Source organism: Bacillus sp. FSL R5-0434 (assembly GCF_038004745.1).
GTDB classification, from domain to species: domain Bacteria; phylum Bacillota; class Bacilli; order Bacillales; family Bacillaceae; genus Bacillus; species Bacillus halotolerans.
On sequence record NZ_JBBORV010000001.1, the window covers coordinates 1,794,874 to 1,852,544 of the forward strand.

Genomic DNA, 57,671 nt, shown 5'->3' on the forward strand with positions numbered 1-57,671 from the left:
GGGGAAAGGCGAGAAGCAATTGTTTGCGGGAATGTCCGGATTACTCAAAACAGCAGAATTGGAATACAGCAAACTTACAGCTCAGGTCATTGAGGTCGAGAATCCGGAAGAGATCATTGGCCTTCATCAAAAGCTGATAGACGACAGTCAGAGGCCTGATGACAAACAGATCAAATATGAAGCTGGTGACCGCTTTGTCAAAGGCTGGAGTGAAATAGCGCGTCCGGCAGCTGCTGAGCTTCATATGCCATGGAAGGATAATGGCGTTTACCTTATCACAGGTGGAGCGGGGAGCTTAGGTCTTTTGTTTGCAAAAGAAATTGCCAATCGAGCCGTTCATCCGGCCATCATTCTTACGGGACGCTCAGTCTTAAATGAGCATAAGGAGCAGGAGCTTGAGGCTCTCCGAAAGTTGGGTGCAGAGGTTATCTATAAACAGGCTGATGTTGGAGATCAAAAGGCGGTCTCATGGCTCATGGATGAAATCAAAGAGACGTACGGCCATCTCAATGGAATTCTTCACGGTGCAGGCATCATAAAAGATCACTTCATTGTGCACAAAACAAATAAAGAGTTTCAAGAAGTGTTACAGCCAAAAGTGAACGGTTTGTTTTATCTAGATGAATGCAGCAAAGATTGGCAGTTGGACTTTTTCATCTTGTTTTCTTCTGTGTCCGGATGTTTAGGAAACACTGGACAAGCAGACTATGCAGCAGCCAATACATTTATGGATGCATTTGCCGTGTACAGAAACGCGCTTGCCGTGTCTAAGAAGCGGAACGGCACAACCATTTCCTTCAACTGGCCGTTATGGAAAGAGGGCGGTATGCAAGTTGATGCTGAAATTGAAAAGAGTATGTTGAAAAACGCAGGAATGGTCCCGATGCAAAGTGATCACGGCATTAAAGCCCTTTATCAAGGAATCGCTTCAGAAAAGCCGCAAGTATTCGTGATGGAAGGTCAGGTTGCGAAAATGAAGCAAAAATTGCTCTCTTCCGGGTCTAAAATCAAACGGACGGATCATAAAAGCGCAGATAAACATAACAGCCAAACCCGTAAATTGGAACAGTCTTTCATCCAGATGGTCGGAGAGATTTTAAAAGTAAACACTGAAGATATTGATATCAATACAGAACTCAGCGAGTACGGATTCGATTCGGTTACGTTTACTGTATTTACAAACCGGATTAATGAAGTGTACCGATTGGAGTTAGCGCCGACCATTTTCTTCGAATATGGAAGCATACGAAGCCTGGCTGAATATGTAATGTCTGAGTATCAGGATGACTGGCTGCATCAAGATGCATCTGTCAGCGGAACTGATGAACCATCCAACTCTTTACCTGCTGCAGACAGCCTGCAAGCTTCATTGAGTCACATGGTCAGCGTCATTTTAAAAGTGAACGTTGATGATATCGATATCAATACAGAGCTGAGTGAGTATGGCTTTGATTCAGTTTCATTCACTGTATTTACGAATCAGATTAACGAAGCATATCAATTGGAATTGACGCCGACCATTTTCTTTGAATATGGAAGGATTCAAAGTTTGGCTGACTATCTGATAGATGAATACAAGGAGGCTTTTGCTGAGGAGAACGTAATATCATCGGTTCCTGAAAAAGATGAAGAAACAGCTCCTGCGGCTCCAAGCATGACAAAGAGGAGAAAACAGCGCTATAAACAGACTGTTATGCCAAAAGAGGAAAGAAACACAAATCAGACTGCCGATTATGAGCCGATCGCCATTGTCGGCATCAGCGGCCGATTCCCTGGAGCCAATGACATAGATGAATTCTGGAGAAATCTTGAGGAAGGCAAAGACAGTATCACGGAAGTCCCGAAAGACCGTTGGGATTGGCGGGAGCATTTTGGAAATCCTGACTCAGAAGCCAATAAGACTGACATCAAATGGGGCGGATTTATTGATGGTGTAGCAGAATTTGATCCGTTGTTTTTTGGGATATCACCCCGTGAAGCCCATTATGTAGATCCTCAACAGAGGCTGTTAATGGAATATGCATGGAAGGTGATAGAAGATGCCGGATGCTCGCCGCAGAGCCTTTCAGGTACAGGGACAGGCATCTTTATCGGCACAGGAAATACAGGATATAAAGATTTATTTAATAAAGAAAATCTCCCGATTGAAGGACATGCCGCAACAGGCCATATGATTCCTTCGGTCGGTCCGAATAGAATGAGTTATTTCTTAAATACCCATGGTCCAAGTGAACCGGTAGAAACGGCTTGTTCAAGCTCGCTAGTTGCGATTCACCGTGCTGTAACTGCAATGCAAAGCGGCGACTGTGAGATGGCAATCGCAGGAGGCGTGAACACGATATTAACCGAGGAGGCGCACATTAGCTACAGCAAAGCTGGCATGCTGAGCAAAGACGGTAGATGTAAAACATTCTCTGCTGATGCGAATGGTTATGTCAGAGGAGAAGGTGTCGGAATGATCATGCTGAAAAAGCTGGCAGATGCTGAGCGCGATGGGAATCATATTTACGGCGTCATTCGGGGTACGGCAGAAAATCACGGAGGAAGAGCCAATACTCTGACATCTCCTAATCCGAAAGCGCAAGCTGATTTGCTGGTGCGTGCATATCGCCGGGCGGGCATAGATCCGAGTACAGTCACATATATCGAAGCACACGGAACGGGGACTGAATTGGGAGATCCGATAGAAATAAACGGGCTGAAAGCCGCGTTTAAAGAACTGTCTAATAGGGATGAGCACACTCAGCCGGAAGTTCCGGATCATCGATGCGGGATCGGCTCAGTTAAAAGCAATATCGGCCATTTGGAGCTGGCAGCGGGTATTTCAGGCCTGATTAAGGTACTGCTGCAGATGAAGCATAAAACCTTGGCCAAAAGCCTGCATTGCGATACGCTCAATCCTTACTTGCAGCTTACTGACAGTCCATTTTACATTGTCCAAGAAAAAGAGGAATGGAAAGCTGTCAAAGACCGGAACGGAAACGAAATCCCGCGCCGGGCAGGAATAAGTTCTTTTGGGATTGGCGGAGTAAACGCCCATATTGTGATTGAAGAATACATTCCAAAAGCAGGTTCCCGACATGCGCTTACTGAACATCCGAACATTATTGTGCTGTCGGCTAAAAATAAACAAAGGCTAATGGATCGGGCTGCACAATTGCTGGGTGCCATTCGTGACAAAAAGTATACAGATCAAGATCTGCACCGTATCGCCTACACGCTTCAAGTCGGGCGGGAAGAAATGGATGAACGTATGGCTTGTATTGCGGGCACAATGCAGGAGCTTGAAGAAAAACTGCAAGCGTATGTTGACAGCAAGGAAGGGACTGAAGGGCTCTTCCGCGGACAGGCGAATCGAAACAAAGAAGCGTTAGCCATTTTTTCTGCTGATGAGGACTTGGCAATGGCTATTGAGGCTTGGATCAGAAAAAGGAAATACGCCAAGCTTGCGGATTTATGGGTCAAAGGTGTCGCGGTCAATTGGGCTAAACTATATGGTGAGGCAGCCAAACCGCGTCTGATGAGCCTTCCTTCATACCCGTTTGCGAAGGATTACTATTGGCTTCCGGCAGAGGAACGTCTTTCAGAACCGGACAACATAGAGTTCGTTGATCATAGTGAAAAGCGGACCTCATGTGTTTTGACAAAACAATGGAGCGTAAGTCCGATTGCCACAAAAACGCCGGGGACAAGGGCTGTTGCGATTCTCAGCAATGAAGAGACGGCTGACTTGGCAGCTGAAGTATCAAAGCATTTCCCGAAACATCTTATATTAAATGTGAGCCGGATTGACAATGAACAGTTAAGTAATGATTGGAAACAGTTTGACGGCCTTGTGGATTTAATCGGTTGCGGCGGACACGAGGAAGAACAGCTACATTGGATTAGCTGGATTCAAAGGCTGGTTGAAGACGGGCATAAAGAGGGAATCATGCTGCTTTGTGTGACGAAAGGGCTGGAATCATTCCAAAACCCTTCCGTGCAGATGACAGGAGCCTCCCGTGCTGGCTTGTATCGTATGCTTCAAAGCGAATACAGCCATTTGAGATCAAGGCATATGGATGCGGAAGACTCTGTTCATCCTCATATTCTCGCGAAGCAGATCGCTGAGGAGTTTTATTCCGATACTGAGGAGACGGAGGTTTGCTACAGAGAGGGCTTGCGGTACCAGGCTTACTTAAAAGCGCATCCGGTAACCTGGAAAGGAATCGAAGAGCGACAGACCTTCCCGGAAGAACATGTGCTTCTCATTACAGGCGGGACAAGAGGAATCGGACTATTAAGCGCCCGGCATTTTGCGGAACACTATGGAGTGAAAAAGCTGGTTTTGACAGGACGTGAGCAGCTTCCTCCGCGAGAGGACTGGGCTCATGCTGAGACATTAAATACCTCTGCGGCGGAGAAAATTCAAGCGGTACGGGAGCTGGAGGCACAAGGCATACAAGTTCAAATGCTGTCACTCTCTTTGTCTGATGAGACACAAGTACAGCAAGCCTTACATGAAATCAATCAAACAATGGGGTCAATTGGCGGAGTCATTCATTGTGCAGGAATAACGGACATGGATACCTTGGCGTTTATCCGTAAAACAGCTGATGATATACAGCAGGTACTGGAGCCGAAGGTGTCTGGGCTTACAACCCTTTATCGCTATGTAAGTCGTGAGCCACTACAGTTTTTTGTATTATTTTCTTCTGTTTCTGCCATTATTCCGGCACTTTCGGCTGGACAAGCTGATTATGCCATGGCTAACAGCTATATGGATTATTTTGCAGAAGCACATAAGGAAAATGCGCCAATCTTCAGCATTCAGTGGCCGAATTGGAAAGAAACCGGTATGGGGGAAGTGACAAATCAAGCATATCGAGAAAGCGGCTTGCTGAGCATTACGAATTCAGAGGGCTTGCGTTTTCTGGATCAAATCTTATCTGGGACCTTGCAGCCGGTTGTCCTCCCTGCTATCACGAATCAGGAAAATTGGAAGCCAGACCGGCTGATGGAGCGGCGGATCCGGCAAGAATCTGGATTGAAAGAAGAAGCTTTGCTTGTATCACAACCTGAAAAAATCGGGAAAAACGCAGAGCCGGCTAAACATGAGCTGCTTTTAGATGAAACACGGACATGGCTTGTTGTTTTGTTTTCTGAAGAGCTGAGAATCGAACGTGAACACCTGGAAATTGATGATTTATTTCAGGATTATGGTGTAGATTCTATCATCTTGGCACAGCTGCTCCAGCGTATTAATCGAAAGTTAGACGCAGCGCTCGATCCATCTATTCTTTATGAATATCCAACAATTCAGCGCTTTGCTGATTGGCTTGTAGGATCTTATGCCGAATCCTTGACTGCTTTGTTTGGAGACAAGATAGCGGAAAATGCGGAAGCGTCTTCGGCAAATAGAACTGAGACAGTCACACCTCATCCTGCGGAGGATACTGCTTCTGTCAGCCGAAGACAGGTGCCGGTGTCCTCGTCACCGAGTTCTCATGCAGAGGATATCGCCGTTGTCGGATTATCTTGCCGCTTTCCGGGGGCGGATACACTGGAATCATATTGGGCGTTATTATCTGAGGGACGCTCGTCAATCGGACTGGTTCCGGCAGAGCGCTGGGGTTATCAGTCACCGTATTATGCCGGAGTCATTGATCACATCAGCCATTTCGATCCTGATTTCTTCCTGCTCCATGAAGAGGATGTAAAGGCGATGGACCCGCAAGCGTTATTGGTATTGGAAGAATGTTTGAAACTTTGGTATCACGCCGGATATACACCAGATGAAATAAAGGGTGAATCCATCGGTGTCTATCTTGGAGGCAGAAGCCAGCACAAGCCTGATGAAGAGAGTCTTCTTCATGCGAAGAATCCTATCGTGACAGTCGGCCAGAATTATGTAGCGGCAAATATTTCACAATTTTTTGATGTCCGCGGCCCGAGTGTTGTGTTAGATACAGCATGTTCATCAGCTTTAGTCGGTATGAACATGGCTATTCAGGCCTTACACAGCGGGGATATGAAAGCTGCTGTAGTGGGCGGTGTCAGCTTGCTTGGTTCAGACGCCTCTCACCGGCTGTTTGAACAGCGCGGCATTTTAAGTAAGCGTTCATCCTTCCATGTGTTTGATGAGCGTGCTGATGGCGTTGTTTTAGGTGAGGGTGTCGGAATGGTCCTGTTAAAAACGGTAAAACAGGCCATACAAGACGGAGATACCATTTATGCTGTGGTCAAAGCGGCCTCGGTCAATAATGACGGAAGAACCGCAGGGCCTGCAACACCTAATTTGGAGGCGCAAAAGGAAGTCATGAAGGCTGCGCTTGCCAAAAGCGGAAAACAGCCAGAGGATATCAGCTATCTTGAAGCAAACGGATCAGGTTCAATGGTAACCGATTTGCTTGAGCTTAAAGCGATTCAATCCGTGTACCGTTCAGGGAACGCAAATCCCCTTTCGCTCGGATCAATCAAGCCGAATATCGGACATCCGCTTTGTGCTGAAGGAATCGCAAGTTTTATCAAGGTTGTTCTGATGATGAAAGAGCGCAGTGTTGTTCCATTTTTATCAGGTGATAAAGAGATGTCACATTTCGATAAGCAGAAAGCGAATCTCACGTTCAGCCGATCGCTGGAAAAATGGACAGAACCGCTGCCTGCTGCGGCCATTAACTGCTTTGCCGATGGGGGGACAAACGCCCATGTCATTTTAGAGGCGTGGGATGAAGATAAAAAACGTGTGATTAAGCGTAGTCCAATATCGCCTCCTGAATTAAAGAAACGGGTGTTTTCGGCTGGCGCGTCAAAGCCGGAAGAGGAGACCTTAAAAATGGACACAGCAAACATATGGGATTCTTATGAAGTGGAGGTCTAACGTGAAAAATATAACGAAGCAACTCACTCTATCGTTAAAAAATCCGTTTATTTATCACCATGTGGTTTACGGACAACATGTTCTTCCGGGTTTGGCTTATATTGATATGATTTACCAGATATTCAGAGAACACGGCTATTCCTTCTCAGAGCTTCAGCTGCGGAACTTATCCATTTACCAGCCGTTGACTGCTAGACAGGATTCGGTAATTATGCTCAATATCGATTGCACGGAGAAAAATGAAGGGCATTGGCAAATATCAGTTAAAGGCTTCGAAAAACGCCGTGATAAAGAAGCGTCAGATGAAAAGCTCTTTATGAAGGCTGATATGCACACCGACGTGCCGGCAGTGTTTGAAGAAACACTGGAGATCAATCACCTCAAAGCAACTCCGGACACGATTGTACAGCTCGATGATGTGTATGAACAGTGCAGACGCCAGGAACTTGTGCATAGCGGATATATGAAAGCGAATGGACATATTTATGAAGAGGAAGACGGTGTGCTCCTTGATCTTTCTCTTGGCTCCGAAGCTATGCTTCATGCAGAAGGCTTTATGTTTCATCCGGCTCTCATCGATGGGAGCGGAGTGGGAGCCAACAATTTGCTTACATCTTTGCTTAAAGGGGAACAGAGGCTGTTTTTGCCTCTGTTCTATGAATCTTTTTCTGCTTCAGCCCTTTTGCAGACGCATTGCATGACAAGAATTAAGCGTTCATCTGTCCGTCAGGAAAAAGAGCTTATTTATGTAACGCTTGAATTTTTTAATGCTTCGGGAGAAAAGGTGGCTGAACTGAAAAACTTCACAAGTAAATTAGTGCGTGAAGCAGAGCTTATTCATGGAGGCCGCAAGGATTTGCCTCAAAGCCAGGAGGCGAGAAAAGATCCAGCCGAACTTTCAAAGGCTGCAGAAGGAATCAAAGAGGTGTCATCGTCAGCCGAGAGTACGGGGACATACGAGGCTGCTGAACAATTCGTCAGCCAATTAATCGCAGACAAAATCAATAAGCCGGTCGAACAGATTGAAAAGCAGGTCGGCTATTATCAAATGGGCCTGAATTCTTCCGGTTTGCTTGAAGTGGTAGAAACCATCAGTGACAAAATTGGTGAGAACCTTTCACCGACCCTCCTGTTTGAGCATACCACGATTGCGGAGCTGTCAGCGTTTCTTGCCCAGGAGTACGGTGAGCATTTTTCCTCCTCTCATTGTATTGATCAAAATGAACAAAAGCGTGCCGCTTTTCGCGCAATCGATCGCGGTACTGCTGAGAGCCGGAAGAGACGTGTACATGAGGATTCTGCCCGGACTGCATCTCTGAAGGCAGCGGAGGGAGACATTGCGATTATCGGCATGGCGGGCCGGTACCCGAAGGCAAACAATATTCATGACTTTTGGAACAATCTGAAAGAGGGGATGGATTGCATTAGCGAGATTCCCGAGTCGCGCTGGGATTGGCGGCGCTTTGAAGGAATCACCTCCCCTTCAGGAAAAAGCATTTCTAAGTGGGGCGGATTTATTGATGATCCTGATTGCTTTGATCCCCAATTTTTCAGAATCACGCCTAGAGAAGCGGAGACAATGGATCCTCAGGAGAGGCTGTTTTTAGAAACATGCTGGGAAACGATTGAGGATGCTGGCTACACGCCGAAGACGTTGGCCACACCTAGAGGACGAAACAAAAGACAGCATGTAGGCGTTTTTGCCGGCGTCATGCACAAGGATTATACATTAGTCGGTGCTGAAGCAGCATCGAAGGAAAATGTGTTCCCTCTCTCTCTCAACTATGCGCAAATTGCCAACAGAGTGTCCTATTTTTGCAATTTCCACGGTCCGAGTATGGCGGTTGATACGGTATGTTCCTCATCTTTAACTGCCGTACATCTGGCGTTGGAAAGCCTTCGCCACGGAGAGTGCGAGGTCGCATTAGCCGGCGGTGTTAACCTTTCTCTGCATCCGAATAAGTATATGACGTACGGTGTTTGGGATATGTTTTCCACTGACGGGCACTGCCGCACGTTTGGCAAGGATGGGGACGGCTATGTGCCGGCAGAAGGAATTGGTGCAGTCTTATTAAAGCCTTTACGCCAAGCCGAGAAAGATGGAGATCGTATTTATGCAGTAATTAAAGGAAGTGCAGTCAACCATGTAGGAACTGTAAGCGGGATTTCTGTGCCAAGTCCTGTTTCACAAGCTGATCTGATTGAGACATGCTTGGAGAAAACAGGGATTGACCCGCGGACTGTCAGTTATGTGGAAGCGCACGGAACCGGTACATCTTTAGGAGATCCGATCGAATTACAGGGTCTGGTAAAAGCGTTCCGCCAATATACAGAGGATCGTCAGTTCTGTTCAATCGGTTCTGTCAAGTCAAATATCGGGCATGCGGAATCCGCCGCAGGTATCAGCGGTTTAAGCAAAGTCGCCCTTCAGCTTCACCATCAAACCCTCGTGCCTTCTTTGCATTCAGAAGAGCTGAACCCGTACGTAGACTTTGAAAAGTCGCCATTTTATGTGCAGCATAAAACCGAAACTTGGAAGCAGCCTGTTATCAATGAGAATGGTGAGGGAATCATCTATCCGCGCCGGGCAAGCATCAGTTCGTTCGGTGCAACGGGGTCTAATGCCCATATGATTTTAGAAGAATACATTCCTGAAGCAGCGGAGCAGACCGTGTCTGTACCTGACACCACACCGGTGATTATTCCGCTTTCTGCCCGGAATCAAGAACGTCTTCATGTGTATGCGGAACGTCTTCTCGATTTTCTTCATGAGGGTATTGAAATCAGAGATGTGGCTTATACATTGCAGATTGGCCGTGAACCGATGGAAGAGCGGGTTGCTTTTTTAGCAGGCGGGATTCAAGAATTGAGAGGTCAATTAGAAGCATATCTAAAAGGACAGGAAACCATTGAGCATTGCTGGAAGGGCCGAATGACAAAAGAAATCGGTGATATATCACTTTCCGGAGAAACAGTACATAAATGGCTGGAACAAGAAAATCTAAACCTGATCGCTGAAAAATGGGCCGGCGGATCTGCGGTTGATTGGAAGCTCTTATACGGGGGAAACAAACCTAAGCGGATCAGCTTGCCGACATACCCTTTCGCAAAAGTGCGGTATTGGGTGCCGGAGAAAGAGACAGAGATTGACTTGCCAAAACAGAATTTGACCCTAGGCCATGCCATTCATCCTCTCCTGCACGAAAATGTGTCTGACATGTCGGGCGTGCGTTTTCGTTCAGAGTTCACAGGGCGTGAATTTTTCTTAAAGGATCATGTCATTAAAGGTCAGCACATTTTACCCGGTGCAGCCTTGTTAGAAATGGTTCGGGCAGCTGCAGAAAAGGCGGCTGCGAACCAGATGCATGCAGATATTCGTCTTCAGGATATCGTTTGGATTCGCCCTGTTGCTGTCACAGATCTGCAATCAGACATATACGTTCACCTTTATCCGGAAGACAATGGTGATATTTTGTTCGAAATCTGCAGGGAGAGTGACAGCGCGGGGGAGGAACCGGTGATATACGGCCAAGGAAGCGTTGTGCTTTGCCAGACTGAAGAAGCTCCTAAACTGAATATTGAAAAGGTGAAAGCAAGCTGCAGTAGACGCATTCTGCCGCCTGGTGTATGCTATGACGCTTATGCGGAAATGGGAATTGAGTACGGTGACGGCCACAGAGCGATTGATACTATATATGTCGGGGCAAACGAAGCTCTAGCTAAATTGACGATGCCGTCTGTCGTTTCACATACCCAAGATCATTATGTTTTGCATCCGAGCATGATAGATGCGGCATTTCAAGCTTCTATCGGTCTGAGACTTGGAACAGAGGATGCCAGTTTGACAGAAAGACAAGCAATGCTGCCTTTCGCATTGCAGGATATCCAAATTTTCAAAGATTGTGAGACTTCGATGTGGGCCCGCGTGAAATACAGCAAGGACAGTACCGCCGCGGATCGTATTCAGAAGCTTGACATCGATTTGTGTAATGAAGCGGGCCAGGTATGCGTGCGAATGAAAGGCTATTCTGCCAGAACTCTAGAAAACGAGACAGATTTAGCAACTGGCACACTTTTATTCGAGCATATATGGGAAGAAGCAACTGTTTCAGAGAAAAATGAGTTAATGGAATATAAGAGGCATAAAGTTATTGTTTGTGATATGGCAGAAAGGCAAATCGAAAGAATCCGGAACAAGTTTGACTGTACGGTATTAGAAATAAGCGGGCAGGCAGTTCATGAACGGTTTAAAGCGTATGCTTTACAGTTATTCGAAGACATTCAACAGCTGCTAAACTCAAAACCTGGCGGGAATGTGCTCGTTCAAGTCGCTGTTCCTGCATTGGACGAACCGCAGCTGCTAAACGGCTTAGCGGGACTTCTCAAAACGGCCCAGCTGGAAAACCCAGCATTCAATGGCCAGCTGATTGAATTTGATTCAGGGATATCTGCAAGCGATCTGGCCGAAACATTAGCAGAATGCAGGCAATATCCTCATGATAACCATATCCGATATTGGCAAGGAAAACGGTATGTAAGCAAATGGAAAGAGACAGCAGCTGATCAACCGGGCACCGACATGCCATGGAAGGATAAAGGGGTTTATCTGATTACAGGCGGTGCAGGGGGGCTTGGTTTCCTATTTGCAAATGAAATTGCAAACAAAACGCGTGAGGCTGTCATGATTCTCACAGGCAGGTCTCCTGTCAATGAAAGAAAGCAGTCAGAGCTTCAGAAGTTACAGAAAATGGGCGCGCGTGTTGTTTATAGACAAACCGATATGACTGAAAAAGAAGCTGTTATGGCTTTAACGAAAGAGATTCAAGAGGACTATGGCGGCTTAAATGGCATCATTCATAGCGCTGGCATTATAAAAGATAATTTCATTATTAGAAAAAAGAAAGATGAGATTCAAGATGTGCTCGCTCCAAAGGTCACCGGCCTGATTCATCTTGACGAAGCAACGAAAGATATCCCGCTCGACTTTTTTATCCTTTTTTCTTCAAATGCCGGGACAGTGGGAAGTGCAGGACAGGCAGATTACGCAATGGCAAATGCTTTTATGAATACATTCAGCGAGTACCGGAATGTCCAAGCAGCACAGCACAAGCGCTACGGGAAAACCCTTTCCATGAGCTGGCCGCTGTGGAAAGACGGAGGCATGCATGTTGATGCTGAAACCGAAAGGATGCTGACGAGAGATACAGGTATGGTCGCCATGGAAGCAGATGACGGAATTCAGGCATTATACCATGGATGGGCCTCAGGAAAATCGCAGCTGATGGTGGCTGCAGGCGTTGTGAGCAAAATCCATTCATTTTTGGATCAAACAGGAAATGGGCAATCTCCAAATGGAAAATACAAAAGTGAAATTCAGCATACTGAAAATGCGAGTTCCGTGATGGGAGCCGATGAAGAGATGCTGAGAGAAAAAGCAGAGGATTATTTCAAGAGTGTGCTTTCCTCAGTTACAAAGCTGCCTGTCAGCCAGATTGACGCCGAAGCTCCAATGGAGGATTACGGAATCGATTCAATTATGATCATGCATGTTACCGGACAATTAGAAAAAGTATTCGGTTCATTGTCTAAAACCTTGTTCTTTGAATACCTCAATATTCGGTCATTATCACAGTATTTTACTGAATCACATAGAGAAAAGCTGTTACACATCTTGGGGATTGAATCAGAAACATCTTCTTCAATAGAAGAAAATAGAAGGACAGATTCCGAGACCGAAGGGAAAAAAGAAAGTCCGGTTCGCCGCAGAAAGTCCGGATTCGTCCCCATGCAAAGAAATGGGCAAAAGCAGTCTGCTGAAAAAGAAACGGAAGAGATTGCGATTATCGGAATCTCCGGACGCTATCCGCAAGCAGACAACATCCATGAACTGTGGGAAAACTTGAGGGACGGCCACGACTGTATTACCGAGATTCCTGAAGACCGCTGGGACCACAGTCTCTATTACGATAAAGATAAGGACAAACCAGGAAAAACGTACAGCAAGTGGGGAGGCTTTATTAAGGATGTAGATAAGTTTGATCCGCAATTTTTCCATATCTCTCCTCGTGAAGCGAAATTAATGGATCCGCAGGAGCGTTTATTTTTGCAATGTGTTTACGAAACGATGGAGGATGCCGGATATACAAGAGAGCACCTCGGCCGTAAACAGGATGCTGAACTTGGCGGAAACGTAGGCGTTTACGTCGGTGTCATGTACGAAGAATATCAGCTGTACGGAGCGCAAGAACAAGCGCGGGGCCGGTCTCTGGCTTTACCGGGGAATCCATCCTCTGTAGCAAACCGGGTATCCTATTATTTCGATTTCCATGGACCGAGTATGGCTCTGGATACGATGTGCTCTTCTTCATTGACCGCTATACATTTGGCTTGCCAAAGCTTGCATCGCGGTGAATGTGAGGCAGCTTTCGCAGGGGGAGTCAATGTTTCAATCCACCCCAATAAATATTTGATGCTTGGACAGAACAAATTTATGTCAAGCAAAGGCAGGTGTGAAAGCTTTGGACAGGGAGGAGACGGCTATGTGCCGGGAGAAGGCGTTGGAGCTGTACTCCTTAAGCCATTGTCCAAAGCGATTGAAGATGGCGATCACATTTATGGAGTCATTAAGGGCACAGCCATTAACCACGGAGGAAAAACAAACGGATACTCAGTTCCTAACCCGAAAGCCCAGGCAGATGTCATTAAAAAGGCGGTTACAGAGGCGCAAATTGACCCGCGGGCTATCAGTTATATCGAAGCGCATGGCACCGGTACTTCACTCGGAGATCCTATTGAAATAACAGGACTGGCTAAAGTGTTCTCAGAACATACGAAAGACAAACAATTTTGTGCCATAGGCTCAGCCAAATCAAATATCGGGCACTGTGAGAGTGCAGCGGGCATTGCGGGATTAACAAAGGTATTGCTTCAAATGAAATACAGACAGCTGGCGCCTTCCCTTCATTCAAAAGTGCTGAATCCGAATATTGACTTCTTCAATTCTCCATTCAAAGTCCAGCAAGAGCTTGAAGAATGGAAGAAGCCGATCATTGAAGTAAATGGAAAAGAAATTGAATATCCGCGAGTCGCAGGCCTCTCATCATTTGGCGCCGGAGGGGGTAACGCCCATATTCTAATAGAAGAATATGCTTCCAAATCTGAGCCAGAGCATTCTTCAGCGGGACAGGCGGCTGTTATTGTGCTCTCAGCAAAAAATGAAGAGAGACTTCAAAAACGGGCGGAACGATTGCTGGATGCTCTCCGTGAGGGGCGTTATTCTGAAGCCGATCTGCCTCGTATCGCATATACGCTTCAGGTCGGACGGGAAGCAATGAATGAGCGTTTGGCGTTTGTGGCTGAAAATATGCAGGAGCTTAAAGAAAAGCTGAATGATTTTATCTCTGGAAAAGAACACATTGAACACTTATATCGGGGACAAGTGAAGCGAAATAAAGAAACCATGGCAGTTTTTGCGGCTGATGAAGATATGGCGAAGACAATTGAAGCATGGGTTCGCAAAGGAAAATTCGCAAAGTTTTTAGACCTCTGGGTCAAAGGGTTAAATATCGATTGGAACATGCTTTATCAAAATGGTAAGCCGCGCCGTATCAGCTTGCCTGCCTATCCTTTTGCAAGAGACCGTTATTGGATAGAAGAAACTGTGGTGAAGACAGTTGAAAAAAGACCGGTGAAGCCGGCTGTTACATCACAGCCAGTCATCCAAGATCCATTTATTCCGGAAAAAGTCAGCGGTAAGCCTGCCAATATTTCGTTGCAGCCTTTGATGGCAAGCAGTCAGGAAACACAGCAAAGTACATCTGTTCCGCTGCAGCCGGTTAGAAAGCAGCAAACCATAACTGCTGAAGTCTTATGTGATGAACTGACGGCAAGCTTAGCAGACGTGTTATATATGGATCAAATTGAAATCGACCCGGACGAGGCATTTATTGATATCGGCATGGACTCCATTACCGGTCTTGAATGGATAAAATCAATCAATAAGAAATTTGGTACATCGCTTCTTGTGACCAAGGTTTATGATTATCCGACAATCCGTGATTTTGCCGCTTTCTTAAAAGATGAATTAAGCACACAAGCTGATGGAGAAAATGCAGAAAACCATCCGCAAAAATCAGAGGAGACGTATACACCGATACAACGGGAATCCATCTTATCTAAACCGGATAATATTTCGTTGCCGCCTTTAGGCCATCATGAGCCGGAGCAGCAGAAACCAGTTGAAGACATTCAATATGCAGCTGCGGAAATTTCTGCTTCCAGTCAATATGCTGGAACAATTGAAACACTGAATGATGAATTAAAGGAAAGCATTGCTGAAGTGTTATGCATGGATCCCCAAGAGGTCGATATTGATGACACCTTTATCGATATCGGAATGGACTCCATTACAGGACTAGAATGGATAAAAGCAATCAATAAGCAATATGGCACATCATTTTCAGTTACCAAAGTTTATGATTATCCAACAATTCGTCAGTTTGCATATATGTTAAAAGCCGAGCTTGTCAATCATAGTAATAGAAGTAAAGAAAGAGCGGATGAGCTTTTCCAAGAGAATAAACAGCCAGAAGCACCAGCTAAAGCGAAACCCGCGGAGCGTTCGATTCAGCCCGTTCGGCTGCCAGCGATGAAAGCGCCTGAACAGAAACCAGACCGTTCCCATCAAGGTTACCGCGATGATGCGATAGCCATAGTCGGGATGGCAGGCAGATACCCCGGTGCCAAGGATGTAAGAGAATATTGGGATCATCTGGTCAATGCAAGAAATGCGATTCGTGACATTCCGAAATCACGGTGGGATGTAGACAAATACTATGACCCGGCACTGAATCAAAAGGGGAAAGTCTACTGCAAATCACTGGGGATGCTGGATGATATTGAACATTTTGATCCGCTGTTTTTTAATATTCCGCCGTCAGAAGCTGAACTGATAGACCCGCAGCATCGAATCTTTTTGCAGGAAGGCTATAAAGCATTCGAGGATGCCGGATATAATGCGCAAACGTTAAGCAATAAAAAGTGCGGTGTTTATCTTGGCATTATGAGCAATGAATACGGAGTGATGCTAAATCGGAATCAGGCAAGAGCAAGCGCCACCGGAAACAGCTTTGCGATAGCGGCAGCGCGTATTCCGTATTATCTCAATTTAAAAGGACCGGCGATTCCGATCGATACGGCATGCTCATCCTCACTAGTCGGTACACATTTAGCGCGTCAAGCATTAGTAAACAAAGAAATTGATATGGCGCTGGTGGGAGGAGTCACCTTATACCTGACACCGGAATCTTACATCAGTATGTGTGAAGCCGGCATGCTGTCTCCTGATGGACAATGCAAAGCATTTGATAATGGCGCAAATGGTTTTGTTCCCGGAGAAGGGGCAGGAGCGCTCGTTTTGAAACGGCTGAAAGATGCAGAAGCGGATCGTGATCACATCTATGGTGTTATTATCGGTTCGGGCATTAATCAGGACGGGAAAACAAACGGAATTACGGCACCGAGCGTGAAAAGCCAAATGGATCTGGAACGGGATATATATGAGACATATGGCATACATCCTGAAAGCATTAGCTATGTTGAAATGCACGGCACCGGAACAAAACAAGGAGATCCAATAGAATTAGAGGCGCTGTCAACCGTCTTTAAAGAGAAAACAGACAAAAAGCAATTTTGTGCGATCGGTTCAGTGAAAAGCAACATTGGCCATACATCAGCGGCAGCGGGTGTTGCCGGTGTTCAAAAAGTGCTGATGTGCATGAAACATAAAACGCTGGTGCCTACGTTGAACTTCTCTGAACCTAATGAGCATTTTCAATTTGAAGAATCGCCTTTGTATGTAAACACTGAGCTTAAGCATTGGGAAACGGCTGATAGAAAACCGCGGCGGGCCTGTGTGAGTTCTTTTGGATATAGCGGAACGAACGCCCACCTCGTGATTGAAGAATATCAGTCTGATAGAAACAATGATCCATTGCCAGATCGCCATCATTCAAAGCTATTTGTGCTCTCAGCGAAAAAGAGGCAGCAATTGAAGGCTTATGCCCAATTGATGAGAGACTTCGCAGATTCTAATAAAGATATCAATCTGGATGATATGGCATATACCCTTCAGACTGGCCGGGAACCAATGGACTACCGAATGGCATTTTTGGCTGATTCGAGAGAAATGCTTATCAAAACGTTAGAAGACTATATTGCAGATATTCCGAATACGGAAATCTATGACGCGCATGTCAAAACGAAGAAAAGTGAAATGAAAGTGTTTGAAACAGATAATGACGCCAAAATCCTGCTGGAAACGTGGATTGAGAAAAAAAGGCTGGAGAAGCTAGCAGAATTATGGGTAAAAGGATTGCGAATAAACTGGAACAAGCTTTATGGCGATCACGTGCCTCGCCGAATCAGTCTGCCTGCTTATCCGTTTGCAGAAGAATACTATTGGCTCCCAATTGAAGATGCTGCAGAAAAAGACAGCCGTTCGGCATTGCCATCTGCTGTACGGCCTACGAAACAGAGCTTGTTACAAAAACAGTGGCAGGATTGCCCGATTACATCAGCAGAACGTATGAGCCAAACGGTTGCCATATTGGCAAACGCAGAAACAAGGTCATTGGCTGAAGAGCTTTCCCTGTATTTCTCGAGCTATCGCATCATTGACAGCCAAGAGCTTGAGTATCTGTCAGACGCCGACTGGGAAAATGTCGGCGGAGCAGTGGATTTGATCGGATGCGGAATGAGCCATGAGCAATCGATAAACTGGATCAGTTGGCTGCAAAAACTGATTGAGCTTGGCCGTAAACACAAGCAAGAATTGACTGTCTTGTGTGTGACGAAGGGGCTCGAGTCTTTTGAAAATAAAGATGTTAATCTGTCCGGTGCATCCCGGGCTGGTCTATACCGAATGCTCCAAAGTGAATACAGTCACCTTACATCAAGACATATGGACACAGACCATGTAACAGCCGAAAAGGAGCTGGCCAGACAGATTGCAGATGAATTTTATGCTGACAGTACAGACACCGAAGTCTGTTATCGAGACGGACGGCGTTATCGCGCATATTTGGACGAGCGAACAGCAGATGCTGTTAATCAAAAAGAATTATCGTTTCCGTCAGATCAGGTGCTGTTGATTACAGGGGGGACAAGAGGGCTTGGAATGGTGTGTGCGCGTCATTTTGTGCAAACATACGGGGTGAAACGATTGGTTCTCACCGGCCGTGAAGTCATGCCCCCGCGTGAACAGTGGGAGTTTCTTAAAGCGAAAAACACGCCGCTTGCTCAGAAATTGAAAGCCATGCAAGAGTTGGAAGAAATGGGTGCTCAAGTACAAGTGCAGTCTCTTCAGCTATCCGATCCGCTTGCTGTCAAACAAAGCATCGAGACGATTCAGCAAACGATGGGAGCGATTGGCGGAGTGATTCATTGTGCCGGGGCTGTGAATAAACATAATCCGGCATTTATAAGAAAATCAGCAGAAGAAATTCAAGCCGTGCTGGAGCCGAAAGTCGGAGGGCTTCAAACCTTATTTGACCTGCTCAAAGATGAGCCGCTGCAATTCTTTGTTTTATTTTCATCTGTATCAGCGACCGTCCCTGTGCTTGCGGCCGGACAAGCTGATTATGCAATGGCGAATGCATTTATGGATTATTTTGCAGAATCACATAAAGATAAATATCCGATCGTCAGCATTCAGTGGCCAAATTGGAAGGAGACCGGCTTAGGCGAGGTTCGAAGCAAAGCTTTAGAACAGACCGGACTGTTAGGCTTGAATAACGAGGAGGGATTGCAGCTTCTGGATCAGATTCTTTCTGCAAAACAGCAAGCTGTTGTCCTGCCCGCGATTCACCATACAGATGTATGGCAGCCGGGTAAGCTCATGCAGCACTCACTGACGGATAAGGCTTTCCAACGTGCTGAGACAAGAGAACAAGACAGCGCTCAGAGCTTGTTCCATGGAACAGTAGAATGGCTTGTGACTATTTTTTCTGACGAGCTGAAGATAGGCGCCGAAGACCTTGAAACTGATGAGCCTTTTCAAGAATACGGAGTAGATTCGATTATTTTGGCGCAGCTATTACAGCAGATTAATCAAAAGTTAAAAGGAGATATCGATCCATCTATTTTATTTGAATACCCCACAATAGAATCTTTTGCAAAGTGGCTGATTTCTGAATATAAATCTGCCTTACCAGATGCTGTACATCCAGCTGACTCAAAAGAACATGCGCCTGATGCGGCATCATTGCCGCCCGATCAGGCTTCCGCGGCGAAACAGCAAATGCAAAAGGCAAGCGATATAAAACCGGCAGTTCATGCAGAAGACATCGCGATCGTTGGCCTGACATGCCGATTTCCCGGAGCGGAAACGCTGGAGGCATACTGGGATTTAATACGTGACGGTCGATCAGAGATCAAACCTGTGCCGCATGAACGCTTTGGCAATTCAAGCTCGTATTATGCCGGGGTAATCGAGGACCTGAACCGATTTGATCCTGATTTCTTCCTGATTTCCGATGATGATGTCAGAGCAATGGACCCGCAGGCTTTGGCAGTATTGGAAGAAAGTCTGAAGCTGATGTATCACGCCGGGTACACCGAAAAGGAAATGAAAGGCATGCGGGCTGGTGTCTATATAGGAGGTCGCAGTCAGCACAAGCCTGACCAATCCAGTCTTTCAAAAGCGAGAAATCCGATTGTGGCTGGAGGACAAAACTATTTAGCCGCTAATATTTCACAATTTTTTGATTTGCGAGGACCGAGTATTGTTCTGGATACAGCTTGTTCCTCTGCATTGGTCGGCATGAATATGGCCATTCAGGCTTTACGAAACGGAGATATCGAGGCAGCGGTTGTCGGCGGTGTCAGTTTGCTCGATACAGATGCACATCGAATGTTTCAGGAGCGCGGACTTTTAAGTGACAAGCCGTCTTTCCATGTATTTGACAAGCGAGCAGAAGGCGTCGTTTTAGGAGAAGGCGTGGGAATGGTTTTAGTCAAAACGGTCAGCCAAGCACTTGAAGACGGAGATTCCATTTATGCTGTCATTAAAGCCGCAGCTGTAAACAATGACGGAAGAACGGCAGGCCCGTCCGCACCGAATCTTGAGGCGCAAAAGGACGTGATGCTGTCGGCGCTTGAGAAAAGCGGCAAAAAGCCTGAAGAAATCAGTTATCTCGAAGCAAATGGATCTGGTTCAATTGTGACAGACTTGCTTGAGCTTAAGGCGATTCAAGCGATTTACCGTTCCCGCTGCAATGCTCCATTAGGACTGGGGTCGGTTAAACCTAACATCGGCCACCCTTTATGCGCAGAAGGGATAGCAAGCCTGATTAAGGTTGCTTTGATGCTGAAACATAGACAATTGGTTCCGTTCCTGTCAGGTGATGAGAAAATGACGCATTTTAATATTGAGGAAACGGATTTGTATTTTTGTAAAACACAAGCCGAGTGGAAAGAGAAAACGCCGGCTGCAGCAATCAATTGTTTTGCTGATGGAGGAACGAATGCCCACTTGATTATAGAAGCTTGGGATGACTCAGCTGATCGGCCGATCAGAAGAAAGCCTTTGCCGCTGCCGGCACTGCATCGGCGGCCCGTTTTAACAGAGAATCGAGCCCTATCAGCTCAAACTGAGCGGGGACAAGGGTTTTCAGACAAGGGTGCTCCTAAAGAAATGTTTTGGAAAACTTTCAAATAAGAGAGGAGTGGGAACATGATAACTGAACAACTGCGCATCTCATTAAATAATCCTATCATGTGCAATCACAAGGTATATGGACAAGCGTTATTACCCGGCCTTGCTTATATAGATCTGATTTATCAAGTATTCCAAGAACATGGTTACGCTTATCAAGAGCTAGAACTGAAAAATCTGACCATTTTTTATCCTTTGATCGCGGAAGCATCGTATGACATTGCCCTGACGATTCAAGTGTCTGAAAGCAAAAAAGGGACATGGTCCATCTTAATTGAAGGGCAAAAACAGCATGGAGAGTCGTTATCAGGTCATAGACGATATGCTTCGGCCGAGATGCATCATAAAGCACCAGCTGCTTTCACGGAAAAGATTGACCTTCATCAATGGAAAAAAGCGGCCGGCCGAATTCTGAATTTGGACGACATTTATGATCAATGCCGCCGTCAAGAATTAGTGCATACAGGCATGATGAAAGCAGAAGGACAGGTATATGAAACAAAAGAGGCCGCTTTGATTGATGTATCTGTCGGACAAGAAGCATTGCTTCATTCTGAGGCTTTTATGTTTCATCCGACGCTCATCGACGGCAGCGGTTTAGGGTCAAGCGGCTTGCTTTCAAGTGTAAATAAAAACGAACAGACTGTGTATCTGCCTTTGTTTTTCGAATCCTTTACAGCTTCGGAGCCATTACAAAAAGAATGTGCGGCGCGCATTCAGGCTTCCTCCGTGCGCCAGAAAAACGAGCTTACTTATATGACCATTGAATATTTTAATTCTTCTGGACAAAAAATAGCCGAACTTAAAAACTTCGCAAGCAAGTCTGTCCGGGATGCGAAGGCCTTTCAGCCTGAAAAAGAAATCGATCAGCTCCAGGAAGAGAGAGTGGTAAAAGAAACTTCTGTCTCTCATGACGCTGGCCGGAAATACAATGCGTTTGAAAGGTTACTGCGTCAGTTGCTGGCTGAACAGCTTGAAAAACCGGCAGAACAAATGGATATTCACGCCGGGTACTATGAGCTTGGGTTAGATTCGCCATCCTTGCTTGAAATTGTTCAGGCGATAGGATCTCATGTTGGAGAAGATCTCTCTCCCACTTTGCTGTTTGAATATACAACGATTGCAGAATTATCAGCGCATTTGGCTGAAAACTATTTGTTTGGAGAGGCGGACGATGCTGTCCGCCAGTCTCCTGCATCACTGCCGGAGTCTTTAGATGCTCTTTCTTCCCCGCCAAAAAAAGCGGAGGACATTGCGATCATTGGGATGGCAGGCCGTTATCCTAAGGCGAAAAACATACAAGAATTTTGGGAAAATCTTAAGGCTGGAACAGACTGCATCAGTGAAATTCCGAAATCACGGTGGGAATGGAAGGAATTCGATGAACTGACAACACCTTCTGGAAAGCCCTTTTCAAAATGGGGCGGGTTCATTGAGGATGCCGATTGTTTTGATCCGCAATTCTTCAGAATTTCTCCCAGAGAAGCAGAAACCATGGATCCTCAAGAACGCTTATTTTTAGAGACATGCTGGGAAGCCATTGAAGATGCAGGTTATACGCCTGAGACAATTGCTGCACAGCGAGGCGCTAATAAAAGACGGCATGTCGGCGTCTTTGCCGGTGTCATGCATAAGGACTATTCCCTTATAGGTGCTGAAGCTTTATCCGAACAAAATCCATTTCCTTTGTCCCTGAACTATGCGCAAATCGCCAATAGAGTGTCTTACTACTGTAATTTCCATGGGCCAAGCATGGCAGTGGACACGGTCTGCTCATCCTCTTTGACTGCCATTCACTTGGCGATAGAAAGCATCCGGAATGGTGAATGTGAGGCTGCGATAGCAGGGGGTGTCAATTTATCTCTGCATCCAGCTAAATATATCAGCTATGGCAGTGTGGGGATGCACTCGAGTGACGGCTATTGTCATACATTCGGCGAAGGCGGTGACGGATACGTTTCTGGAGAAGGGGTTGGAACGGTATTATTAAAGCCTCTGCGAAAAGCTGAACAGGATGGTGACCGGATTTATGCCGTCATCAAAGGAAGTGCCATTAATCATGTAGGCAAAGTCAGCGGTATTACGGTTCCGAGCCCTATAGCGCAAGCCGATGTTATAGAAACCTGCTTAGAAAAAACAGGAATCGATCCGCGTACGGTCGGCTATGTGGAAGCGCATGGCACCGGCACCTCATTAGGAGACCCAATTGAAATTCAAGGATTGGTGAAGGCTTTCAGCCGAAATACGCAGGATCAGCAATTTTGTTCGATCGGTTCTGTGAAATCAAATATTGGCCATGCTGAATCTGCAGCCGGCATCAGCGGGTTAACGAAGACCGTTCTGCAGCTGTATTATAAAACGCTGGTCCCATCCCTACACTCAGAAGAGCTGAATCCTTATTTGGAGCTGGATCAATCACCGTTTTTTGTTCAGCGCGAAGCAAAGAAATGGGAGCGGCCGGCATTGACAGAAAACGGAATGGAGATTAAGTATCCCCGCCGTGCCGGTGTAAGTTCGTTTGGAGCGTCAGGGTCCAATGCGCATATCATTTTGGAAGAATACATCCCGAAAGAGAACGACTCAGCCTCTGTTTCGGTGAAATATGAAGAGGCAATTATCCCCTTGTCGGCGAGAAATATAGACAGGCTGCAAGCATACGCCGGCAAACTCATTGAGTTTCTTCACGAGGACATTAATCTTTTTGAGCTTGCTTATACATTGCAGGCAGGACGGGTGGAAATGGAGGAGCGGGCAGCCTTCATCGTAAAAGACATAAAGGATCTAATTCATCAACTTCAAGCATTTGTAAAAGGTGAAGAAGCCGATCGCTGCTGGACCGGACAGGCCAAAGAGGGCCAAGGGTTTACCGGGGCAAAAGCGGGAGATTTGAAGAACATCGCGGAATCATGGGTTCAAGGAAAACAGGTCAACTGGGATGAACTCTACGGCTCTTGCAAGCCGCTTAAAATAAGTGTTCCAACCTACCCGTTTGCAAAAGAACGCTACTGGATACCGGCACCTGAGACGAAAATCAGCGGCAGAACAACGAATTCTGCATTACATCCGCTGCTGCATAGGAATACGTCAGACTTTTCTGAGCAGCGCTTTAGCTCTAGCTTCACAGGTAAGGAATTTTTTCTATCAGATCATGTTGTGCAGGGACAGAAAATCCTGCCGGGTGTTGCCTATTTAGAAATGGCAAGGGAAGCAGCGGAAAAAGCAGCGGGTGATCTGGAAGATGGACAAAGAATTGTGTCGCTCAGAGACATCGTCTGGATTCGTCCTATCGCGATTGAAAGTGAACCAAAAGAGATACATATTGGCCTTTATCCTGAGGAGAGCGGAGAGATCAGCTATGAGATTTACAGCAAAGATGAAAACCAGATGATACACAGCCAAGGGACTGCAATCCTAGGGGCTGAACCGGACATTCCTGTTTTAGATATTAAAGCGCTGCAGGCAGAATGCAGTCTGGACACAGTGACGTCAGAGCAATGCTATGCGGCGTTTCGGAAGATAGGGCTTGACTATGGAGAGGGTTATCAAGGGATTAAAAAAGTGCTTATCGGACACGAACAATTGCTTGCAAAAATCTCCTTGCCCGCTTTTTTGGAAGACGGTAAGAAGCAATTCATGCTCCATCCGAGTTTGATGGATGCCGCTTTCCATGCATCGATTGGTTTTATCGTTAGCTCAGTTAATACGGATGCTCAAGTCCATAAGCTGTCTCTGCCGTTTGCAATGCAGGAACTTAACATTCTTGCCCCTTGCCCTTCTGAAATGTGGTCTTATATTAGATTCAGTTCAGACAGTAAGGCAGAGGACAAAATCAGAAAGTATGATATTGAACTATGCGATGAAGACGGGAATGTCTGTGTGCAAATGAAGGGTGCTTCCATTAGAGCGCTGGAAGGAGAACATCAATCTCCGGAAGCAATAGCAGCGGATTCATCATCGATAGGACATACGATGATGGTTCCTGTCTGGGAACCAGTGTCTCCAAATGCGGAGAGCGGTGTCTCGGCTGCCGGTGGACAAGCCGTTTTATTAGGGGGTACTGAGCACGAACAGAAGTTAATGAAACAATACTATCCTCAGGCTGTGGTTTTGGATATCCAGCCGGCAGATCACATGGAAACGATAGCGAACAAGCTGCAAGCGTGCGGCAGCATTAACCATGTACTGTGGGCTCCGCTACACTCAGAGCAGATGTTTATTGAAGAACAGGAAGAAAACGTTCTTCACGTATTTAAGCTTGTGAAAGCACTTCTTCAATTAGGCTATGGCGGGGAAAAGCTGGAATGGTCAATTATCACCGTCCAAGCGCAGCCGATTACTCAGCATGAAGCTGTCAATCCTGCTCATGCTAGCATTCATGGACTCATTGGCACAATGGCTAAGGAATATCCGCATTGGAAGATCCGGCTGATTGACCTTGAAGAAGGCTGCACTTGGCCGATCAAACAGATGTTTACACTCCCTGCAGACCGTCTTGGGCACGCGTGGGCCTATCGGAATCACCAATGGCATCAGCAGCAATTGATTCCCTATCAGCAATCCCCGTCAAATGATACGTTATATCGAACCGGCGGAGTGTATGTGGTTATTGGAGGAGCTGGGTACATCGGAGAGGCGTGGAGTGAGTATATGATCCGCCGCTATCAGGCACAGATCGTTTGGATTGGACGCAGTCAAATCAATGATGCCATCCAAGCAAAATTAAACCGTCTCTCGGCACTTGGACCTGCGCCTTACTATATTGCAGCCGATGCTGCGGATATGCATTCATTGCAGCAGGCTTATGAACAAGTGAAAAAACGCCATCCTCATATTCATGGGATCGTTCATTCTGCAATGGTTTTATTTGAACAAAGCCTGGAAAATATGACGCTCGAAGAATTCAGAGCTGGATTGGCGGCAAAGGTGGATGTAAGTGTTCATATGGCCCAAGTATTTCAGCAGGAGGATTTGGATTTTGTTCTATTTTTCTCTTCGCTTGTGTCCCATATCAAAAATGTGAAGCAAAGCCATTATGCCTCTGGCTGTGCATTCGCAGATGCATTTGCTTACCGGCTGTCCCAAAGCTGGAGTTGTCCCGTTAACGTCATGAATTGGGGATATTGGGGGAACAGTGAAGCGGCCGAAGATGAAAATTATGTGCAGCTCATGAATCAAATTGGCTTAGGCTTAATTGAACCTGAGGAAGGGATGAAAGCGTTAGAAGCCCTGCTTTCAGGGCCTGTCAGCCAAACGGCTTTCATTCATACGACTAAACCTGTTGCAGTCGAAGGCGTGAATCAGAAGGAATTCATCACCCTTTACCCGCAACAGCCTTCGATAGACGCCGAAAGCCTGAAGAGACGCCTGCCGGAAACACGGAAAATAAAAAGAGTAACACACGAGGAGCTGGACGCTCTCCTTTACAGACTTCTGTTAGCGCAGCTGCAGACGGCCGGGCTGTTTGATGGTCATACATTATCGGTTGAACGTCTTCAAGGAAACAACAATACTCGTGAGTTTTATAAAAAGTGGCTCCGGCAAAGCAGCGAATTCCTTCTGCAGCAAGACTACCTTAAAAAAGATGGAGATTCTTTGGTGAGGAAGGACAAGGCAGAGGATATAGACATGCTTTGGAATGAATGGGATGCAAAAAAATCAGAATGGCTCCAAGACAGTAACACAAAAGCGATGGTTGTATTAGCTGAGGCCATGCTGAAAGCATTACCGGATATCCTGACAGGGAAGGTGCCTGCGACGGATATCATGTTCCCTCATTCGTCAATGGAATTGGTGGAAGGTATTTATAAGTATAACCAAGTTGCAGACTACTTCAATACAGTGCTCGCTGATACGTTAACAGCTTACGTAGATGAACGGCTGAAACAGGACCCTAAAGCCTCCATTCGCATTATGGAGATAGGCGCGGGTACTGGCGGCACGAGTGCCGGAATCTTTCAAAAACTGAAAACCTATCAAAATCATATAGGAGAATATTGTTATACAGATCTTTCAAAGGCGTTTTTGCTGCATGCAGAAAAAGAGTATGGGGCGGAAAATCCTTACCTGACATATCAGCTATTTGACGTAGAAAAACCAATCGATCAGCAGGAAATCGAGGCAGGCGGCTATGACGTTGTAATTGCCGCTAATGTTCTTCACGCGACAAAAAATATTCGCCAAACGCTGCGGCATGCAAAAGCTGTGATGAAGCACAACGGACTGCTGTTACTAAATGAAATGGCGGGAAACAGCTTGTTTCCACACATCACCTTCGGACTGTTGGAAGGCTGGTGGCTGTATGAAGATCCTGCGCTGCGAATTCCCGGCTGTCCTGGTCTATATCCAAACAAATGGAAAGAGGTCTTAGAAAGCGAAGGCTTTGAATCCGTGTTCTTCCCGGCAGAAGCAGCACATGACCTCAGTCACCAGATCATAGCAGCCTCAAGCAACGGAGTGGTGCGCCGTATGGCTATGGAAATGGTGCCTCCTGCAGAAAAGGATTTTTCTTCAGCGAGGAAGGAGCCGGCATCTGTCCAAAACGTAGCTTCAGAGATAGGCGGACCATCAAAAGATGCCGTCTTGATAGAAAAAAGCACCGAGTATATGAAAAAACTAATCGGACAAACATTGAAAATCCCTGCAAGTAAAATTGATTCATCTGAACAGCTTGAAAAGTACGGCATCGATTCTATTGTCGTTGTTCAGCTCACGAATACATTACGTAAGGAACTAGACCATGTGAGCAGCACTTTATTTTTTGAGTATCAGACAATAGACGCGTTAGTGGAACACTTAATCAAAACGAAAAAAGCAGCACTTTTGAGACTGACAGGCCTTGACCGTCAAGTGCAAAATGACAAGCCGGTAGCAATCAATAACAAATCTTCACAGGAGGCTGGGCAGGCGCCTGACACAACCCGGCGCTATCGTAAGCTTGGCCGCAGCCGCGAGAAAGAAGCACCATCACTGGCACAAGCATCGGTCAGCCGTGATGTTGCCATTATCGGCATATCCGGGCGTTATCCTCAGGCGGAGACAGCAGAAGAATTTTGGAACAATCTAAAAGAAGGAAGAAATTGTATAGAGGAAATCCCGGAAGGCCGCTGGGATTGGAAAGCATATTACGATAAAGAAAAAGGAAAAGAAGGCTCAATTTATACAAAATGGGGCGGATTTATCAAAGGTATGGATACTTTTGATCCTTTATTCTTTCAAATTTCTCCGCTAGAAGCAGAAAGAATGGATCCTCAGGAGCGATTATTCCTGCAAACCGCTTATGCGAGTATTGAAGATGCGGGATACACACCAGACTCGCTCTGCTCAAGCAGAAAAGTCGGCGTCTTTGCCGGAGTAATGAACAAAAATTATCCTACTGGCTACGGCTATTGGTCCATTGCCAACAGGGTATCCTATTTGCTGAATTTCCAAGGCCCGAGCCTTGCTGTTGACACAGCATGTTCGTCTTCTCTGACAGCGATCCATTTGGCGTTAGAAAGCATTTACAGCGGATCAAGTGAGTGCGCCATTGCCGGCGGCGTCAATTTAGTTGTCGACCCTGTTCACTATCAGAACTTATCTGTCATGAACATGCTCTCTGAAACTGACAAATGTAAATCATTCGGTGATGACGCAGATGGGTTTGTTGACGGAGAAGGAGTGGGTGCCGTCATTTTAAAGCCTTTGCAAAAAGCAATAGAAGACGGTGACCATATATATGGGGTGATAAAGGCCAGCTCCATTAACAGCGGAGGCAAAACCAACGGATATACGGTTCCAAATCCGAATGCCCAAGCCAAGCTGATTAAAGAAGCCATTCAGCATGCCAATATCCCAGCCAGAACGATCAGTTATCTGGAGGCACACGGAACAGGCACTGCATTAGGAGATCCGATTGAGATTGCTGGATTAACAAAAGCGTTTGAGGAAGATACACAAGAAAGACAGTTCTGCGCGATCGGCTCCAGCAAATCCAATATTGGTCATTGTGAAAGTGCAGCCGGCATCGCTGGTTTGACAAAAATACTGTTTCAGTTTAGATACGGTCAAATCGCACCATCATTGCATGCTGAGCGTTTGAATCCAAATATTGAATTCAGTCAAACTCCGTTTATCGTTCAGCAAAAGCTTGGTGAATGGAAGCGGCCGATCATTGATGGTCGGGAAGTGCCAAGACGCGCCGGATTAAGCAGTTTTGGCGCCGGAGGGTCAAATGCCCATCTGATCTTAGAAGAATATATTCCGAAAACCGGGGCACAAACACCCCAAGCTCATCCTCCTGCTCTGATCGTGCTGTCAGCGAAAAACATTGAACGGCTTCAAGAAAGAGCGGAGCAGCTGCTCACTGCCGTTCGCGAGAAAAGGTACAGTGAATCAGATCTGGTCCGGATTGCCTTTACGCTGCAAACAGGCCGTGAAGCAATGGAGGAAAGGCTTGGCTTTATTGCCGAATCAATAGAAGATCTAGAGAGCAAGCTGCTAGATTTTATAGAAATGAAAGCAGAGGATCTGTATCTGGATCGTATCGACGGTAATAAACAAGCATTAGCGCTCTTATCAGCTGATGAAGATACGGAGAAGATGATAGACGCCTGGATGAGCAAAGGGAAATTTACGAAATTACTGGATCTTTGGGTGAAGGGCTTGTCTTTTGACTGGACAAAGCTGTACGGAGCTCATAAGCCGATCCGAATCAGCCTGCCGACATATCCATTTGCGAAGGAACATTACTGGGCATCAAGTGTTGAAAAGAGAACAACGTCCTTTGAAAACAATATAGAACACCAAGAGCAAGAAGACTTCGAGGTGATGACCTTTAAAGAAGTATGGAAAGAACAGCAGGTGTCTCTCACATCGAAAAGCTTCACAACTCTCGTCTGTTTTCTGACTGACAGAGACAAGCAACAAGCATTTGCTTCAGCTGTGAAAAGCTTTGATCCAGAGACCCAGGTCATATTTGTTTCTCAAGGCGAAACGTACGGCAAACAGTCTCAATACTCTTATCAAATTGTACGGAAGGATCCCGGCACTTTGGAGAAAGCCTTCCGTAGGATTCAGGAAGAACATGGAGAACCGGATGCAATCCTCTATTTATGGGCGACGGAGGATTCAAGCTGTAGTCAGGATTATTCCTGTGCAGTCTATTTATTGCAAGCTATGGCGGCCGCGAAGATTCAACCTGCCCGTGTGTTATTGGCTGGATGTTTTGAAAATGGTCTTGACCGAAGTTATCTGGAATCATGGATAGGATTTGAACGTTCACTCGGGCTAGTCCTTCCGAATACGAAAGTGACAGGAATCTTTCAGGATGCTGATCAAATTCCAAAAGAATCAATGGACGATTGGACAAGCAAGATCTGGACGGAATTACAGGCTTCAACCGAACAAACCGTCTTGTATCAGAATGAGAAACGTTATGTATGTCAGATTGAACAGACAACGTTACAGCCAGGCAACAGCAAATTGAAGTCCGGGGGAACTTACCTGATTACAGGCGGGTTAGGAGGGCTCGGTTATTTATTCGCCAAGCATTTGGCTAAAAACTATGCCGCGAACATCATTCTGACAGGACGAACGCCTATCAACAAAGAAAAACAAAAGCAGCTAAAAGCATTGAGGGAGTTAGGCGGCGAAGCCATGTATGCAGAGGCGGATGTGTGTGATCCGATCGCAATGGGAGACTGCGTGAAACGCGGAAAAGACCGGTACGGCACCATCAATGGTGTCATTCATGCCGCCGGTATCGAAAGCGGGTCCTCTATTTTTGAAAAAGAGATGGATAGCTTCAAGCGCATTATTGAACCGAAAATCAATGGAACGATCGCGCTTGACGAGTGGTTTAAAAAAGAAACCCTGGATTTTATCTGTTACTTCTCTTCGTCTTCTGCTATTTTAGGAGACTTTGGTTTTTGTGATTATGCGGTAGGGAATCGGTTCCAAATGGCTTATGCACATTACAGAAACGAGCTTCATCACGGTAATACATTTGTTATCAACTGGCCTGTTTGGAAGGACGGCGGGATGACAATCGGGAATGCCAAAACTACCGAGATGTACCTGAAGTCAAGCGGTCAGCGCTTCTTAGAAGCGGAAGAAGGCATACGTATGTTTGAACACATTTTGTCTCAGCAGGATGCGCAGCATCTTATCATAGCCGGTCAGCCAAGCCGGGTCCGCCGCTTTTTAGGAATGACTGAACGTGCCGTTCCAGAACCGGACATGATAGCCCCGCCTGCACAAGAAACATCGGGCGGGATGAAGCACCTTAGCGTTGAAAAACGTTTGGAAATGGACTTGAAAACGCATATTCACACCTTGCTTAAGATCTCAAAAGACAAGCTAGACTTGAATAAGAACTGGGCCGACTTTGGATTTGATTCCATCTACTTGGCTAAATTCTCGAACGTGTTAACTGACTATTACAAAGTCGAGATAACGCCTGCATTATTTTTTGGCTATTCGACTTTAAAAGAATTGATCCGCTTCTTTTTAACGGATCATAAAGGCCTGATCGAAGAATTTTACCGGGATGATGCATCTGATACTCAGAATCAGGCAGAAGCTGAAGTGCCGGTTTCTGCAGCACTCGAAACACAAAACAGCCATAGAAGCGGCCGGCAGCTTTACACAGAGCCTATCGCCATTATCGGAATGAGCGGCAGGTTTCCTCAAGCTGATTCGGTTCATGAATTGTGGAACAATCTGAAAAACGGAAAAAAATGCATTTCAGAAATTCCCAAAGACCGCTGGGATTGGCGTGAAGTCAAAGGACATCCAGAGAAAGCAGAAGTGCCGAGATGGGGCGCATTTTTGAAAGACATAGACCGATTTGATCCGCTGTTTTTCCACATATCGCCTAAAGAAGCTGAAAGTATGGACCCGCGCCAGCGATTGTTTCTGGAAGAAGCATGGCATACATTTGAGGACGCAGGATATATGGGAAACCGGATTAAAGGAAAGTCCTGCGGCGTTTATGTGGGTGTGGAAGAAGGAGAATATGCCCACTTAACCGGTGATACGGATTACATTACCGGCACTCAAAACGCCACATTGGCTGCGCGAATTGCATATGCATTAGATTTAAAAGGACCTAATATGGCGTTGACGGCAGCATGTTCCTCAGGACTTGTAGCCATTCATCAGGCTTGCGCAGCCTTGCGTCAGGGAGACTGTGAAATGGCTTTAGCCGGCGGCGTCAGTCTGAATATTTCTCAAATGTCTTATGAGGCGCTGACAAAGGCGGAAATGCTTTCTCCAAATGGCCAATGCAAAGTGTTTGACCAGGATGCCAATGGGCTTGTGCCTGGTGAAGCGGTAGCAGCTGTTCTGCTGAAACCATTATCAAAGGCAATTGAAGATCAAGATCACATTTATGGATGTATAAAAGCAAGCGGCGTGAATTATGACGGCAAAACCAATGGAATGACAGCTCCCAATCCTTTTAGTCAGGCGGAATTAATAGAAAGCATTTATGAAAAATATCAGATCAATCCGCTGGATATTCAATATGTGATGGCGCACAGCACTGGATCAAATCTGGGAGATCCGCTTGAAGTACAGGCATTAACGGGTGCGTTCAGCAAATATACGAAACAGAAGCAATTTTGCACCATCGGCTCGATTAAATCATTAATCGGACACACATTTGCAGCTTCCGGTGTGGTTGCTTTGATCAGTATGCTGATGGCTATGAAAAATCAAACCATTCCGGCTACCCATGAATGTCAATCGAGCAATCCCTATATTCAGTTTGCAGAAAGCCCTTTTGTGCTTCACAAAGAGAACCAGCCATGGATCAGAAAAAATCATAATCCGAGGATGGGGACAATCAGCACAACGGGCATCAGCGGGACGAATGCGCATGCAGTAATTGAAGAATACATTCCGGATGAGCAGGCATCCGCGCATCAAGAGCCAACCGAATGTCCGCAAGTTATCGTGCTTTCTGCTCAAAATGAGGATCGGCTTCACGATGCTGTTCTGCAAATGCTTGAGTATGCAGAGCATAATGACAGCCTTTCATTACCTGATGTTGCGTATACACTCCAGGTTGGAAGAAAAGCAATGGAAGCAAGACTGGCGATCGTAGTGAATAATCAGGAACAACTGGTGCGAAAATTGAAGGAATTTGCAGAAGCAGTGAAGAATGGTGAATCATTCGGCCAATTTACATCCTTTTATACAGGGAATGCGGAAGACATTTCAGAAGAACGAGATGAGACATCTCTGAAAACGGTCGTCATAGAAAAAGATTTTAAAAAGATAGCAGATTGGTGGACGAAAGGTAATCATATTTCTTGGGAACTGCTCCATGAAGACAATAATGTCCGTATCGTTCCGTTACCTGGCTATCCATTTGCAAAGGAACGCTATTGGATCTCATCAGATAAGAATATTAGGCCATCGTCACAAGTCGCCCAAAGTGAGACTGACGAGTCCAATGAAGAGAAACACATTCAAGACATCATCGTACAATTTCTGGAACGAGAGCTGAGCCTGTCACGGCATCAAATCAGTTTTAAAAGAAACGTTCAAGAATACGGGATGGATTCAATTCTTGGCCGAAAGCTGATGCGTCATTTAGAAAAGACCATTCAGATCAAGCTGACCGGCCGGGAGCTTCTTGAATTCCAGACAATCCAAGCGCTTTCTGCTTATGTGGCCTTAAAAGCTGAAGGAAAAAACCGAAGCGCGGAGGCTCTGCCGCAAAATCAAACCAACAGCCTGTACACTGACGAGCAAATCATCGGTTTGATGCAAGAGGTGGCGCAAGGGAATTTGGATTTTAAGAGTGTGCAAAACATCATAGAAGGGAGTTAATCGTATGAACCATAAAGAAATTCTCGATGCCTACAGATCAGGAGAATTAACGATTACTGAGGTAGAAGAGCATCTTCAAAGTATGAAGCGTCAGTTGAATAGCCCGCTTTCAGAAGGTCAAAAAGGGTTATGGATGCTTCAAAAAATGTCTCCTGATATGGGTGCTTATAATATTCCTTTATGCTTTCGCATCAGCAAAAAATTACATGTCGAGACGTTCAAGCAAGCCCTTCTGTTTGTACAGAAACAATATCCTGTTTTAACGAGTGTGATTCAAGAGGAAAATGGCATTCCATTTCAAACGGTTCAGCCGTCGCAGGCTCTTCATTTTGAGGAAGCGGATATCTCAGCTATGCATTCAGCTGAGGTATTGCCCTACCTAAAAGAAAAAGCTAAAGAACCTTTTCATCTGGAAACTGGTCCGTTAATGCGCACATGTCTGTTTCATCAGTCAAACGAGGCATGCATTGTGCTTATCACGGTTCATCATATTATATTTGACGGTGTGTCAATGCTGACATTTATATCGACGCTTTTAGAGGCGTATCAACAATTGCTGCAAGGCGAAGAGTTGATGCTGCAGACTTTACCGGCCGATTATCCTGACTTTGTTGACTGGGAAAACCGTATGCTGGGCGCTAGAGAAGGGGCTGAGCATCTCGCTTATTGGAAAGAGCAGCTGTCCGGAACGCTGCCTATTCTTGAGCTGCCGGCCGACCGTCCCCGTCCTTCAGCACAAAAATATAAGGGGCAAGCTTACAAAAGCTTGCTCCCTCATAACCTGAGCAAGCAAATAAAGTCGTTAGTACGTTCTCATTATGTGAACGAATCTGTTGTGTACCTTTCTATTTATAAAGTGCTGCTGCATCACTATACAAAACAAAAGGACATCATTGTGGGAGTCCCGACAATGGGGCGGCCTGAAGACGGTTTTGAATCGATCATCGGGTACTTTATTAATATGATGGCTGTTCGGAGTAAAGAGATAGGAACCCAAACATTTCAAGAGTTCCTTCGAGACCTGCAGCTGACAGTGGCAGACGGACTTGACCATGCGGCATACCCGTTTCCGGCACTGGTAAGAGAACTGAATGTAGACCGCTCAGCAGCGGATTCTCCGATTTTTCAAACAGCCTTTCTCTACCAGAATTTCTTTCAGACAGCAGGCTTACAAAAAATGCTGGAACCATATCAAGCTCTTGGCATCAAATATATCGAAGACATTCGGCAAGAAGGGGAATTCGAGCTGGCGCTGGAAGTGTATGAACAAGAAAACGAAACAGTGCTTCATCTTCTTTATAACCCTGATATATATGAATTATCTACCATTGAAAGAATGATGGAGAACTACATCAAACTCACTGAAAACATCATTAACGATCCGTCTTTATCACTTGAAACATACTCTTTACAGTTAGATCAAGAACAAATCAGCTTGTTCGAGCAATGGAATGAGACAAAGACAAATGACTCCAAAGACAAGTGCATACATGAGATTTTTGAGGAAAAAGCGAAAAAAACCCCCGATGCGATAGCGGTCGTATTCGAAGAGGAGACTCTTACATATAAGGAATTAGATCAAAAAAGCACATCGCTGGCCATTTACCTTCAGGCACAGGGGGCTGGACCGGAACGACCGGTAGGGATTTGTGCAGAGCGTTCGTTTGATATGCTGATCGGAATTTTAGGGATTCTGAAAGCCGGCGGAGCGTATGTGCCTCTAGATCCGAACTTCCCTCAAGAACGATTAGCGTACATGCTCAAAGACAGTGAAGCGTCCATTGTCCTTACACAATCTAAAGTTCATGACAAAGTAAACAAATTAACTGATGACCATGTAAAAGTCATCAATATCGATTTGGCTTGCAGTCAAACGGACACAGCTCAACAAAAAAGTGGATTGAAACGAGAAGTCAAACCCCATCATCTCGCTTATATCATTTACACCTCGGGCAGTACCGGACAGCCTAAAGGAGTCATGGTAGAGCATCAGAGCATTATGAATACGCTGAATTTTCTTGAATCTCAGTATCCTGTCACTGCTGAGGACGCTTATTTATTAAAGACGAACTATGTTTTCGACGTATCCATATCGGAATTATTCGGCTGGTTTATCGGAAACGGCCGCCTTATTATTCTTCCGCCGGATGAAGAGAAATCACCGCAGATGTGCATGGATGTGATTGAAAAATATCAAGTGACCCATGTTAATTTTGTTCCTGCCATGCTGCATGTATTTTTAGAAACGGCGAAAGACAACAGGAAATTTACTGAAGAAGGACCAATCAAATACATGATGGTTGCAGGAGAAGCCTTTCCTAAGGAATTGGTGAAAAAGGCAGTATCCATCTTTAAAAACGGCCGTGTTGAAAATATTTATGGACCAACAGAAGCCTCCATTTACGCGACTTATTTCGGATGCGGAACAGGAGATATCGCCAGTCATCATACGCCAATCGGCAAGCCTGTATCCAATACGAAGATTTATATCGTGGACCAGCATTTGAAGCCTGTTCCGATCGGAAAACCTGGTGAGCTTTGTATCGCAGGCGACGGATTGGCAAGGGGCTATTATAACCAGCCCGGTCTGACAGCGGAAACATTTATTGACAATCCGTTTGAATCTGGGACCAAGCTTTATAAATCCGGTGATTCAGCAAGATGGCTGCCTGACGGGAATATTGAATATTTAGGCCGCATTGACAGCCAGGTTAAAATCCGAGGTTTCCGAATTGAATTAGGTGCAATAGAAACGAAACTGAGTGAATATCCGGGCATTTTAGATCAGGCAGTAGTGGTCAAACAGCTGGAAGGACATAAAAAGCTGGCTGCATATTATACGGAGCAAAATGGACATCCGCCTATCGATCCAAACGATTTGCGCCGCTGCCTGAAATCCAGCCTGCCGGAATATATGATACCTGCGCACTTTATCCGCCTGAATGAGATGCCGTTAACACCAAGCGGGAAAGTGAACCGCAAGGAATTGGAACATCGGAAGGTCATTTTAAATAATAGAAAAACACAACACTTACAGTTATCAGAAGTAGAGGGCAAAGTGCAGCTCATTTGGGAGGATATGCTGAAAGTCAGCGGTTTTGGGCCAGAGGACGGATTTTTCGATGTGGGAGGCGATTCACTTCTTGCCGTGGCCGTGGCGGAACGAATCCAAAAAGAATTTGACTGTGAATTCAGTGTAACGGAGCTGTTCGAGTACGCCAATATCAGGGCCATCAGCCAATACATTATTGAAATGAAAAACACAGATGCGGCGGCCATTCCTCAAAATGAAAGCAAGCAGAATGTGAAGAGGGTGAAACAAACGGAACAGAAAGCGCTGCCGCCGTATTTTGAAGACAGTATTGCCATTGTGGGGATCTCCTGCCAGTTTCCGGGGGCAAAAAATCATCATGAGTTCTGGAATCAAATCAAAGAAGGCAAGGAAAGTATTCAATTTTTTTCAAAAGAAGAACTGCGAGAAAATGGAGTGCCTGAAGAATTAATTCAACATCCTGATTACGTTCCTGTGCAATCTGTGATTGAGGGAAAAGATTTGTTTGACCCAGGTTTCTTTCAGATCTCTCCTAAAGATGCTGAGTTTATGGACCCTCAGCTCCGTCTCTTATTGCTGCATTCATGGAAAGCAATTGAGGATGCGGGCTATGTGGCAAAAGAGATTCCGGAAACAAGTGTGTATATGTCTGCAAGCAACAATTCCTACAGAACGTTATTGCCGAAGGAGAGAACAGAAGGACATGAATCTCCGGATGGCTATGTCTCATGGGTATTAGCCCAAAGCGGAACGATCCCGACGATGATCTCGCACAAGCTCGGATTAAAGGGGCCAAGCTACTTTGTTCATTCCAATTGTTCTTCTTCACTAGTAGGTTTGTATCAAGCGTACAAAAGCCTAACAGCTGGTGAATCTGAATACGCGCTTGTTGGAGGCGCAACCTTGCACGCGCAGTCAGGAATAGGCTATGTGCATCAAAACGGATTGAATTTTTCAAGTGACGGGCATGTTAAGGCATTTGACGCCGCAGCTGACGGAATGGCTGGAGGAGAAGGTGTAGCTGTCGTCCTATTGAAAAAAGCTGTGGATGCGGTAAGAGACGGAGACCATATTTACGCCATCATGCGCGGAATAGGAATCAATAATGACGGAGCTGATAAGGCCGGCTTTTATGCACCTAGCGTAAAAGGCCAAACAGAAGTCATACAGAGCGTATTGGACGAAACCGATATCCATCCTGAAACGATCAGCTACATTGAAGCACACGGTACAGGGACTAAATTAGGCGACCCTATTGAAATTTCTGCCTTAAACAAAGTGTACAAGCAATACACGGACAAAATACAATTTTGCGGAATCGGTTCGGTGAAAACCAATATCGGACATTTGGATACTGCCGCAGGGTTAGCCGGCTGCATTAAGGTTGCCATGAGCTTATCTCATAACGAACTTGCGCCAACTATCAACTGCCAGGAGCCGAATCCTAATATTCACTTTGACAGCTCTCCATTTTATGTTGTCCGCGAACGAAAATTATTACAGAAAAATCAAGGTGTACATCGGGCAGCGCTGAGCTCGTTTGGGCTTGGCGGAACGAACGCTCATGCCATATTCGAACAATATGAAAATGCCCAAGATACAAGAGCGGATAACGAAGGAAATCCTCCGTACCTCATTCCGGTATCGGCAAAGAACAGGGAGCGGCTGCAAGCATATGTAAAAGAACTGCTGACATTTGTCAGTCAAAATGATCTGACACAACACTCTTTAAGGGATTTAGCATACACCTTCCAGATCGGCAGGGAGGCGATGGACACAAGAGTTATTTTTATGGCGAGCGATTTGGAAGAATGGAAGCTGCAGCTGGAGCGTTTTGTGAATGGACAACCGTTGACAGAAGGCTGTATTCAAGGAGAAAAAACGCGAGTGAAATCCGCTGATCTCTTGCTTGGGGATGAGGAAACAGAAGAACTGGTTGCTTCATGGATGTCCAAAGGCAAACTGAAAAAGCTTGCCGAAGTGTGGGCCAAAGGTTTTCAGGTTGAATGGCGCCATCTTTACCCGAATACGAAGCCGCGCCGCATGAGTCTGCCGACATATCCTTTTGCTGAAGAACGGTATTGGCCTGACATCAGCACGGGCAATCGTAAAACAGCCGTACCATCACGCTTGCATCCTTTGGTGCACCAGAATACATCTGTTTTATCGGAGCAGCGGTTCAGCTCCAGCTTCACAGGACAGGAGTATTTTATTGCTGAGCATATCATTAAAGGGATGGCGATTTTGCCGGCAGCTGTCACGCTTGAAATGGCAAGAGCCGCTATAGAACAAGGAATTGGCGGTTTAGATGATGAGGAATCCGGAATCCGCCTGAAACATGTGGTTTGGATGCGTCCGGTTGTAGCGGGAGATGAGCCGGTTACAGTAAACATCGGGCTCTATGATGAAGACGGCGGAGATATTCTTTATCGGATGTATGGTGAACCGGAATCCGCTGACGCAGACCCAATTGTATATAACCAGGGCATAGCGGAATTATTTCAGCCAAAGCATGCGGAGGTATTGGATCTAGAGGCGATAAAGAATCAATGTAATCAAGGCTTGATGGACACCTCCTTATTTTATGAAGGCATGATCGGAGCCGATTACGGTCCAGGATACAAGAGTGTGGAGACCGTTTATAAAGGAGACGGCCAGCTGCTTGCCAAATTATCGCTGCCGGGATCTGTCTCTCATACAGCAGCCGATTATGCTCTTCATCCAAGTTTATTGGATGGGGCGTTACAGGCGGCTGAATATTTGCAAAACGTCACCAGGGCGGAGCTTTCTGACAGTGAAGACTTTAAAGCCGCACTGCCATTTGCTTTAGAGGAGCTTGAAGTCTTTCATGAATGCGTTTCTGATATGTGGGTTTATGTTCAATTCAATTCAAAAAATAAACCGGGCGATCTGATACAGAAAGTTGATATTGACCTATGCGATGAGCATGGCAGCGTTTGTATACGGATGAAGGGGTTTTCGACGAGAGTGATGGAGGCTGACATACAAACAGAATCATCACATTCAGAAACCTTATTGCTTCAGCCCGTTTGGAAAGAACAAAAGGCTGGCGGAAAAGCGGATAAAGAATATGCAGAGCATCTCGTGTTCCTCTGTGAATGTGATCAGGACATGAGAAAAAAGATCGAAGCAGAAATGGAGCATGTCCATGTCTTCATCCTGGAAGCAAGGCCTGCTTCAGTGGATGGGCGTTTTCATTCGTATACGGAACAGGTGTTTAGAAAAGTGCAAGCGCTGATTCGCGAGAAACCGAAAGGAGATATTCTGATTCAGATCGTGACCTCCACAGAAGGCGAGCAGCAATTGTTTTCTGGATTGACAGGGCTGCTGAAAACGGCCGAGTTAGAAACGGCTAAGCTGACCGGACAAATGATTGAAATCAGCAGTGAAGAAAGCGGGGAAAGTATCGCCCGCAAACTGAAAGAAAATCAAATAAGCAGCGGCACCCATATCAGATATCAAAACGGCACACGATTTATTGCAGATTGGAGTGAAATGAAAGCGGCAAGCCGTAACATCAGCATGCCGTGGAAAGACGGCGGCGTTTATCTCATCACAGGCGGTGCCGGTGGCTTAGGCCTTATGTTCGCAAAAGAAATTGCTGAACAAACAAAAAATGCGACAGTCGTTCTGACGGGCCGTTCACCTCTGAATGATAATAAAAGAGGGAAGATTGAAGAGCTTCGCGCCATAGGGGCCGAGATCACCTATCAGCAAATGGATGTTGCCGATAAAATCGCAGTGTACCAGTTAATGAACAATATCCAGAAAGAACATGGCCGTCTTGATGGCATTCTTCATAGCGCGGGAATTATTAAAGATAGCTATTTGGCCAAGAAATCAGCAGAAGATTTGCATGATGTGCTGGCGCCTAAAGTAAAAGGACTCGTTCACCTGGATGAAGCCAGCAAAGATTTGGCATTGGATGTTTTCATTCTCTTTTCATCTCTTTCGGGAAGTTTAGGCAGCATTGGTCAGGCTGACTATGCGGCAGCCAATGTATTTATGGATATGTATGCCGGATACCGCAGTACGCTAGCCGAACACGGTCAGCGGCATGGCAAAACGCTTTCTGTAAACTGGCCATTATGGAAAGAGGGCGGCATGAAGGTCGATCGTGAAACGGAGAAAAGACTTGTGCAGCTGGCCGGAATTGTTCCTCTGGAAGCAAAACAAGGCATACAAGCTTTTTATCAAGCGTTCAATAGTGAGGCAAGCCAAGTCATGGTGATGGAAGGCAACGTTCAGAAGATAAAACAAAACATGCTGTCAAAAACAGCCTCAGCACCTATTGAAAAGAGGGAAACAGAAAGCATGACTGAACCGGCAAAGAGCATTGACACAGGGAGTTTGCTGGATAAAGTAAAGGCGATGTTAAAGCGGGAGGTCGCCAAGCTATTAAAGGTTCCATTTGAAACGATTGATGACCATGCCGAAATGACGGTGTATGGGTTTGACTCCATTTCTATGACTGAATTCACCAACCATATCAATCGGGCATATAAACTGGCGCTGACGCCAACCGTCTTTTTTGACCATCCGACGATCCATGAGTTCGGCAAGCATTTGTCAGAAGAATATCAAGCGGTATTTGCGAAAATATTTGCTGTACGGACCAGGTCAAAGGTTCAGGCTCAGCCTGCATTTGAACAGGATAAAACCATACATGTCACCTCAAAAAGACGCCGAAAGCAGCCGGTTATGCTGCCGGCAACCATACAGAGTGAATCCGGTCCCGAGCCAATCGCAATCGTCGGAATAAGCGGCATTTTTCCTATGGCAAAAGATGTGGATGCCTACTGGAAGAACTTAAAAGAAGGCAAGGACTGCATGACGGAAATTCCGAAAGACCGCTGGGATTGGCGCGAATATGAAGGGGACCCTGCGAAGGAAGCCAATAAAACGAATGTAAGATGGGGAGGTTTTATTGACGGCATTGCGGAATTCGACCCATTATTCTTTGGCATTTCCCCGCGTGAAGCTGAACAAATGGAGCCACAGCAACGCTTATTATTGACTTACGCATGGAAAGCGATTGAAGATGCGGGGTATTCGGCAAAAAGTCTGTCAGGCACAAAAACAGGCGTATTCATCGGAACGGGAAATACAGGATACAGTTCTCTTTTATCTAAAGCGAACTCGGCAATAGAAGGGTCAGCGGCAGCTAACACGAGCCCGTCAGTCGGTCCGAATCGTGTCAGTTATTTCCTTAATCTGCATGGGCCGAGTGAACCTATTGATACGGCGTGCTCCAGTTCATTGGTAGCGATCCATCACGCCATTTCCTCAATCGAGGAAGGCACTTGTGACATGGCATTAGCCGGCGGCGTTAATACGATTATTCTGCCTGAGGTGTATATCAGCTTTGATAAAGCGGGTGCCCTGAGCAAAGAAGGCAAATGCAAGACGTTCTCAAATCGAGCTGATGGTTTTGCTCATGGGGAAGGAGCCGGCATACTGTTTCTGAAGAAGTTAAAAGCGGCCGAGGAAGCGGGAGACCATATTTATGGGGTGATAAAAGGAAGCGCAGTGAACCACGGGGGGCGTGCGGCGTCTTTAACGACGCCTAATCCGAAGGCCCAGGCGGAAGTCATTCAAACGGCATTCCAAAAGGCGGGAATCGATCCCAAAACGGTGACGTACATTGAGGCTCACGGAACAGGTACGGAGCTTGGAGATCCGGTTGAAATTAACGGATTGAAAGCGGCTTTTAAAGGGCTGGGTGTAAAAGAAGGAGACACTTCTGCTAATCATTATTGCGGCCTTGGTTCAGCGAAGACAAACATCGGTCATTTATCGCTTGCAGCCGGTGCAGCAGGAATTATTAAAATTTTAATGCAGCTTAAACACAAAACCTTAGTGAAAAGTCTCCATTGCGAGACTGTCAATCCGTATATTCAGCTTGAAAACAGCCCATTTTATATCGTTCGGGAAACAGAAGAATGGAAAGCGCTACAGAATGAGCAGGGGCAGAAGCTGCCTCGCCGTGCAGGCGTCAGTTCATTTGGTATCGGCGGGGTAAATGCCCACGTGCTCATCGAGGAATATATTCCGAAGGCGGACGCTGGCAACATACCGTCGATCACTTCTGAACATCCAGGTATTTTCGTCCTATCAGCTAAAAATGAAGCAAGACTGAAAGAATACGCACAGCAGCTGGCTGAAGCGTTAGACCAGCATATTTACAAAGACGAAGATCTCGCAAATATTGCTTATACGCTGCAAGCCGGGCGAGACGCGATGGAAGAACGGCTGGGGATCATTTCCGGGTCAATTGAGGATTTGCAAGACAAGCTAAAAGACTATGCAGCCGGCAAAAATAATGTGGAGGATGTATATAGAGGGCGGATTGATAAAGGAACGCTGCAAATGCTGACGGAAGATGAAGAAATTCAAGAAGCGGTTGAAAAATGGATGGAGCGCGGAAAGTATGCAAAATTGCTGGAATTATGGGTGAAAGGGCTTGATGTGGACTGGGCGAAGCTGTATGGCGAGAATGAGCCGCATCGCATTAGCTTGCCGACATATCCGTTTGCGAAAGACCGTTACTGGATTTCTGATTATGTCGCAAATAGGGGAAGCCTTGAAGCCGACAAAAAAGCATCTCACATCAGCGCATCTGTGTTACATCCATTAATGCATCAAAACACTTCGAATCTCTCGGAACAGCGGTTTAGCTCAATCTATACGGGAGAAGAGTTTTTCCTTGCAGATCATGTTGTCAAAGGCCAACGGATCTTGCCGGGAGTGGCCCATCTTGAAATGGCGCGGGCTGCCATTGAGCAGGCAGCCGAGGTACAAAACGGTCAGTATCGCATTACGCTCAAAAACACAGTGTGGGTGCGGCCGATTGTAGTCGGGGAGCAGCCGATGCAAGTACACATCAGGCTTTTTCCGGAGGAGCATGGTGACATTACGTATGAAATCTACGGCAACCCGGAAATAGCCGGTGACAAACCAATAGTATACAGTCAAGGCGGGGCTGAATTACATCCTGCTGCGGATACGCCGGTCATTGATGTAGCATCCCTGCGCAAGAAGTGTCAGCAAACTCATTTCTCTGTAAACGAAGTATACGACACCTATAAAATGATTGGTTTTGACTACGGTCCAGCTTATCGCGGTGTAGAAAAGATTTATACAGCTGAACATTTTGTATTGGCAAGATTGTCATTGCATCCTTCTGTCTTAGATACAATTGGCCAATTCAGCATGCATCCGGGTCTGATGGACTCCGCTTTACAGGCATCCAGCATTTTGACAGGCGCAGGAGATAACCGGCTGACGCTGCCTTTTGCGGTTCAAGAGCTTGAAGTCTTCGGGACATGCTCCTCGAACATGTGGGTATACGCCAGATTCAGTGAAGGCAGCAAAGCGACTGATAAGGTACAAAAACGGGATATCGATATCTTAGATGAGAACGGCAATGTTTGCGTACGGTTAAAAGGTTTGTCATTCAGAGCGGCAGAAAGCGACCCTAGATCAGCAGAGTCTGACCAAACAATGGAAACTTTGATGTTTGAGGAAAAATGGATGTCTAAGGAGATCGACAAAGACGGTCTGGAACCAGAATATGAACGGCATATTATCATGCTTTGTGAAATGAACGGACTCTCAAAAGACAGTATTGAATCAAAGCTCAAAGGAGCGGAATGTATAGTATTAGAGTCTTATCGGGAGGGTCTGGCAGAGCGATTCCAAGATTATGCCGAACAAGCGCTTGAGACGATACAGAGTATCCTCAAAAGCAAGCCGCAAGGCCATGTTCTGATCCAAATGCTTACCTCAGCGCAAAGAAAGCATTACTCTTTCTCAGGACTTTCGGCGCTCCTTAAAACGGCCGGGCTGGAGAATACAAAGCTGATCGGCCAGACGATTGAAATCGATACAAACGAAACTATGAATAGGATCGCAGAGATAGTCCAAGAGAATAAAAGAAACGCAGGAGATCAGCGCATTAAATATGAAAAAGGCAAACGGTACATCAATGAATTAAATGAAATTCATACGCCTGACCGTGAAATCAGATTGCCGTGGAGGGATCAGGGTGTGTACCTCATCACAGGCGGCGCAGGAGGACTTGGATTTATTTTTGCGAAAGAAATTGCAAGCCAAGTCAAACAGCCTGTTTTGATTCTTACAGGCAGGTCCGCGCTTAGCGCTGATCAGCAATTACAGCTTAGCGAACTGCAGCGTTTAGGTGCTCGTACAGAGTACAGACGGGTTGATGTGACTCAAACGGAGGCTGCGTCCGAGTTAATCACAAGGATCACAGCTGATTATGGCGACTTGCATGGTGTGATTCACAGTGCTGGACTGCTTAAAGACAACTATCTCATGAATAAAACAAATGAAGAACTTAAGCAGGTCCTCGCTCCTAAGGTAAAAGGGCTCGTAAATGTGGATAAGGCAACCGAGCATCTCGCGTTAGATTTCTTTATCCTTTTCTCTTCCATATCTAGTATCACCGGCAGCGCGGGACAGGCGGATTATGCGATGGCTAATGCATTTATGGACAGCTATGCCGCTTATCGTAATGCGCTTGTGACCGCCATGTACAGACACGGCCAAACATTGTCGATCAATTGGCCGCTGTGGAAAGAGGGCGGCATGCGTGTAAATAAAGAAACTGAAAAAATGACAATGAAAAATACTGGCGTTACGGCTATGCGAACCGAAACCGGCATTCAGGCACTTTATAAAGGGTTGGCTTTTGATAAAGATAACGTCATTGTCATGGAAGGTATCAGAGACATGATGAGAGAAAAGCTGTCTCAAAAGCAGCCTTCTGAAGATGTTCCGAATAAACCAGCGCAAGAACCGGTGACCCAGAAAGCAAGAATGGATCAAGACAGCTTATTGGACCAAATACAAGACATTTTAAAGCAAGCAATCTCTCAATTGCTCAAAATCAAAACTGAAGAGATTGATCCGGATATGGAGTTTAATCAATATGGATTTGATTCAATCACTTTGACTGAATTCGCTAATATATTGAATGAACAATACAAGCTGGATCTGACCCCTACAATTTTCTTTGAGCATGCAACTGTTTCTGCCTTTGCCGCGTATTTATCAGCAGAATATCAAAATACATTCTCGGCGCAATTTGCAGTACCTGTCAAGGAGGATCTGCCTGTACAGCCTGCGGAAAAAGCCATGAAAGACATCAGGTTTTCAACCGAAAACCGTTTTGGCAAACCAAAGGAGCTGCCAGTGAAGAATGCAGCCGAGCATGCGCCTGAGCCCGAACCTATTGCCATTGTAGGGATGAGCGGAGTTTTCCCAAAAGCAAAGGATGTTGAGGAGTACTGGATGAATTTGAAAGAAGGGACAGATTGTATAACAGAGGTTCCAAAAGACCGCTGGGATTGGCGTGAGTACTACGGAGACCCGCTAAAAGAAGCAAATAAAACGAACGTCAAATGGGGCGGTTTTATTGATGGAGTAGCCGACTTTGATCCGTTGTTCTTCGGCATTTCTCCGCTGGAGGCTGAGCAGATGGAGCCTCAGCAGCGTCTATTAATGACCTATGCTTGGAAAGCGATAGAAGAAGCGGGACATTCAGCCCAAAGCCTATCAGGAACCAAAACGGGCTTATTCATCGGTACTGGAAACACGGGATACAGCTCTCTTCTCTCAAATGTAGATATCGAAGGCTCTGCAGCTGCTAATATGAGTCCTTCTGCCGGACCGAATAGAGTCAGTTATTTTCTGAACATTCATGGACCGAGCGAACCGATTGACACGGCATGTTCAAGCTCACTGGTCGCCATTCATCATGCAGTTTGTGCAATTGAAGCTGGAAACTGTGAAATGGCGATCGCGGGAGGCGTCAACACGGTTGTAACACCGCAAGGCCACATTGCCTACGATAAAGCAGGGGCTCTGAGCAAAGAAGGAAAATGCAAAACGTTTTCTGATAAAGCCGATGGATTTGCGGTCAGTGAAGGTGCAGGCATCCTCTTCCTGAAAAAACTAAAGGCGGCGGAACGCGACGGCGATCATATTTACGGTGTGATCAAAGGAAGTGCGGTAAATCACGGAGGCCGCGCGAATTCTCTGACGACTCCTAATCCGAAGGCTCAGGCAGAAGTCGTAAAAACCGCTTATATGAAGGCGGGAATCGATCCGAGAACTGTGACGTATATTGAAGCGCATGGAACCGGAACGGAACTTGGCGATCCGGTAGAAATTAACGGGCTGAAGGCTGCATTTAAAGAACTGTACGAGAAAACGGGAGATCCTTCTGTTCATGCCAGCCATTGCGGACTGGGTTCAGCGAAGACAAACATCGGCCATTTATCGCTCGCAGCCGGTGTAGCCGGTGTCATCAAAATCCTGTTGCAGCTAAAACACAAAACGCTGGTAAAAAGTCTGCACAGTGAGACGATCAATCCGTATATCAGATTGGAAGACAGCCCATTTTATATCGTGCAGGAATCCAGAGAATGGAAATCGCTGCGGGATGAAAACGGACGGGAGCTGCCTCGCCGAGCCGGAGTCAGTTCATTTGGCATAGGCGGTGTCAATGCCCATGTGGTCATTGAGGAATATATTCCAAAAGAAACTGCTCCATCTGAACAAGCGCCAGCAGTGACATCACAGAACCCGGGCATCTTTGTCTTGTCGGCAAAGGAAGAAGATCGCCTGAAGGACCAAGCACAGCAATTGGCGGATTTTATCAGCAAACATTCAATCTCAGATCGTGATCTCACTGATATTGCTTATACACTCCAAGAGGGGCGCGATGCAATGGAGGAGAGATTAGGGATTATCGCTGTCTCGGTTCAAGATTTGCTGGAGAAACTGTACCTCTTTATAGAAGGACAAACCAATGCGACCAACATGTATAGAGGCAGGGCGAATAAAGGGATATTACAGACACTCAGGTCAGACGAAGACATTCAGAAAACACTCAAAAATGACTGGGAACCCGAAGTTTATACAAAACTGGTTGAATTATGGGTAGCAGGATTAAAAATAGATTGGAACAAACTGTACAGCGGCAAACTGCCTAACCGCATCAGCTTGCCGACCTATCCATTTGCAAAAGAGCGCTACTGGATATCGGATATGAAAGAGGAGGCAATCACGCAAAAGGCACCGACAAAAACTGTCGATACAGCAGTTTTGCACCCATTAGTACAAACCAACACTTCTGATTTGACAGAGCAGCGTTTCAGCTCAATCTTTACAGGCGCTGAGTTCTTTTTCAACGACCACAAGGTGAAGGGAAAGCCGGTCATGCCGGGGGTCGCGTATCTTGAGATGGTGCATGCAGCCATTTCGCAGGCAGTGCGAGGGCTCAAAGATCATCAATCTGTCATTCATATAAAAAATGTTGTTTGGGTGCAGCCGATTGTGGCGGACGGTCAGCCTGTCCAAGTGCATATCAGTCTTGAACCTCAGCACGATGGTGAAATTGCTTTTGAAATCTTTACAGAAGACGGTGAGAGCGCACGAAAGGTACACAGTCAGGGCAGTGTTGAGATAAGAGAAGCAGGAAACATTCCTTCTCATAATATCAGCGCGCTGCAATCGCAATGCAGTCAAAGCATACTGTCAAATGAACAGTGCTATGAGTTATTTAAAGCGATCGGCATAGAATACGGGCTTGGTTTTCAAGGAATACAGCAGCTTTACATTGGCCGCAATCAAGCGTTGGCAGAGCTTTCGCTGCCGTCTGGAGTATCTCAAACGCTGAACGAATTTGTACTTCATCCGAGTATGACGGATTCTGCTTTACAGGCGTCGATCGGGTTAAAGCTTAATTCCGGAGATGAACAGCTTTCATTGCCTTTTGCACTGCAGGAGCTTGAGGTATACAGCCCATGTACAGAAAACATGTGGGTCTCTGTCGCCTCGCGTCCAAACGAGGACAGAATACAACGGCTGGATATTGATCTATGTGATGAACAAGGCCAGGTATGTGTAAGAATCAAGGGCATTTCCTCAAGAGTGATAGAAGAAGACATACAACGCCCGGAAAAAATAAAACCATCTGACAGCAAGGCGTCTCTTAATGGAGCGCTTCTAATGGCGCCGGTATGGGATCAAGTGCAAACGGAGAATAGCAGGATCATTCCGTCTGCTGATGAGCGTGTTGTCATTCTAGGTGGGGATGAAAACAGCAGAAACGCTGTACAAAGACAGTTCCCGCTTGCCAAAGAGCTGCACATCATGCCGCATGATTCTATTCATCAGTTGGCAAACGAGCTTGAAGCATTAGGGGCATTTGACCATATTGTGTGGATTTCTCCTTCCCATATTGCGGAGTACGAAATCGGTGATGACATGATTGAAGCCCAAAACCAAAGCGTTATGCAACTGTTCAGGCTCATTAAGGCGATGCTTTCTTTAGGCTATGGAGAGAAGACGATAAGCTGGACGGTCGTGACAGCGAATACGCAATGTGTTGGTCAGCATGACATTGTCAATCCAATTGATGCCGGTCTTCACGGTCTGATCGGCTCGATGGCAAAAGAATATACAAATTGGCAGACAAAACTGATCGATGTAGATCGAAATAAGGATTGGCCGGTGGCTGAAATCTTTTCCCTGCCTTTCGACCAAGAGGGAAATACTTGGGCGTATCGGAACAAAACCTGGCACAAACAGCGTCTGATCCCTGTACACAGCAATCAGCCTGTGCACACCAAGTATAAACACGGAGGCGTTTATGTGGTCATAGGCGGTGCGGGCGGAATTGGAGAAGCTTGGAGCGAATATGTGATTCGAACATACCAAGCGCATGTCGTTTGGATTGGCAGAAGAACAAAAGATGCATCCATTCAAAGCAAGCTGGACAGACTTGCGCGTTTAGGGCCGGCTCCGTTTTATATCGAAGCTGATGCCGCAAACCGAGAGGACTTGGAACGCGCTTATGCAGCCATCAAACAAATACATCGGGAAATCAACGGAATCATTCATTCTGCCATCGTTTTGCAAGACCAAAGCCTGATGAATATGGACGAGGAACGTTTCAGAAATGTTCTTTCTGCAAAAGTGGATGTAAGTGTGCAAATGGCTCAAGTCTTCCAGAAAGAGCCGTTGGACTTTGCTTTGTTTTTCTCTTCCGTACAATCATTTGCAAGAGCTTCAGGACAGAGCAATTATGCTGCCGGCTGCAGCTTTAAGGATGCTTTTGCTCATCGGCTTTCACAAGTATGGCCTTGTACAGTAGCTGTGATCAATTGGAGTTATTGGGGCAGCATTGGTGTTGTTTCCTCACCTGATTATCAGCGAAGAATGGCGCAGGCGGGCATAGGCTCCATTGAAGCCCCTGAAGCGATGGAAGCGTTGGAACTGCTGCTCGGGGGGCCGCTGAAACAGCTTGTGATGATGAAGATGGCAGACTGCGAAACGGGCAATGACTCAGGACAGAATGACGAAACAATTGAGGTGTATCCGGAAACTCACAGCTCCGCCATTGAGAAACTGCGAAGCTATCACCCGGGAGACAGCACAACGATACAACAACTGTTATAGGAGGGGAAAGCGCCAATGCGAAACACAGAAGACATTCTCTGTAAGATGCTGTTAGCACAATTGAAGTCCATAGGATTTTTTAAGGAAAATAAGCCCCAGCCGGTGCTGCATAATTTCTATGGCAGATGGTTTGAGGAGAGCCTATCGATTTTGGAGCGGCATGGTTTTCTTCAACAAACGTCAAATGGATACGCCGTAACCCGCTCAACAGAGGACATAAATGAATTATGGTACGAATGGGATGAAAAAAAAGCAGACTTGCTTCAAGACAGTAACATGAAAGCCATGGTGGTATTAGTAGAGACTGCACTTAAAGCCTTGCCGGATATTCTGACCGGCAAGGCATCTGCCACCGATATCCTTTTTCCGAACTCATCTATGGAATTAGTGGAAGGAATCTATAAAAACAATCAAGTCGCAGACTATTTTAACGATGTGCTGGCAGACACCTTGGCTGCCTTTATGCAGGAGCGTCTAAAGCAAGAGCCTGAAGCAAGGATTCGTATACTAGAAATCGGAGCAGGAACAGGCGGTACAAGCGCTGCGGTTTTTCAAAAAATGAAAGCCTATCAGTCACATATAAAAGAATATTGCTATACAGATCTCTCCAAGGCGTTTTTACTGCATGCGGAAAAAATGTACGGTCCGGACAACCCTTATCTGACGTATAAGGTATTTAATGTGGAAGAGCCGGCGGCTGAACAACATATAGAAGTGGGCGGATATGATGTGATTGTCGCTGCAAATGTGCTTCATGCGACGAAAAATATCCGGCAGACATTGAGAAATGCCAAAGCGGTTTTGAAGAAAAACGGCCTGCTCCTTCTGAATGAGATTAATGACCATAATATATATTCACACCTGACCTTTGGCTTGTTAGAGGGCTGGTGGCTGTATGAAGATCCTGATCTGCGTATCCCGGGCTGCCCCGGTTTATATCCAGACTCATGGAAAATGGTGCTTGAGAGTGAGGGCTTTCGTTATGTTTCCTTTATGGCTGAACAATCACATCAGCTCGGCCAGCAGATCATCGCAGCGGAAAGTGACGGAATCGTCCGTCAAAAAACACGAACAGAAAAACCAGCAGAAGAAATTATAGATTACCATCTAGATGAACATCATTCTCAAACGAAGGATAGTGATGAGGATTCTCTTCTTGAACAAACGACACAATTTGTGAAACATACGTTAGCAAAATCAATAAAACTATCACCGGAGCGTATACATGCAGAAACAACGTTTGAGAAGTATGGAATCGATTCTATTTTGCAGGTGAATTTTATTCGTGAGTTAGAAAAACTGACGGGTGAGCTTCCGAAAACAATTTTATTTGAACACAGCAATACGAAAGAACTCGTCGATTTTCTGATAAAGGAGCATGAAGGGAAGCTGCGGACATCACTGCTGAAAGAAAAATCACAGCCCGCAAATAAAGAAACTTCTATTCAAGTGAAGCCAGTAAAATCTGAACAGCCGTTTACATATCAAACGCGCCGTTTTAGCGGAGACCAGCAGCTAATTAAAACTCAGCAAGCAAAGGCGAATCCAAAATCAGAAACCGAAACAGCGAAAAACGTAAAGGCACTCCCTTCTCATAGAACCACACCGAATCATTACGGCACAGAAGATATTGCAATTATCGGCATAAGCGGACGTTATCCGATGTCTGAAAACGTAGAAGAGCTCTGGGAGCATTTAATAGCTGGGGATAATTGTATTACAGAGGCTCCGCAATCAAGATGGCGGACATCTTTAGTAAACACTTTATCGAAAGAATCATTACAATCGTCAGATAAGAAGCGCTACGGCGGATTTTTAAAAGACATACATGCGTTTGATCATCATCTTTTTGAAGCGGATCAGAATCAAGTAATGGAAATGACGCCGGAACTTCGTTTATTTTTAGAAACCGTCTGGGAAACATTTGAGGACGGCGGCTATTCTCAAATCCGATTAAATGAACTGCAGGACAACGGAACGGGAGTAGGTGTCTTTGTTGGAAACATGTATAATCAGTATTTTTGGAATATCCCTTCATTAGAACAAGCGGTGCTGAGCTCTAATGGCGGAGATTGGCATATTGCAAATCGCGTTTCTCATTTTTTTAACCTGACAGGACCAAGTCTGGCTGTCAGCTCCGCATGCTCCAGTTCTTTAAACGCAATCCATCTTGCATGTGAGAGTTTGAAACTGAAAAACTGTTCGATGGCAATAGCCGGCGGTGTCAATTTAACACTGAATCTCTCAAAATATGAAGCGCTGGAGCGCGCAAATCTTTTAGGGAATGGAAATCAAAGCAAGAGCTTTGGCACAGGAAGCGGGCTTATTCCGGGTGAAGGCGTCGGAGCCGTCCTACTAAAACCGCTATCTAAGGCGATAGAAGATCACGACCATATTTATGCTGTCATCAAAAGCAGCTTTGCCAATCATAGCGGGGGAAGGCAGATGTATACAGCGCCAGATCCGAAGCAGCAAGCTGCATTAATCTCCAAGTCCATTCAGCAATCCGGCATTGATCCGGAAACAATCGGCTATATAGAATCTGCGGCAAATGGTTCAGCATTAGGTGACCCGATTGAAGTAATCGCACTATCTAATGCATTTCAACAGTATACAAATAAGAAACAGTTTTGTGCGATAGGCTCTGTAAAATCGAATCTTGGACATTTGGAGGCGGCTTCCGGCATTTCTCAGCTCACGAAAGTTCTGTTGCAGATGAAAAAGGGGACGCTTGTGCCGACGATTAATGCCACCCCTGTCAATCCAAATATTAACCTGGAAAACACAGCATTTTATCTGCAAAAACGAACGGAGCCGTGGCAGCGGTTAAAAGATCCCGATACAGGAAAGCATCTGCCCAGAAGAAGCATGATTAATTCTTTCGGAGCGGGAGGGGCCTATGCGAATCTCATTATAGAAGAATTTATCGGCGCTGCAACTGAGCAGCAACATCCAGTGCCTCACCAGCAGGAATATCTGGCCGTTTTTTCTGCGAAAACGAAATGGAGCCTGCTCAGCTATCTTGAAAAACTGCGAGTGTTTTTAGAAAAAAAACCATCTTCTTCTATTGGAGCAGTTGTACGCTCACTGCACAGGATCAACCATGACTTAGAACATCGGGCTGCATTTTCGGTATCGTCGACGCAGGAATTGATTGAAAAACTAAAGATTTTCCAAAAAACAAAAGAAAGCTCACTCCAAGATGGTATCTATACATCCTTTGATTTACAATCAGATGCGATTTCTACAAATGCAGGGTCAGCCCATGAAGAAACAAGCTTAACCGCACAGCAATGGGCTGCGGGGGCTTCGATTCATTTTGACCATATACATCAAGGGAATGAAACTGGCTGGATCAATCTGCCTCACTATGCATTTGACCATCAAACAGTCTTTCAATTCGGTGCCCTGCCTCATGAAGAAGGGAAAAGGCATGATGAGCAAACGGTTAATCATCCGCTGATACAAGATTCATTCGTATACGATGAGCCTTACGTTCAAGGCCATGTGTTCAACAAAGAACGGGTGCTCGTCGGTGCAACCTATGCAAGTCTTGCGATTGACGCATTTTTTGAAATGTTTCCTGAGGAAATCAGCGGCCGTATCAGTAAATTAAGTTATCTAAACCCTGTTGTCATAAACCAAGGGCAAACAATTGAAGTGAAAGCTGATCCTCTTCAGAAAGATCATGCAATCGATTTGCAAATCATGTATCGTGAGCGGGCATCTGAAACTTGGAAGCCTGCCGCAATCGGGCAATGCCAAAAAGATCATTTTGAAACAAAAAAAGTAAACATCGAAAGCGTAAAACGTTCGTTAACAGAGCTGGATCATATTGACCAAATGTATCAAACCATCGACGGCGGCGCTGAGTGGGGAGACTTATATAAAACCATCACTCATCTGTACAGAGGCAATAATTCAATCCTTGCAAAAGTGCGTTTGTCTCAAAACGGCATGGCAAATGCGCATCATTACACTGTCAGCCCATTGATTACAAACAGTGCTTACCTGGCAATTCTCAGTTTCACAGAACAATTAGACATAGAGGGGCATTTCTTGCCATTTGGAATCAACGATATTCAATTCACAAAAAATAAAATAAGAGAAGATTGCTGGCTTTTGATTACTTTGGTTAAGAATACGGGTGAAATGCTGCTGTTTGACATAGATGTGATGAATGAAGCGTCAGAAACGGTGATGCGCTATTCAGGTTACTCTTTAAAGCAATTCCGCTTAACAGATCGAGGAAGCAAAGAGGAAAATCAGGAAGTTCAAATACACGATATAAGAGACCGTATTCGAAGCTATATCACAGATAAACTGGCTGATAAGGCGGCCAATCCATCAAAACTGTCTCTTGCAAAAGTTCATATCATGGATTTGGGGATCGATTCTTCCCAATTGATTGCGTTGACAAGAGAGCTGGAATCAGCGACAAAGATTGAGCTAAATCCTACATTGTTTTTTGAATATCCGACTCTTCAAGAACTGGCCGACTTTTTTGCCGAGAAACATGAAAAATCCTTTGTTCAATTGTTTGGAGGGGTCAAGCAACAGCAGAAATCCCCGAATATAAAAGAAAATAAAATAATGCAAATGCAAACCTATGAAAGAAAGACGGATGAAACAAAAGAATATACGGCAGACGGTATAGCCATTATCGGCATGTCAGGGCAGTTTCCAAAAGCAAACAATGTAACGGAATTTTGGGATAACCTGGTTCATGGGAGGAATTGTATTTCTGAAGTGCCGGAAGAACGCTGGGATTGGCGAAAATATACCGAAAATACTGATGGGAAGCAGTCAAGCCTTCAATGGGGCGGGTTTATAGAAGGCATAGGTGAGTTTGACCCGCTGTTTTTCGGCATTTCACCGAAAGAAGCAGCGACAATGGATCCTCAGGAGTTTCTGCTTTTGACACATGCGTGGAAGGCGATGGAAGACGCCGGTATAACAGGCCAAGCCTTATCCAGCTGCCCGACAGGAGTTTTTGTCGCAGCCGGCAATACCGATGCGGCTGTGATTCCTTCCTTAATGCCAAACCGTATTTCCTATGCACTGAATGTAAAAGGGCCAAGTGAATATTATGAGGCTGCCTGTTCCTCAGCTCTTGTCGCTTTGCACAGAGCGATTCAATCCATTCGAAACGGCGAATGTGAGCAAGCCATTGTTGGCGCTGTGAACCTTCTGCTCTCACCAAAGGGCTTTATCGGCTTTGATTCAATGGGATATTTGAGTGCGGAAGGAAAAGCCAAGTCCTTTCAAGCAGAGGCGAATGGATTTGTTCGAAGTGAAGGTGCAGGGGTTCTCATCATTAAACCTTTACAAAAAGCCATTGAAGACTCTGATCATATTTATTCTGTCATTAAAGGGACAGGTGTATCGCATGGCGGCAGGGGAATGTCACTGCACGCGCCTAATCCGATCGGAATGAAGGATGCGATGAAGAAGGCTTATCAAGGGTCGCAAGTTGATCCGAAAACGGTGACTTATATAGAAGCGCACGGGATCGCCTCGCCAGTGGCTGACGTTATAGAAGTGGAAGCGTTGAAATCGGGATACAGACAGCTCGAATCGGAGCATTCACACCAATTGCAAGGAGAAATGCCATGTTACATCAGCAGCTTAAAGCCGAGCATCGGGCATGGAGAACTGGTCTCAGGCATGGCTGCTCTTATGAAAGTCAGCATGGCGATGCAGCATAAAACAATACCTGGTATTCCCGGTTTTGATTCATTGAATGATCAGGTGTCAATAAAGGAAACGCGTTTCCGGATGATTGACAGAAACCAGCAGTGGGAAGAAATACAGGATGATGCAGGCAGAACGATACCACGCAGAGCAAGCATTAATAGCTATGGTTTTGGAGGAATAAACGCGCACATCATCTTAGAAGAATATGTTCCTTCTAATACAGAACCAGCAATTGAACATACAGATGAGCCGCACATTGTGGTGCTTTCTGCAAAAAACCAAGACAGACTAAGAGCCGTTGTTCAACAGATGCTTGACTATGTAAAACAGCAAAAAGAACTGTCTTTACAAAATTACGCTTACACACTTCAAGTCGGACGAGAAGAGATGAGTGACCGGATGGCCTTGATCATCCGCAGTAAGGATGAACTCGTACTCGGATTGGAAGAGTACTTGACAGCTGCGGAAAAAGCCGAAAAGCCGAAAAGCACTGTACCTTGCTTTATCGGAAATTTAGAAGAAGGCTTGTCAGATATCGGCGCCTTGCTTGAGGGAACATTGGGCGATATCGTGATGCAGACACTATTGTCTGAAAGCCATCTTGAAAAGATCGCGTTTTGCTGGGCAAAAGGAGTGCAAATTCCATGGGAGCAGCTTCATCGAGGAAAAGGTGCGCGGAGAATATCATTGCCTGCCTATCCGTTTGAAAAAAGAAATTGCTGGAATGGCTTTCTGTCACCAGAGATAGCACCTGCTTTTTTAAATGATGAGATTCCCCCTCACAAAAGAAACGATATTCAAATGATATCTGATGTATTGGGCATGACACCTGAAGAATTAAATCCTCAAAAGGCATTACAAGATTACGGGTTTGATTCTATCGTTTGTATACAGTTATTGCAGCAATTGCAAGCAGAAGCTGGCCTGTCAATCAGCCTGGCAGAGCTGCAAACGTGTCAAACCGTGCAGAATATGGTGGACTTGATAGCAACGAAACGGGAAAACACAGTACAAGACCAGTCAGTCCAGACTGTCAGCCGGTCATTTCCGGAATTAATACCGTTAAACGATGGCAAGCGGGGGCGCCCTGTATTTTGGTTTCATGGAGGAGTAGGCGGTGTAGAAATCTATACGCCATTTGCGAAGAAAAGCCAGCGTCCTTTTTACGGCATTCAAGCCAGGGGCTTTATGACAAATCATGCTCCTTTACACGGAATTGAACAAATGGCTTCCTATTATATAGACATTATGCGATCCGTACAGCCGGAAGGCCCTTATGATGTAGGCGGATATTCCTTAGGCGGACTGCTCGCATATGAAGTAACACGCCAGCTGCAAAGCCAGGGGCTTGCTGTAAAAAGCATGGTCATGATTGATTCCCCTTACAGTCCTGGACGTGAACAAAATGAGTCTTCTGTAAAAACGTCAATGCTTCAAACGATAAATACGATGCTTGCATCTATTGTTCAGCCGGAAAAGCTTACAGACGTTCTCATCAGCCGTGAAGAGGTAGATGTTGACAGAGAGGAAGAGGAATTTTTAACTGAACTGATTGGTTTAGCAAGAAAGCGGGGATTAAACAAACCGGAGAAGAGAATACGGACTCAGCTTAACCAAATGGTCAAAGCTCAGCATGCTTATGAATTTGAGGCGTACACTGTTCAGCCGCTTGTGGATCCTGAAGCGGTAAAATGTTATTATTTCCGCAATAAAAGCAGGTCATTCCTTGGCGACTTGGACATTTACTTTACCATTTTAAATGAAAAAATACCGTTGGATGATACTGACTACTGGGAGGAATGGGAGCGGCAAATCCCTCAATTTCATCTGGTGGATGTCGATTCCAGCAATCATATGATGATGTTAACAGAATCTAAAGCGTCCAGCGCCATGCTGGAGTTTTGTGAAAAACTATACTCAAACAGAGGCGTAGTAAACGCGAATTTCCTTAAGGCTTTTCGCAAAAAACATGAAGCCAGCGAAGAAAACGCAGATGAATTGGTAAAGCGCTGAGGATATAT

5 protein-coding genes (1 of these 5 running past the window's edge) are annotated in these 57,671 nt (G+C 45.7%); all 5 read left to right on the plus strand.

The annotated features are described in order from the left end of the window. A protein-coding gene (locus tag NYE43_RS09270; protein ID WP_341061659.1) for an amino acid adenylation domain-containing protein crosses the window boundary here: on the plus strand, positions 1–6,859 show its 3' portion. 8,294 nt of this gene lie to the left of the window's left edge; 6,859 of the gene's 15,153 nt are visible here — the last part of the coding sequence; the start codon falls outside the window, past its left edge; the stop codon is at positions 6,857–6,859. Further along, on the plus strand, positions 6,843–20,576 hold the full coding sequence (locus tag NYE43_RS09275; protein ID WP_341061660.1) for a type I polyketide synthase: 13,734 nt from the start codon (positions 6,843–6,845) through the stop codon (positions 20,574–20,576). Before NYE43_RS09270 ends, NYE43_RS09275 begins: the two co-directional genes overlap by 17 nt. A gap of 15 nt (positions 20,577–20,591) precedes the next feature. Further along, the gene (locus NYE43_RS09280) at positions 20,592–33,389 is read left to right on the plus strand and encodes an SDR family NAD(P)-dependent oxidoreductase (RefSeq protein ID WP_341061661.1); all 12,798 of its coding nucleotides are present in this window, start codon (positions 20,592–20,594) and stop codon (positions 33,387–33,389) included. A gap of 82 nt (positions 33,390–33,471) precedes the next feature. Next, complete coding sequence (locus tag NYE43_RS09285) at positions 33,472–49,953, plus strand: non-ribosomal peptide synthetase (RefSeq protein WP_341062724.1); 16,482 nt, start codon at positions 33,472–33,474, stop codon at positions 49,951–49,953. 15 nt (positions 49,954–49,968) lie between these two features. Continuing rightward, entirely contained in the window at positions 49,969–57,663 is a 7,695-nt protein-coding gene (locus NYE43_RS09290) for a beta-ketoacyl synthase N-terminal-like domain-containing protein (RefSeq protein WP_326323836.1), read from the plus strand. The last annotated feature ends 8 nt before the right edge of the window (positions 57,664–57,671 follow it).

What these genes read in the sequence shown, in the direction of transcription:
- NYE43_RS09275 (WP_341061660.1), top strand. Translation starts at nt 6,843, where the DNA reads ATGAAGTGGAGGTCTAACGTGAAAAATATAACGAAGCAACTCACTCTA.
- NYE43_RS09280 (WP_341061661.1), top strand. Translation starts at nt 20,592, where the DNA reads ATGATAACTGAACAACTGCGCATCTCATTAAATAATCCTATCATGTGC.
- NYE43_RS09290 (WP_326323836.1), top strand. Translation starts at nt 49,969, where the DNA reads ATGCGAAACACAGAAGACATTCTCTGTAAGATGCTGTTAGCACAATTG.
- NYE43_RS09285 (WP_341062724.1), top strand. Translation starts at nt 33,472, where the DNA reads ATGAAGCGTCAGTTGAATAGCCCGCTTTCAGAAGGTCAAAAAGGGTTA.